The following is a 46,529-nucleotide window of genomic DNA, read 5'->3' as shown; positions in this document are numbered from 1 at the left end:
CGCCCTGGCCGAGTACGCCCGCCTCTCCCCCACCCCCTGAATCCCCCCGGGGCGCGGCGGCTTCCTGACCAGCCGCCGCGCCCCGGGCATCTCACCAACACGTTCCACGGGCACCGCGCGTCACCAGCACAGACACGGTTGACCAGCACACGGTCGTTGACCAGCACGGACACGGTTGTTCCCAAGCACAGACACGGTTGTTCACAAGCTCGAGGACATCGATGAAGAGATCCATCCTCGCGGTGGCCGCCCTGGCGCTGCCCCTGCTCACCCTCGCACCCCCCGCGCAGGCGGCCCCCGCGTTCAACTACGGCGAGGCCCTGCAGAAGTCGATCTGGTTCTACGAGGCCCAGCAGTCCGGCGACCTGCCGAGTTGGAACCGGGTCGGCTGGCGCGGCGACTCGGCGTTGAACGACGGCGGCGACGTCGGCGTGGACCTCACCGGCGGCTGGTACGACGCCGGCGACCATGTGAAGTTCGGGCTGCCGATGGCCGCGACGACGACCATGCTGGCGTGGGGGGCGGTGGAGTACCGCGACGCCTACGCCTCCTCCGGCCAGCTCACCCACCTGCTGAACAACCTGAAGTTCGTCAACGACTACTTCATCAAGGCCCATCCTTCGGCGAACGTGCTCTACGGGCAGGTCGGCAACGGCGGCACGGACCACGCGTGGTGGGGACCGGCCGAGGCGATGTCGATGGCCCGCCCGGCGTACAAGATCGACGCGTCCTGCGGCGGCTCCGACCTGGCCGGCGAGACGGCTGCGGCGATGGCCGCCTCATCGATCGTCTTCCGCCCGACAAATCCGTCGTATGCCGACACGCTGGTCACGCACGCCAAGCAGCTCTACACCTTCGCCGACACCGTCCGCAAGAAGTACAGCGACTGCATCAGCGACGCCCAGGGCTACTACAACTCCTGGAGCGGCTACAACGACGAACTCGTCTGGGGCGCGATCTGGCTGCACCGGGCGACCCAGGACCCCGCCTACCTCACCAAGGCCGAGTCCTACTACGACAACCTCGGCACCGAACCCCAGTCGACGACCAAGTCCTACAAGTGGACGATCGCCTGGGACGACAAGTCGTACGGCGCCTACGTGCTGCTGAACAAGCTGACCGGCAAGCAGAAGTACCTCGACGACGCCAACCGGTGGCTCGACTTCTGGACCGTCGGGGTCAACGGCCAGAAGATCCGTTACTCGCCGGGCGGGCAGGCCGTACTGGACCGGTGGGGATCGTTGCGGTACGCGGCCAACACGTCCTTCGCCGCGCTGGTCCACAGCGACACGATCACGGACGCCACCCGTAAGGCGAGATATCACGACTTCGCGGTCCGGCAGATCAACTACGCCCTCGGCGACAACCCGCGCAACTCCTCCTACATGATCGGGTTCGGCGCCAACCCGCCGAAGAACCCGCACCACCGCACCGCGCACGGCTCGTGGACCGACCAGCTCACCAACCCGGTCGCGACCCGCCACACCCTGTACGGCGCGCTCGTCGGCGGCCCACCCGACCCCGACGACGCCTACACCGACAAGCGTGACGACTACGTCATGAACGAGGTGGCCACCGACTACAACGCCGGTTTCACCAGCTCCCTCGCACGCTTGTACAAGGAGTACGGCGGGACGCCCGCGACCGGCTTCCCGGCGGCCGAGACGCCCGACGGTCCCGAGATCTTCATGGAGGCCGGGGTCAACGCCGCCGGCTCGACGTTCACCGAGATCAAGGCGATCGTCAGGAACCAGTCGGCCTGGCCCGCGCGCACCCTGAACGACGGCTCCTTCCGCTACTACTTCACCCTCGACGGCGCCACCACGGCGAACCAGGTCACCGTCTCCTCCGCCTACACCCAGTGCAAGGCGCCGACCGGTCCCACCCTGCTGACCGGCAAGATCTACTACGTCTCGATCGACTGCTCGGGAACCGCGATCGCCCCGGCCGGCCAGTCGGCCCACCGCAGGGAGATCCAGTTCAGGATCGCCAGCACGGGAACCTGGGATCCGGCCAACGACTGGTCGTACCGGGGCGTCACGACCACCCCGGGCGGGACCCCGGTCACCGTGCGGAACATGACCCTCTACTCGGGGACCACCAAGATCTGGGGTGACGCGCCGAGCGACGAGCCGCCGCCGGACGACCAGAGCCCGCCGACCAAGCCCGGCAAACCGGTGGTCTCCGACATCACCGGCAGCACGGCGAAACTGGCCTGGACCGCGTCCACGGACGACATCGGCGTCACCGGCTACGACGTCTACCAGGGCACCACCAAGGCCGGCACGGCCGACGGCACCTCGTTCACCCTGACCGGCCTCACCCCGGCGACCGGCTACTCCGTCACGGTGGTGGCCAGGGACGCGGCGGGCAAGTCGTCCACCCCGTCCGACGCGACCACCTTCACGACCGGCACCACCCCCGTCCCCACCGGGGGCTGCTCGGCCGCCTACAAGACGACCAACTCCTGGCAGGGCGGTTTCCAGGGTGACGTGACCGTCAAGAACGAGGGCACCTCGGCCATCACCGGCTGGACCGTGACCTGGAAGTTCGCCGGCGGCCAGACCGTCAGCCAGGTCTGGAACGGCGTCCACACCCAATCCGGCGCCGACGTGTCGGTGAAGAACGTCGCCTGGAACGGCAACCTCGCTCCCGGCGCGACCGCCTCCTTCGGCTTCACCGCCAACGGCACCAGCGCCACTCCCGCGACGGTGACCTGCACCACCGCCTGACCCAGAGCCCCCGGGCCGGGCGAGACTCGGACCCCCGTCCGGCCTGGGCACCACCCCGAGGAGTACGGCCCGCCCGGCCGTACTCCTCACCCCACCGTGAATACGGCCCGCTCAGCCGCACCCCTCGACCCACCGTGAATACGGCCCGCCCGGCCCACCAGGTACGGCCCGCTCAGCCGTACCCCTCAGACGATCGGCGCAGCCGTACCTCTCAAACCCGCCGCACCCGGCAGGTCACTCCGCGACCGCCGGGCGGGCGCCGGTTCAGCCCGTCAGGCTCGACTTGCGGAGGGCCTCGACGAGCCACCGGGCCAGCCGGGTGTGGCCCACGGCGGTGGGGTGGACGCCGTCGGGGAGCAGGATCGTCGACCTCCTGCCCAGGTACCGGCGTTGCGGAAGCGGGTCGAGGAAGGTGACCTTGGCCTTCTTGGCGGCGGCGGCCACGGCGTCCCTGACGTCGAGCGCCCAGCCGGGGACGCGGCTGATCCAGATCGGGCCGACGACGACGATCCTGGTGCGCGGCCACTTCTGCCTGACGGTCGCGAGCAGGCGGCCGGCGGCGACGTGCACCCGCGCGGGCGAGACCCGGCGGTCGTTGTGGCCACCGGAGATGATCAGCAGGTCGGGCGCGGGCCGCCAGGCCAGTTCCTCGGCGAAGGAGGTCGCGAAGTCGCGGTTCACCCGGCCGCGGTTGACGAACCCGGTCCCGGCGGCGCCCGCGAGGATGACCTGCCAGCCGAGTTCCCTGGCCGTTACCGAGGCGTAGGTGTGCCAGCGGCGCACGGGGCCCGAGCCGACGGTGAAGCTGTCGCCGACGACCATCACGACCGGGGGCCGCTGCACCACGACCGGGTTGCGCGGGCGCTGGCTCTCCCTCGGCGCCGCGTCGCAGCCGGTGACCGCCGAGACGGCACAGCACACGGCGAGCAGGATGGCGGCCAGCCTGATCAGGCGGGGGTGACCGTGCATGACCGCCTCTCGGGCCCTAGGCTGCCGACATGAGTGACCTCCACGGGCGCACCCAGCGCCTCGAACTCGCTGACCAGGAACTTCGTGACTGGGAGGCCGTGGTGCTCGCGGCTTCGCCCGAAGGCATCGTCTTGAGCAAGTCGGCATTCTATCCGGGTGGCGGGGGCCAGCCTGCCGATCATGGGGTTCTGCTGTGGCAGGGCGTGGAGACGCGCGTCGTCGGGGTCCGCAAGACCGACGATCTCCAGTTGATCCCCGCCGAGGGCGACCCGATCCCGCCGGCCGGGACCGTCGTCCGGGGCGCGGTCGCCGACGAGCGGCGTTCCGCGCTGATGCGCACCCACTCCGGGCTGCACGTCCTGTGCGGCGTGGTCTTCCGCGACTACGGCTCGCTCGTCACGGGCGGCAACATGGAACCGCTGGTCGCCCGCATGGACTTCAACCTGCCCGAGGTGCCGCCCGGCTTCAAGGAGGCCGTGGAGGACGCCTGCAACGCGGAGATCGTCGCCGACCGCCGGATCGACGTGCGGGTCCTGCCGCGCGCCGAGGCGTTCGAGATCCCCGACATCATCCGGACGGCCACCAACCTGGTGCCCGAGACCGTGGAGGACGTCCGTATCGTCGACATCGTCGGACTCGACACCCAGGCCGACGGCGGCACCCATGTCGCGTCCACCAAACAGATCGGCCGCATCCGGGTCGCCAAGATCGAGAGCAAGGGCAAGGGCTTCCGCCGGCTCCGCATCGCCATCGACTGACAACGCGGTTCTCCTCAGCGGACGTCGGACGCCGACGCCGCCCACGTGTTGCAGTACGGCACGCGCCCGTAGCGGTAACCGTGGTTCAACCAGGCCGCGTAGTGCGCGCCGGTGCCGTGGTCGTTGCGCCCGCCGCGCGTGTCGTCGCCGCGGCCGAACTGGTCCTGGACGGTCTGCCGCCACAGCCCGGAGGTGATCCCGAGCGATCTCCGGGTGCTCCTGGCGAAGATCCCCGCCAGGCACTGGGCCTGCAGCTCGCTGCGCCGGGTGTACGCGTCCTGCGCCGTCCGCGACTTCGTGGAGACCTCCCACGACCGGGCGCCGCTGATCCCGGCCATGTACTGCACGTGGTGCCCGTACTCGTGGGCCAGCACCCGAAGGTAGATCACGGGGTTGGCGGCGGGGTTCTGTCCGCTGGATGACTGGACCACATCGCGGAGCCCGATGTACATGCCCATGCTGGCGGGGCAGTAGTAGGCGGAGGCCCCGGGGGAGGGATAGCTGCCGCAGGGCCCGCGTCCCCGGCCGGTGTAGAAGATCCGGCGGGGTTGCAGGAACCTCGCCCGGGCCTGGGCGAACTTGCCCGCCCAGGCCCGGTCGAGGCAGCTGGTGGCCGCACGCAGGAAGCGGTTCATGTCGGACGGTCTGAAGGAGGGCCGGGGGGCGCGGCAACTGATGGGCCTCATGACGCCGGTGCCGTACAGGGGGTTGCGGGTGAGTCTGGCCCGGGTGTCCCCGCGACTCATGTAACGCAGGTCGACCAGCATCGACTCCGCCCCCGCGAGTTCGATCCGGGCGGACCCGCCCCCCTGTCCGAACTTGATCCGGTCCGGCGGCACCGGGCTGGGCGGCGTCACCTCGGCGGGCTCACCGTCTCCCGGCTCACCCGAACCAGGTTCACCCGAACCCGGCGCACCGGACGGGCGGGTGGCCGTGGGTCCCGAGTCCGGGCTCGCCGGAGTGACGGCGTCGTCCCCGCCGGACAGCGACGCGGCGACCACCACGGCCGTCAGCGTCAACGCGAGCGCCCCCACTGAGCCGAAGGCCAGGGCCGCGGCCGAACCGGCCTGTCTACGTGGGGGCATCTGTCCGCCTCTTTGAGAGTGAGATCACGTGCGGCGGAAATCTAGCGGAATCTCATCTAACTTTCCTATTGCTCGCCTTTTTCATGAAATATTGCCGGTTTGGCGAAATGACGCTGTTCAGCGGCTTGTAGGGCCAGACGCACCATGTTTCTGGGTAGGCTCCACTGCCATGGCGGGATCAAACATGCGGCGGACGACTGTCCGCGCCGCGGCGGCGGCCCTGGGGACAGTACTGTCCCTGGCCCTCGCGGGTACGGCGAGCGCGGCGCTCTCATCAGGCGCGACGAGCTCAGCGGGCACGGTGCAGACCGACGCGGTCGAGCTGGAGCTCCGCGAGGGCGGCGTGCTCCACGTCAAGGAGACCGTCACCTTCAAGGGCGGCCCCCTGACCCGAAAACTGATCACCCGGACCCGGTACGACGACGGCCACGACCGCCTGTTCACGATCTCCGGCTTCAAGGGCCAGGGCGGCACCCTCGCCGGTGACACGATCACCCTTTCCGGCGGCGGGACCGCCACCCTCGAATACGACGTCAAGGGCGTGGTCACGCCGATCAACAACGGCGAGGAACTGCGCTGGTACGCCGCGGGCGGCTGGTCGGGGCACGTGGAACAGGCGACCGTGAAGGTCTCCGGTTCGACCGCGATCCAGAACATCTCCTGCTTCGCCGGGCAGCTCACCTCCGCCATCGGCTGCACCGCGGCCTCGATGGACCACACGGGCGTCGTCGCCGAGTTCGAGCAGCAGGGCCTGGCCGCCGGCGAGACGCTGACCGTCATCCTCGGCTACCCCAAGGACGCCAGCGGCGGCAGCCCGGTTCTGGAACGCCGCTTCGAGCTGTCCAACGCCTTCGCGGTCAACCCGGTGACCGGCGGCGCGCTCGTCGGCCTGCTGGTGCTCCTGCTCGGCGGGCTCGGCCTCGTCTACTGGACCCGCGGCAGGGACGCCCGCGTCATCGGCCACGAGTCCGGCTCCCTCAACCCCGTGCAGAACGGTCATTTCGCACCGCCCGACGGGGTACGGCCCGGCCAGATCGGCACCCTGCTCGACGAGCAGGCCGACGTGGTCGACGTGACCGCCTCGATCGTCGACCTCGCCGTCCGCGGCTACCTCCGGATCGACGAGCAGTCGCGCCAGACCTACGACTCCCCCGACTGGATGCTGCTGAAGCTGCCGGAGGCGCCGGTCAGCTCGCTGCTGCCGTACGAGCGGGCGCTGTACGACGCGATCTTCGCCGGCCGCGACGCCGTACTCCTGTCCGACCTCCGCGGCTCCTTCGCCGGCGACCTCGGCAAGGTACGCGAGGCGCTCTACCACGACGTCGTCACGCAGGGCTGGTTCGCGCGCCGCCCCGACACCGTGCGGACCCGGTGGACCACCGCCGGCGTCGTGCTCACCGTCACCGGGGTGCTGGCCACGGTGGCGCTCGCCTGGCTCACCACGTACGGCCTGCTCGGGCTGGCCGTCATCATCGCGGGCGCGGCGCTGTCGGTCGGCGGCCAGTACATGCCGGCCAAGACCGCCAAGGGCGCCGCGGCGCTGGCCCACACGCTCGGCTTCCGCGAATACCTGGCCGGCGGCGAACTGGACCAGGTGCCCGAGGCCCAGCGGGTCGAGTTGTTCTCCCGCTACCTGCCCTACGCCGTCGTCTTCGACAACGTGGACCGGTGGGCCAGGGTGGTGGCCTCGGTCAACGGCAACGGCCGCCAGGTCGATCACCTCTACTGGTACCACGGCCCGGCGGAGTGGGACCTGTCGAAGTTCGCCGGCTCCATGCGCACCTTCGCCACGACCACCTCGGGCGCGATCTCGACCAGCCGCCAGTTCCGCTCCCTCTGAGGACGCCCCCTCCTCATCACCTTCTGACCTGGATAAACTCCTTGTGGGTCGGTGGCCGCCAGTACGGCCGGCCGCCGGCCGACGGAGGTCGGCACCGGCCACCCCACGGGCTGGGAGACCTCCTCCAGGAAAGGAAGGCCCCGTGCACAACCAACGACTGCTGGACGCCGCGGCAGGCGGCGACGCCATCGGAGTCAGGGACACGCTGCAGGCAGGGGCCGACATCGAGACCCGCGACGGGCGGCGCCGCACGGCCCTGTTGCTCGCCGCGTGCAGCGACCACGTCGAGGTGGCGGAGATCCTGGTGTCGGCCGGCGCCGACCCCGACGCGGCCGACCAGCAGTCGGACACACCCTGGCTGGTGACCGGTATGACCGGCAGCGTCAGGATGCTCAAGGTGCTGCTGCCCGCCAAACCCGACCTGACCATCACCAACCGCTTCGGCGGCGTCTCCCTCATCCCCGCCTGCGAGCGGGGACACGTCGCCTACGTGCGCGAGGTGCTGAAGACCGACATCAACGTCGACCACGTCAACGACCTGGGCTGGACGGGCCTGCTCGAAGCCGTCGTCCTCGGCGACGGCTCCGCCCCCTACCAGGAGATCGTGGCCCTGCTCATCGCCGGCGGCGCCGACGTCGACCTTCCCGACCGCGAGGGCGTGACCGCGCTACGCCACGCGATCGCCAAGGGTCAGACGAAGATCGCCCAGCTGCTGCGCGCCGCCGACGCGCGCTAACCCCGTACCCGGATCTCGCCGACGGGCCTCCCCCCGCCCATGATCACCCCGGTCGCCAGGGCGTCGAGGGCGGGCGTGTCGAGACCGAGTGCGCGCAGGGCGGCCACGGTGGCCGTGGTCCTGGCCCGCTGCCCGCCGTCCTCGATCTTGACGACCCCGGCCCTGCCGTCCTCGAAGGCGAACGCGTCGAACGCCTCCGCCCCCGCCTTCACCATGAGCCCCGGTACGGCCCGCATCAGCGCCGCCTCGGGCCGGAGGGTGCCGGAGGTCCACTCGGGGTGGGCGCGCATGGCATCGGCGATCCGGCGTTCCGGCGTGCCGTACGAGGCGAGCGGGAGGGCCCGGAACGCGCGCGCGACCCCGACCATCGAGACGAAGTGCAGCGGCGCGCCACAGCCGTCCACCCCGGAGGCCGCGACTCGCTCGCCGGTCAGGTCCTCGACGGTGGCCCTGACCGCACGCTGGAGGGGATGGGTCTGGTCGAGGTAGGTCTCGGTCGGCCAGTCGTTGGCCGCGCAGGTGGCGAGCATCGCCGCGTGCTTGCCCGAGCAGTTCATGTAGACGGCGGCCTCCTCGCCACCGGCCCGCAGCACCTGACGCCGGGTCTTCGCGTCCTCCGGCAGATCGGCGGGACATCGCAGAGCGCTCTCCGCCAGTCCCGCCTCGGCGAGGATCTTGCGGACCCCGTCGACGTGGAAGGACTCCCCCGAATGGCTCGCGCAGGCGAGCGCGAGCAGCGCGCCGTCGAGATCGAGCCCGGCGCGCAGCATGGCCAGGGCCTGCAGAGGCTTCATCGACGAACGCGGCGAGGCCAGCGCGTCCACCGCGCCGTGCGCGCGGACCACCGACCCGTCGGCGCCGACCGCCAGCATCCGAGCCAGGTGCGTGGACTCCACGAACCCTGACCGGATCACGTCAATCACCAATGACTCCATTTGCCCGATTCTAGGCATGGGAGGATGTGTGCTCATGAGAGCGGTGGCACAGCGAGTCAGTTCCGCGTCGGTGATGGTGGACGGCGCGACGGTCGGCGCGATCGACGAGCCGGGCCTGCTGGTCCTGGTCGGCGTCACCCACACGGACACCCCGGCCGAGGCCGCCAAGCTGGCGGCCAAACTGTGGGGCCTGCGCATCCTGCACGGCGAGAAGTCCTGCTCCGACGTGTCCGCACCACTCCTGGTGATCAGCCAGTTCACCCTGTACGGCGACGCGCGCAAGGGCCGCCGTCCCACCTGGCAGGCCGCCGCCCCGGGGCCCGTGGCCGAACCCCTGGTGGACGCCGTGGTGTCGGAACTCCGGGCCCTCGGTGCTCAGGTGCAGACCGGGATCTTCGGCGCCGACATGAAGGTCTCCCTGGTCAACGACGGCCCGATCACCTTGATAGTGGAGGTCTGAGCCCGGCCCGCACGCCCAGCCCCAGCCGCCAGAGGCATGGCGCCCTTCCACACAGGCGCTGGCGGTGTGGCAGCCGAGACGGCAGGGCGGCGGGCTTCAGCGGATCTTGCGGCGGAGGGACGGGTCGATCGAGACGTTACGGCCCGCGTCCGGAGGCACGATGACCTCCTGGGTGGCCGCCACTCCGCCCGCGAGCAGCGACTCGTCGACCGGAACAGCGCGCTTGACCACGGCCAGGGCGATCGGCCCCAGCTCGTGATGGCGGGCCGAACTCCCGACGAAGCCGACCTGGTCGCCCGCCAGGGTCACCGGCGCGCCGTGCGGCGGCAACTCGTTGACGCTGCCGTCGAGATGCAGGAAGACCAGACGGCGCGGCGGATGCCCGAGGTTGTGCACCCGGGCGACGGTCTCCTGACCCCGGTAGCAGCCCTTCGAGAGATGCAGCGCGCTGCCGATCCAGCCGACCTCGTGCGGGATCGTCTTGTGGTCGGTCTCGAAGCCGAAGCGGGGCCGGTGATCATCGATCCGCAGCGCCTCGTAAGCCCACAGACCGGCCGGCGCCAGCCCCAGCAGACCGGAAAGCCGGTCACGCGGCAGCAGGACGTCGTCCCCGACCGCGATCGCCCCGGCCGGCGGCTGGAGGTCCTTCGACAGGTGCGACACCACCGCGAAGTCGGCGGTCACCTCGCTCACCTCGACGCGCAGCATGAAGCGCATCTTGTCGAGCCAGGCGACCAGCGCCGCACCGGCGCCGGGCTCGACGTGCGCCCACACGGACTCGCCGTCGTCGACCAGCGTCAGATGGTGCTCCACCCTGCCCTGCGCGTCGAGCAGCAGGGTCTGGGTGGCCTCGCCGGGCTTGAGGGTGTCGAGCTTCTGGGAGCTCAGGTCGTTCAGCCATTTCAGCCGGTCGGGCCCGGCGACCCGGACGACCTCGCGGTTGCTCCGGTCGACGGCCGCCTCTCCTGCCAGCAGCGCGCGCTGCTCGGCGAAGGGGTCGCCGTAGTGGGCCGCGACGTCGCCGTCAGGTGCTCCGGCGGCTACCGCGCCGGGCGTGTCCAGCAGGGGGCTTCGCATGCCCACCAGGTTACTCGCAGCTGCGGCAACGCCCGAAGACGGTCAGGTGATGAACGTCGGTGACGAAGTCGAGCTCCTCGTCGAGGGTGGTCACCAGGCCCTGTACCAGCTCGGGACGGACCTCCGTCACCTTGCCGCAGGCACGGCAGACCAGATGCACGTGATCGGCGTCCGCGGCCAGGTGGTAGGTCGGCGCACCGTGCCCGAGATGCGTGTGCGTGACCATGCCGAGCTCCTCAAGGAGCTCCAGCGTGCGGTAGACGGTCGAGATGTTGACGCCCCGCGCGGTCTGGCGGACCCGGGAACAGATCTCCTCGGGCGTGGCGTGCTCCAACTCCTTGACCGCTTCGAGCACAAGCTGGCGCTGCGGAGTCACGCGATATCCCCGCGCGCGGAGCTCCTCATGCCACGACGTCTCGGTCATGTCCAGAGTCTAGGTCGTGTTGTGCGTCACGTGTCCACGATCGGACATCACGCGATCGAATGCGGGCGAGGGGGTGCGTGCCGAAGAGAACGGTCCCCTCGCCCGGCGACCGGGTGTCCCACCCGGGGCGGTCGGCGAGTGATCCCCGACGCCACCCGCGGCGGCGGGAACCACGTTCAGCACGCGGACGAGGTCACTTGCGCCACTCGTTCTCAAGCATCGCGTAGATGACCTCGTCGGTCCACTCGCCCTTGACCATCTCGTTCTCCACCAGCTGGGCCTCGCGGCGCATGCCGAGCCGTTCGAGGACTCGGGCGGAGGCGGTGTTGCGGCCGTCCAGGCGGCCGACGATCCGGTGCAGCCCCAGCCCCTCGAAGCCCAGGCGCAGCATCTCGCGGGTGGCCTCGGTGGCGTAGCCGTGCCCGGCGAACGCGGGGTTGAAGATGTAGCCGATCTCGCCCTGGCGGTTCTTCTCGTTCGTCCAGATCAGCACGACCTCGCCGGCCAGCTCACCGGTGTCACGCGGGGTGACCGCGATCTTGATCCCGTCGCCCTCCTCCCGCAAGTCGGCCTTCTCGACCGCCTTCCGCAGGGCCTCCCTGGAGGTGTCGAGGTCGCGTGCCTCCCAGTACAGGTAACGGGCCACCTCGGGCAACCGGTGGTAGGCGTGGTAGGCGTCGAGGTCATCGAGGGTGAAGGCTCTCAGAACGAGCCGGTCGGTGGTGATCGGGAGGTTAGGTGTGAACACCCGTGCAGTGTAGGGAAGCGACGGACGAGCCGGCACGCCGGTTTTCGGCCGGGCCGTCTGCCCGAACACACCAGAAACAGCGTGGAGACGGCGCACCTCGTCGGCGGCGCCGTGGCGGCGCCGGACGATCAGTGGTGGTCGGCGTAGTGCCGCGCGAGCAGGTCCTCGCCCCAGTCGTTGCGCAGGTCACGCCATACCGAGTGGATGTGGTTGGCGTCGTCCTGCGTGTTGTCGTACTCCAGCAGGAACGTGGGGGCGGCGACGCAGTAGTAGTGGCCCTGGCCTCGCTGGTCGGACCCCGCCCATGCGAAGGTCACCTTGTCGAGGCCGGCGTCGAGCGCGTCCCGCCAGCAGGTCTCGCCGTACCAGGCCGGCGCGCGGTCGAAGTACCGGCGGACGAGCCGTTCGAGCAGGTCCTTCGACGACTTCTGCATGTCGGCGTAGGCCAGGCCCCTGGGGATGACCGCGAGATCGGCGGCGGGGTCGTTTCGGGTGAGGACGTCGTCGGGGGCCACCTCGGCGGTGATCGCCACCGAACGTTGACGGGGGGCGAGGTCGGCGAGCAGGGCCCGGCCCAGTTCCTCCTCGTCGACGAGCAGCCGCAGACCCTTGTCGGGACCGGTCAGGACCATGGCCGGCTCGGCGCCCAGGAAGCTCGGGGTGACGGCGATCGAGTCGCCCACGACCGTGACGTGCACCGCGAGGTGGTGCCCGTTGACCCGCCACGCCCACGGGCCCTCGCCGGCCGGGTCGCCGAACACCCGGAACCAGTAGCGATCACCATCGATCTCGTCGACGCCGGTCATCAACCGGCGTCGGACCCGCTCAAGCTCCACGACGCCCCGCGCCGTACGCGCACCGGTCACGCCGCAACCGATGTCCAGCAGGGCAAGGGCCAGTTCCTGCTGCGCGGACGTCATCTCGACCAGCGGCAGCCCCGGACGAGGGCCGGGAAGATACGACCACTGGGTGCGCTCCGACGAGTCGAACACCGCCGACGCGGCGGCCGTCCGCTCGGCGTCGAGCGAGCCGAGGAACCGCAGGACCGCGTGCCGCATCGCCTGGATGTCAGGGGAACTCATGAAGGTCCTTCAAAGACGGGAGGTGTCGTGCCTACCGCACTTTACGCGTTCCCCGCTTTTCCAGCAGACCACGCGGACGCGGCAGCCGTCACCGTCCGCGACCCGGGCCACGCCTGCGCGGGACGCGAACTTCCGCGCGGCCGGCAACGCGCGGGCCCGCTCGGGCAACGCGTGGATCGCTAAGTCACGGTGCGCGACGCAGTCGACTGCACCCTCACCGCGACGCCCGCTCCCGGCACACGGATGGGGGTCGAGCGGCCCGCCCGGGCGGCTCGACCCCACGTAGCGTCCTCGACCTGATTCGAACCGGCGTCTCTACCAGAGCCGCCTACCCGCCATGGGCGGTTGGCCGGTCAGGGCTGCACTAGGCCCTCCGGCACGCCTGGCCCTGCACCCACAGGCTGCCTTCGGCCCAGCCGTTCTGGCAGTGGTAGGCGGCCTGGGAGTTGCGGTCGACGATGGTGACGTCGGACACCGGGCCCCACCTTCCGGTGTCGCAGTCGCGTCCGAAGACGTTGGGCAGGTCCGGGGACACCTCACCGCAGGTGATGGTCTCGGCCGCCCGCATCGTCGGCGCGTCGTGCGGGGCGGCGCTGGCGGCCGCCGGGGCGGCGGTGGCGAGGGCGGCCGCGAACGCACCGACTGTCAGAGCTTTCCTGGCGCCCCGGCATGCCCGCCTTGTCGCAGTCATGTCTTTCTCCTTTCGTGAGCCGGATGCCGAGCGTATACGAATAGTAGCAGTGCGTATACAGAGAGTAATGATTGCTGGTGGCGTTCGATTGGTGGACGGCGCTGTGACGCGCGGAACGCTGATTCGGCGACGAGGACCAGGCGGATGAGGCCGTCGAGAGCGGCGACCGCAGCCCGATCGCGGGAGCAGCCGGCCGCGTAAGCCGAACCGACCCACGGGGGCGGTCGCCGAGCTACGCGCCCGGGTATGAGCCGCTACACCGGGCGGCCGACGTGGCCTTGGGCCTGCTCAGAGGGGGTGCTAGAGCTGTTGCGGGGGTGTCCGATCGAAAACTGTTTGCATGGATTGCCTCGGTTTCATAAGGTGCAAATACGCCGAAAGGAGGTGGTCCAGACAATGGTTGATCATTATCGGACTAGCGAGGTGGCTGTCCGCTAGGACTCGCCGACTCCGGACCGCGTTCGGACGTTTGGCGACGTCCGGCGAATCCATGACACCACCGGAACCCCGGGCTGCCGGAGGGCGTTACGTACGCCCACTGGTCCATCCGGCCCCCCTGAATTCCCAGGGGGAGCAGGCCCGGGGTTCTTTTTTGTCTGAACCCGGGCGGCTAGTGCTCGCCCCGCGCCGGGACGCCGAGCACGGCGCACGCCTCGCGGTAAAGGCGCACGACCTCGGCGCGTACCTGCGCACGCTCGGTGAGGGTGGCACCCCACGGCACGCGCACCGGCACCTCCTCGCCGTCGACAACGACCGCGAACTCGATCGCCTCCGCGTCGACGCCCGTGGTCCGCGCGGCGGTCGCCGCCGGGCGGTCGCCCAGGGCACGGCAGATGAGCAGCGCGTCGTCGGCGTGGTCGTCGTTCATATGCCGTTTGATGGCCTCGACCACGTCGGGGGTGAACACGGTGCTCATGATTCGTCACCGGTGAAGTCGGCCACCTTCTTCAGGTCGGCCGACATGTGCGACTGGAGCGGCTGCCCCATGGCGGCCATGTCGTAGGCCCACATCAGGTTGCCGTCGACCAGCCCGTAGAGCCGGTGACCCGCGGTGTACTCCTTGGCGGTCACGGTGCGGGCCACCACGTCGGTGCGCAGCTCGATCTTGTTGAAGGCGACCTCGCCGACGTAGATCTCCACGATGCCCGTGGGATGCGAGAGCAGCACCTCCAGCTGCCGATCGGGCAGCGCCCGCCAGAAGCCGGTCTCCGTGGCCAGCGGCCTGACCCGGTCGCCCGCCTCGTCGAGCAGCCAGGTGCGGCTCAGGTAGCTCAGGAACGGCTTGCCGTTGTGACCGAAGACGATCTCCTGGCCGAACTGGAGGCTCTCGATCGTCGGATATCCGCCGACACCGGCGCCCTCCCAGCGGCCGAGCAGGAAGGCGATCGGCTCAAGGTTGGGATGCAATTCAGGTACGCCCATAGGACATGAGCCTAGAGGTTCGCACCCGTGCCACCGCCACACCTTCACTCCGTACTTGACCTGTAACCCATAAGTTAGATGGACATATCCGTACGGCCGACACAGGAGATCCCCCCGATGATGCTCTTCCGCATCCTGCTGTTGCTCGCCGGAGCCGGGCTCGTCGGCTGGGCGCTCTACGAGATGTACCGCCAGAAGGTGATGGCGGCGACGCCGACCATCGGAGCCGGCGACGTGCATACGATTCTCGACGGCGACCGCGAGGTACGGGTGGAGGTGCACGGGACCTCGGCGGCCGGTCCGGCCGGAGTGCTCAGATCACCCCTCACCAGCGCCCCCTGCGTCTGGTATCGCGTGAAGATCACCCGCAAATACACCGAGTGGGAGCGCGACAAGGACGGCAACCGGAAGCGCGTGTCCAAGGAGGAGTCCGTCTACGACACCCAGACCGCCGACCCCTTCCTGGTCACGGACGTGAGCGGGAAGGTGCTGCTGTACCCCGCCAAGAAGCGGCCCGACGGGGCCACCCAGGCGCTGAACCAGTACGAGGGCGCGCGCGGCCCGCTCGGCGACCTGGCGGAGTCGCTGGGCATCCGGCTGCGCAGGGACACGCCGTCGACCGACGGGCACCGCTTCCACGAATGGGTGCTGCCGGAGGGCTCGCCGCTCTACGCCCTCGGGTCGGCCCAGACGATGAACGGCCAGCCGGCGATCTGCGAGCCGAGCAGCCCGCCGTACATCATCTCCACCAGCAGCGAGGATCAGCTGGTACGGCGGTCGCGGCTCACGGCGGTGGCCACCTCCGTGGGCGGGGTGTTGCTCATGATCGGCACGGTCACGTGGTGGATCATGGTTCCGCAGGCATAGGGTGTCCGATATGGCACGATCACTGGTAATCAAGGTGACTGCGGGCGCGGATGATCCCGAGCGCTGCAACCAGGCTTTCACGGTCGCCGCGGCGGCGTTGGCGAGCGGGGTCTCCGTCTCGCTCTGGCTGACCGGCGAGTCGGCGTGGTTCGCGCTGCCGGGACGGGCCAAGGATCTCACCCTGCCGCACGCCGCTCCGCTCGGCGACCTGCTCGACGCGGTGCTCGCGGGGGGACGGCTCACGGTGTGCACCCAGTGCGCGGCGCGACGCGAGATCACGGTCGACGACCTGATCGACGGCGTCCGCATCGCCGGCGCGCCCACCTTCGTCGAAGAGGCCCTCGCGGAAGGCGCCCAGGCCCTGGTCTACTGACCGCCCAAACCGCGACCAACGCGGGAACGGCGGGCAGAGGGCTGCGAACGCGGGAAGAAGGCGGCCAGGCCCTGGTCTACTGACCGGCCGGACCGCGAGCCGCCGCGCCGCCAACGCGGAAACGGCGGGCAGAGGGCTGGCTGCTACGCGGGAGGGCTGCGGCCAGACGCTCGTCTACTGACCGGCCGGAGCGCGGACCGCCGCGCCGCTCCGCCAACGCGGAGACGGCGCGCGGAGACCGCGGGCAGAGGGCTCTAGCGCGGGAGGACCGCGGCCAGGCGTTCCTCGCGGAGGCGGTCGAACCAGCCGTCGTCGAGGGGGGCGAGCGGGCCGGTGGCCCAGCCGAGCAGCAGGTCGGCCAGGCCGGGGTTACGGGCGAGCGCGGGGCCGTGCAGGTAGGTGCCGACGATGCGGCCCGAGTGGCAGCCCTCGGTGCCGTCGCCGTTGCCGATGCCGACGAGGGTCCGCGACAGCGGCCGCACGTCGGGACCGAGCTGGGTCACGCCCATGTGGTTCTCGAAGCCGGTCAGCGTCGGAACGTTGAGGGTGGCGTCGACCTCGGCCACCAGTTCGCCGACCGCGCGGGCCTGGCCTCTGACGCTTGAGATGTCGAGCAGCCCGATGCCCGCCACCGGCTGCCCCTCGTCGCCGCCGAACGAGCTGCCCATGATCTGGTAGCCCGCGCAGACCGCCAGCAGCGCCGCGCCGCGCGCTATCGCGCGCTGGAGTCCGCCGTCGCGGCGCAGCCGTTCGGCCCCCAGGATCTGCGGCCGGTCCTCACCGCCGCCGATGAGATAGATGTCGCCGCTCTCGGGCACCGGATCGGCGGAGCGGACGTGCACGATCTCCACGTCGATCCCCCGGCGGCGGGCCCGCTGCTCAAGCACGAGCACGTTGCCCTGATCGCCGTAGGTGCTCAGCAGATCGGGATAGATCCAGACAAGCCGTAGGGCGCTCTCAGACTGCACGGCCGAACTCCGCTCGAATCTGCTGGAATGCTGTGTAGTTGGCGATCACGTCGACCTTGCCCGGAGGCTGGGCCGCCAGCGCCTCGTTGAAGCCGCCGGTGAGCTGGAAGGGCACGCCCGCGACGTCGAGCCGGAGGGCGAGGTCGAGCCGCCGCTCGCCGGTGACGTATACCGGCCGGCCGCCCAGAATGCGGTAGTCGACATCCCACAGCCAGGAGGTGTCACGCCCGTCGGGGCCCTGCGCGTTGACCGAGAGGATGATCGGCAGGGCCGGGTCGGCCACGTCGAACGCCTCCAGCCAGCCCGCCGGGTTCTTGGCCAGCAGCAGACGAGCCTGCCGGCCCTCGCGCTCGACCGTGGTGTAACGCCCGGCGACCGACCTGACCTCGCTCAGCCTCGGCAGCGCGCGCTCGGCGGGCAGGCCGAAGACCTCGACCACGGCCAGCGCCATCGCCGCGTTGGCACGGTTGGCCAGGCCGGGAAGCTGGATGTCGAGCCGGAGCCGCTGCCCGCGCGGGTCGATCACCGCGTCGTCGTCGAGCACCCAGTGGGGCTCGGGCCGGTGGAAGGTGCACTCTCGGCAGGCCCAGTCGCTGTCCTTGCGGTCGAGCGGGCCGCCGCACTCGGGGCAGCACCAGGAGTCTTCCTTCCAGCGCTGCCCGGCCGCGACCCAGGTCACCTCGGCGGCCGTGGTGGCGGCCCAGGTGACCAGCGGATCGTCGCAGTTGGCGATGACGTGCGCCGCCCTGCCGGTCAGGGCACGCCGCCACTTCTGCGCGAGCAGCCAGATCTCGGCCGCCCGGTCCATCTGGTCGCGGCTGAGGTTCATCAGGCAGACCACGCCGGCACCGGTCGTGTCGAGCACCTCCGGGAGGTACTTCTCGTCGACTTCGAGCACGCCGTACGGGGCTCGCTTCGACTGTGACAGTGCGGAGACGTGTCCGGCCGGCATGTTGGCGCCGAAGGCGTTGGTGGCCACCTCGCCGAGTTCGTCGAGGGCCGAGGTGATCAGGCGGGTCGTCGTGGTCTTCCCGTTGGTGGCGCTGACCAGCACGAGCTTGCGGTCCTGCGCCAACTTGCGCAGCAGGTCGGGCTCCAGCACCAGGCCGACCCTGCCGCCGATCACCGACCCGTCGCCGCGCCCGGTCATGCGGGACAGCGTGGCGGCCGTACGGCCGAGCACGCTGGCGACCTGCGCCCTGAGCGGAAGCTGACTCATGAGGTCCGATCCTAGCCGCGGATCGCCGTAGCCACCGCCCTCAAAGGGAAGATCACCTCTTTCCCGGACATTGCCCTCGGAGCGCAGGCGGCGAGCACGACCACGAGCGTCAAGGTGGCCATGGCGATCATTGCCGTCGCCACGGCCACGACGGCCAGAAATATCATCACTTTCCGTCGCACGTCGCTCACTCTACGCCATAGGGTGAGAAAAGGAGATCTCCGCCTCGGTGTCCGTTCCGTTGCCGAAGGGCGACACGAACCTGCGCGGCCACGACAGGACCGTCTCCAGCCAGCCCGCGGCCATGGTCTGCGCCACGTGCCCGACCCGGTCACGCGGCTCCACACCGATCGCGACGGTCAGGATGTCGCGCTCCACGGTCTCGTGCTCATCGTCGCCCAGGATCGCCCGCCACGCCAGCGCGCGGTTCCGGTCCACCTCCATGGAGAGCGGGTGGTGGCGCAGCGCCTTCGCCCGGTGGCCGAGCAACATGGCCCGCGGCTCCTCCCCCTCCGCGTACGGCCGGCCGTACGGGTCGGTGCCGAACAGCGGGTACTCCATCGGAGGGGCGGGCGTGCGCAGGTCGGGGGCGGGATGGCCGTAGGGGAAGAGCCGGTCCACCTCGTGCAGCCAGCGGATCTGCGGCAGCACCCAGGACGGCCCCGGGCGTTCGGCCGGCTCCCTTGCCCCCTCCGCCGGGGCCAGCAGCCTGACCGCCGTCGTGGCGGCCTTCTCGGTGAGCAGGTTCGGGTCGTAGACCGTGCGCAGCGACCAGGCGCGGCGGGCCACGCTGCGCTCCACGAGCGTGGCCAGCAGGCACTCGCGCCGCCTGGCGGGCAGCTCGGCCCAGATGTCGCCGAGCACCCTCGGCACCCCGGGCAGCGACCGGTTCGTGCAGTAGGCCAGGACCAGCGTGTCGGTCCAGATGCGCAGCCACGCCCACTCGGGGGCGTCGGCCAGCAGGTCGGCCTCGCGCAGCTCGAACAGGGTGCACGCCTTGCTGTCGCGGCACGCCGTCCCGCAGGCGTTCGAGCGGCGGCCGCGGATCGGCGGGATCGGGCCGAGCATGGCGCGCTCGCGGTGCTCGCCGAGCGGCACCTGGACCCGCAGCGGCCGGTCCATCCCGTCGGCGAAGACCGCGGCGGTGCCCGGCTGCAACGAGACGACCTGCCGCGACTGCTCCTCGCTGAGGTTCATCGCGGCCCCGACCAGCCGCCGGTCGTCCTCGGCGGGCAGCCGGTGCACGACCTTCAGCGCGGTGTTCTTGACCACGTCGGAGACCAGCTTGGTGGGGATCTGCTCGGCCACCACGATGCCCTCGCCGTACGCGCGGATCTCCGCGAGCATGCCCGCGAGCAGCTCCACCGCGTGCGTGCTCGCCCGGCCGGCGCCGCGGTCGCGCAGCAGCCGGTGCGCCTCCTCGATCACGATAACGTGCTGCAACCCGGTGGACCGCTCCTGCCTGGCGCGCATCCGCAGGTGCTCGACGATCCGGATGATCAGCGTGCCCATCAGGAACGCCTTGTCCTCGTCGTTGGCCACGTCCTCGATGGCGAGCACGACGTTGCGCTGGAGCAGGTCGCCGATGTCGGCGGGATGACCGCCCTCGAAGAACCTGCCCGCCGACCCGACCCGCAGGCTGCGCAGCCGCAACCGGATGAAGCCCTCCACGTCGGCCTGCACCTCACGGCCGTAACCGATCTCGTTGATCACGTCCATGGCGTGCGACTGAAGCTGTTCGAGCGTGGGTACGGCAGGCTGGACCGCGGCCCCCGGGATGCCGCCGCCGGTGACCACGTCCCAGCCGTTGGCCTCGTAGACCCGTTGCAGGGCCAGCGACATGATCTGCGGGAACGGCTCCTCCGCGTCGAAGGCGGCCATGAACAGCGCCCTGACCATGTCGATGTGCGCCTGCACGGGGTAGCCGGGCTCGGGGGCCAGCGGGTTGACGCTGAACGGCACGTTGTCCGGCGCGGAGGGGTTGATGACGGTCAGCGGGGCCAGGTGCTCGATCCGGCCGGCCATCGCGGCGTACTCGGACTTGGCGGGCTCGATGGCCAGCCACGGGATGCCCGCCTTCGTGAGCTGCTGAAGCAGATGGCGGACCGTCTGCGACTTGCCCGAGCCGGTCGCGCCGGTGACGAACGCGTGCCGGTTCAGCGTCGCGAGCGGCACCCGGAACGCGCCCACGGCACGATCCTGCCCGTCGAGGATCGCGCCCAGGTCGATCAGCTCCTCGCCCGGCGTGCGGGCGTCGGCCTCGCTGGTCACGTCGAAGAACCCGGCGTCGAGCACCCGCACGCCCGGCACCTCGCGGCGGGGCAGCCCGGCGAGCGCCGCCAGCGCCCCCGCCGTGGCTGCGAACGGCGCCGCCGCCCCGTCGGCCGGGTCCTGCAGGGCGACGGTCAGCGCCTCCGCGAAGCCGTAGACGGCCGTGGGGCCGCCGGACAGGGCGCTGCGCAGGCGGTAGGGATGCTGGCTCATCTCGACCGAGCCGACGAGCACGGGCGCGATCTGCCGTAGCTCCTCCGGGCCCGCCGCGCCGGCCAGCACCCGGACGTTCCACAGCCCGGCCTCGCGGAAGGCGTCGAGCTCCTGCATGCGCCGCTCGGCCCGCTCGGCGTCGAACCGGCTGCGCTCGGAGGCGTCGCCGTACTGCCGCAGGACGTTGAGCTGGGTGCGCAGGTGGGCGACCTCGGCGTCGAGCAGGTCGGTCGGCTCGGCCACGACCATCCACGCGAACGGCCGCGACATCAGCGTGACCAGCGTCGACTCGAACAGCGTCGGCAACTTGATCTCGTCCGGATCGGGCTCGCGACGTCCGCCGAGCGGCGGCGCCTGACGCCCGGGGCACGGGGTCCACACCAGGTCGGCCAGATCGGCGAGCCACTCGTCACCGATCGGCAACCCCCGCGCCCCACCCGGGAACAGCAGCGGCTGCGGGCCGGCGAGCACCGGGTCCGGCAGCGTGTCCGAGGCCCGCCTCGGCGGGCGCGGCGGGGTCAGCGGGCCCGCGTTGGTGATCAGTTCGAGCGGCGCGCCCGACCCGCGCGACAACCAGCCGATCACGAAGGGCCGCTCCCGCTGCGCGGCCGAGAGTACGGCGGGCAGGACCGTGACGAAGTCCCACTCCGCCGACGAACTGCGCGACGGTGCGGCGATCGCCTGGACGCGGTACCACGGCCCGCCCAGAGGGTGCGTAACGCTCGGCTGCATACGACTCCTGCGTTCTGTCAGACGCCACAGCTACCGTCAGCGCCGAATCAAGCTGCCACGTGCACTTTGGCGATTCTCTTACCGGCGCTTGCGCCAGTCGAGCCTCGCGGGCGGCGGCCCCAGGTTGGGCGGGATCGGATCGTCGGGCTCCTCCTGCACCTCGATGTCGGGGCCCTGCGGCTGCTCGGGGACCCGCAACAGCGCCTCCCTGACGTCTTCGAGCTCGCCCAGCGTGGTCTTGGGGAAGGTGAGGATCGCCGGGTTTGCGTCGGCCAGCCGTACCCGTCTGCCCTCGGTGGTCGCGTCGGTCACGATCACCGAGGTGGTCGGGAGCTGCTGGAGCCGGTGCGGCTCGACGAGGAACTCCCTCGACCGGTGCAGCACCCGCTCGGTCTCCCCCATCGCCTTGGTCGCCGCGCGGCCCCACTCGGTGGAGGCGGTGATGTCCTCCAGGAGGTCGGGCGGGACGGTCTCGCGCTCCTCGCCCTCGCCCTGCTCATGATCCACCACGGTGGAAGTGTAGGCGGTGTCGAGCCCGTCTACCGCGGCTCCGATGGTCTCGGTGAGGTGGGCCAGCTCCAGCCGGTGCTCGGTGCCGACGTGCTCGCTGGCCACCCGCGCGTCCTCGGCGTTGCCCAGCCGCATGAACGCCACCGCGGCGTGCCCCCTGCCGAGCCGCTCCCTGACCGCCGGGGTGAGACTCCGGTAGGTCAGCACCAGACCGGTCCTGGACGTCTCACACGCGTCCATCAGCCGGTCGAGCACGTCGCCGCGCAGCTTGTCGGCCCCCGCGACGATGATCGTGTGGTACCACGGCCGGTCGGAGGCGGGCGACTGGCGCAGGATGTGGGTGAGGGCGGTCGTGACGTAGGTGCCGAGCACCCGATTGCCGAAGACCCCCGACTGGCGGTCCATGCTGACCACCCGGAGCCGCGCCGGCGGCAGCCGTACGGCCTCGCTGCCCAGCGTCTCCAGCTTGCGGAGCTGCGACTCCATCGCCCACGCCCGCTCGATCACCACCCGGTCGCTCACCCCGCGCCCGAACAGCGTGCCGATGCGTTCGAGCTGGGTCGCGGTGATCAAACCGAAGCGCAGGTCGTCACGGGGATCGCCGACCTGGGCCAGCGCCCGCAGCGCGGCGGTCACCTGGTTGATCGTCGCGTTCTCGCCCAGGACCTCCAGCACCCGCTCCAGGATCGCGTTGTCGAACGACAGATCCCGGGTCGTGCGCTGCTCCTCACTGACGCTGACCACATGCGCGAGCACGTCCGCGAACGCCTCGGGGGCCAGCGTCGCGCCCAGGTCTAGCCGCGGCAGGTCGACGGGGAGCACCCAGACCAGCGGATCGTCGCCGCCCCGCTTCGCCAGCTCGATCAGGTCCTTGGCGATGGCGGCCTCCGACAGGTCGAGCACGGTCAGGTGCCCGCCGCTGTACAGGCGGGTCGCGCCGATCAGCGTGATCAGCGCCGACCAGCCCGGCAGGGTGCCGCCGGCCACGTCGATCCGGTCGATGTCGTCGGGCACGGCCACGGAGTACCACGTGACCTGGCGGTCGAAACGGTCCTTCTTCTCCTGCCACTCCCGGTAGCGCCGTGCGTGCTCCTCCTGCGCCTGGAACAGCTCGTGCTCCCGCTCCTCCCGCTGCCGATCATGCTTGGCCTGGTGCTCCTGGACGCGGTAACGCACCGCCCGGTCGCCCTGGTGGATCGCATAGCTGCAGATCGCCGCGACCCCGCCCGCCGCCACCAGCCCGATCGCCGCGAACGACCAGCTCAGCAGCTCGCTGACGCCAAGGCCGAGAATGAGCAGGGCCAGCACCAGCATGAACGTGCGAAAGATCTTCACCGGACGGTTGAGCAGATCCTCCTGCAGCCGCTCCTTACGGACCCACTCGGGATCGACCGCCTCGACCGGCCCGGCCCCCTCCATCGGCGACGGCCGACGCGGGGGCGGACCGGGATCAGGATGGAGCAGGACGTATTGCCAGCCCAGGTAGATTCGGTCCGCCTGGAGCTGCGCGTGCTCTGGATGCACGTCCGCCACGGGGACCTCCGGCCGCCTATCGTCGCCTCACGTGACAGCGTATAAAGGCCGCCCACCTTTGGGGCACGGTTCCCCCCAATCAACCGTATTTCCCCGCCACCCCTACCCCACCCCCCCTGCGGCCCCCACCAGCCTCCTCAACCAAGCCACCGCGGAAGTACGGCACGCCAGGCCGGCGCTACTCGCCGTAGGCAGTGACGCTCTGCGGGTTCATGGCGCTGTGGACAGGGTGGCCGGAATGCCCGCCTGTCCGTACGGCACGCCAGGCCGGCGCTACTCGCCGCAGGCGGTGACGCTCTATGGGTTCATGGCACTGTGGCAGGGTGGCCGGTCGCCGTTACCACTGGATCGCTGGAGCACTTCTTCGGTTCACGCCCGTCGGCCCAGGCGCATCAGCAACCCAGCGCCCCGATCACGCTGGACCAGCGGGCCGGCGCTACTCGCCCTAGATGGCCAACCGCGTGCGAGCCTTACGAGATCCTTATCGCTCGGTTGACAGCATCCGATCATGTCCGCCGAAAGTGCTCGCGGTGCCGCCGGGACGTTCTCGCTTCCGATCCAGGCCGCAGCCCTGGGACTGATCATCATCGTGATGGATCACGTGGCGCTCGGTGCGACACAAAGCGACATCCTGCAACTCTTCCGTGAACTTCGCGCGGAAGACAACATGTGGCTCGACGCGTCCGCACAGGAGGAACTGCAACGGTTCGCCGAAAGCGGCACAACGGGGACCCTCCCATTCGCGATCTTCTTCCTGGCCGTCGCGCCCCTGTACGCATTCGCGACCATCGGCCTGCGGCGCGGTACGCACCGGTCCACGGCTGCCGGCTTGTTCCTCACCAACACGCTCACCCCGGTGTACCTGGTGGCGCTGGTGATCGTGTCGCGCTGGGAGTACGGCGGTGCCCTCTACGAGTACGTCTCGTCGTCAGACGCCGAGTTAATCATCGATTCGTCGACCCCCGACTGGTACATCCCGGTGCGCTTCGCGGTGCTGGGCGCGGCGGCGATGGCGTACGCGGTGACCGCCTTCACGGTGGCCAGGCTGGCCGCGGCGCGGCTGCGCGACTGGACGGCGCCCAGGGGCGCGGCGCTGCTCCTCGGCCACGTGCCGCTCGCCGGACCGATCATCACGGTGCTCGGCTTCGCGGCGATCGACCAGGCGTACCGCATCTCGGGAATCAAGGTCGCGACGGTCGAGCAGGGCTACTTCGCCATGACCACCGAGGCCGCCTGGTGGTACGCGACGCTGTTCGCGGTCGCCGGCGTGATCATGTGGGCGCTGGCCTGGTGTGGGCGCCACGCCGGACGTGCTCACCTCCTGCCGGCCGGGCTGGGGATACTCACGGCGCCCTTCCTGCTCCTCCTGCTGATGGCGTCGGTCTTCACGCCTTTCGACAACGGCGTCTATGAGGACGTCGCCGACGTCCTCGGCACCGGCCCGGTTTGGTACGTCCCCGCACTTCTCACCCAGACCTCCCTCACCACCGTGACCTTCGTCGCGAGTATCGCGGTGACGCTGCTGGGCACCCGGCGCACCTCCAGCGAACGTGATCTGCCCAGCGCCAATCCGGCCCCCAGCTGACCTGGCATGGGTTGGATGGCGTGTCGTATCCCCCCACCATTTCTCCTGAACTATCTGGATCGGGACGCGTCAGCAGCGTCTCGCCGCCGATCCCGCGCGAGGGATGGCGGGTCCGGGCCTGAAATGGGGGCATCTCGCAGGCCCGGACCCGTGGGCGCCTCACGGATCAGTTCTCGGGCACGGCGTGCGACTTCGCCTGGTGGAAGTTCGTGCACCGTGACGTGGGTCCTGCCGCGACAGGCATCGAGTCTCTGCGAGGCCAAGCCGTACCTCCCGATGTTCTGGCTACCGGTCGTCGCCCGCTGAACCGGTGGCCTGCCCGTGGCGATCGGTCACCGAGACGGCACGTGGCCCGCTTGGTGGATCCGGCAACAGGATCGCGAGTGCGAGGCACGGAATCGGCTCCCGGATGGGGCTCCCAAGTGAGAACATCGGCTGTGAGCGGGCGATCACAGACCGTGCACTTCGCGCGCTGACCGGAGGGCATCGGCATGAGGACACCGGGTGGAGACCCACGCGAGGTCGTCGCCGTGCTCCTTGGTGATCCACGTATGCGCGATGCCTGCCGTACCCATGACATGCAGACCGTTCTGCGGCTGATCCACAGCCGCGGGGTGAGCGTGCGGGCCATCGCCGGCGCGGCGGGGCTCAGTGCCGGGCGCGTCCATGAGTACATGACGGCCACTCGGAGAGTCGCCGGATTCGAGCTGTTCGAGAGGATCAGTGATGGTCTCGGCATCCCGGGGCACCTGCTCCGGCTCGCCGACCGGCCATGGGAGCAGGCCTCCGCCAGCCGGGTCGTGAAAGTCTCCGCGAGCTGGACTCCCTCGCGTACCGTGGAAGCGATCAGCCTCTTCACGCGGAGGGATCTCGTGCTCGATCGACGCGACGCGACCAAGACGATCGCCACGCTGCTGGTGGGGACGCCGCTGATCGAGTCAGTGGAGAACTGGTTGTCCCCGGAGCGTGTGCCGCCCGAGAAGGGGCCGCGAAGCGCCGTCGGCACCGAAGAGGTCGAGCGCATCGAGCACGCCGCCGAGATGTTCCGATCCTGGGACGACCAGTACGGCGGCGGCCTCCGGCGTAAGGCAGTCCTCGGGCAGCTCAACGAGGTCGCCGACCTGTTACGCGACTCGCATCCCGCGCACATTTCCCGACGGCTCTTCCACGTCATGTCGCAGCTCTCCCAGACCGCCGCGATGATGACCTGGGACAGCGGCGAGCAGGCGAAAGCCCAGAAGTACTACATGCTCGCGTTGCGGGCCGCCAAGGAGGCTGAAGATCCCTGCTGGGGTGCCAACATCCTCGCTTCCATGGCCCGGCAACTGCTCTGTCTCGACCGTCCCGACGACGCGCTCGAACTGATCCGCCTCGCGCAGGACGGAGTGCGTGGCCGCGCCACTCCCAGGATTCGAGCCATGCTGCACACCCGGGAAGCCTGGGCCTACGCCAAGCTCGGCAGAATCCAGTCCTTCAGGAGGGCCACGGGCAGAGCAGAAGAGGAGTTCGGCCACGGCCGTCGGGCCGAGGATCCCGCATGGATCCGATACTTCGATGAAGCCGAACTCTCGGGCGTCACCGGTGGGCGTTTACTGGAACTCGCCGAACAGGATCCCGTCCACGCGCCCGAGGCGCGGAGCCGTATTGAGCGGGCGTTGGCCTTGCGGCGTCCCAACAGCATGCGCAGTTATGCGCTCGACCAGGCCGGTCTCGCCGAGGCGTATTTCATTTGCAGCGAGTTGGAGCAGGGTGTTCTGGCCGGGCGGCGGGCCATGGAGGTGGCCCAGCGGACCCAGTCCGACCGCGTGCGAGTCCAGGTCAACGATCTGTACAGGAAGACCGTGCCGCATATGCGGGAGCCTGCCGTTCGGGACCTGCGCGACCACATACGCTCGTATCTCACCTCATAGGCTGTCAGGAGAAACTCTTGGTGCGCATCGCTGTCAGCGGCCATATGAACCTGACACCCGGCACCGTTTCGCTGGTGCATGACGCGCTGCGCACGTTGCTGGCCCCTTATGCCGAGAATGGGCTCGTCGGGGTGAGCTGCATCGCGGCCGGCGCCGACCAGATCTTCGCCCAGGTCGTACTCGATCTCGGCGGACGGCTGGAAGTGATCATCCCCTCCGCCGATTACCGGGATCGGAAGGTGAAACCGGATAACCTCACGGCTTTCGACCATCTGGTTGAGCGGGCGGCGAAGGTTCGCTACATGCCGTTCCCGGAAGCGAGCAGAGATGCCTACGAGGCGGCCAACTCGGCCCTCTTCGACGCCGCCGAACGCCTGGTCACCGTATGGGACGGCAAGCCCTCGGGTGGACGAGGCGGCACCGCCGACGTGGTCACCCACGCCAAGTCCCTCCGCCTGCCCGTCGACATCATCTGGCCAAACGGAGCCGAACGCAGCTGACCGGCACGCCTGAGGCCACCTCCGCAATTAGTACGTTAATTGCCAAAGTTCCGTGGACACACCACGGGTTCCGTCAGTCGAAGTCGTCGCCCGGTAAGGAAGCCCGTTCCACCAGGTCACGAGCGAGCTTGAGCAGGTGGGGCATGTGTAGGGTTCGGCCACCGCTTCCGGGTAGCGGAACATGCAAAGGCTCTGTCCAGCGGGCCGGAATCGCGGCCAAGCCGTAAACGGCCCCGGCCAGGCCGCCGGTGACCGCGGCGACGGTGTCAGTGTCGCCGCCCAGGTCGATCGCGGTACGGATCGCGTCCTCGTAGCTGCGGGTGGTGCGAAGGGCCCATACGGCTGAGCCGAGGCACGGCCAGACGGCGCCGTTGAACTCGGTGGCCTGGCTGGGATGCCAGTGCGCGTCCAGGATGGTGGCGTAGCGCTCACGGTGGTCAGGATGCACGGCGGCGAGGGTCTGCGAGAGGGCATTCAAGGGGTCGGCGCCGTCCAGGGCGACACGCACCAGGTCGTGAAAGATCGCGGTGCCTTCCCAGGCCGCAGGGTCGCCGTGGGTAAGGGCGGCGATCCGGCGAGCGGCGTCCATGGTGCCTTGCCGCCCATGGCCGGCGAAGTGCACCGCGGAGGGGGCGGCCCGCATCAGTGAACCGTTGCCGGCCGCTCGGTGGCTGCTCCGGTAGTGGGCGGCGGCGGCCTGATCCCAGGGCAGACCGCGGGCCAAGACGTCCTGCGTCTGCAGTCCGATGTCCTTCGGCTCATCGGCCGCCCACCTCTGGAAGCGAGCGAAGATATCCGGCAGGTCCAAGCCGCCGCGCTCCAGCAGCGATTCAGCGATATGAACAGCCATCTGTGTATCGTCGGTGGCCTCCCCGGCGTCCCAGCCACCGCCCCCACGCATCTCGTCGCCGGCACCAGGTATCGGAAAGCGGGCGGAGAACGCACCCGCCGGACCGAATTCGAAAGGGGCACCCAGCGCGTCGCCCACAGCCGAGCCGACGACCGCGCCGGCGGCACGCTCCACATGATTCACAACGACAGGCTACTGAGCTGAGCCTCTCATCCGCCCGCGGTTCGGCGGGTCTGCCCAGAGTGGTTGCAAGCCAGAGTTACCAGCGAATCCTGTTGTCGTCGCCGAAGCCGTCAGCGCGCATGTGCTCGTCATCCCCAGAACGTGGGCCGTCCTCAATGGGCTTGGCTGAGCTGTCCTTGGCACTCACGCGTGGGTCCGCTCACACCGGGCTCGTCGGTTCGTACCGAGCGCTCCGGTGGCGGTGGTGAGCTGCGGGATGGGGTAGGGCGTGGCGGTTGGCGGGTGGCATGACAGCGAAGACGCGCACCGGCACCACTACCATGCTTGGTTATGACGTCTCCTCCCGGCGGCGGCAGCCGAAAGAAGCGCCCGGTCCTGGTGCCGGTCGTCGCTGTCCTACTTGCCACAGGCATGGGGGCGACGGCCGTACTGGGAGGACTCGACCAGGTGCCGGACCCGCCGCCAAAGCAATTGGGCGCGGGTCAGTTCCTCGACCAGGGCCTGTATCGCACCCAGTTCGTCGGCGCGAAGTCCTACGTGACGCCTTCCGACTCCGAGTACGTCGACGACAAGCGGTTCCTCGACCTGGAGTTCAAGGTCATCAACCTCGGTCAGGACACGGACGTGGTGGGGGGCCCATCCGATCCGGCCCGCCCCTCCGTCTGGAGCGCGTTCGCCAACTCGGTGTTGCGGACCACGCCTCCCGTCAAGGGGAAGTACGGCGCGGACACGTTCGTGTTCGATCGCGGCGTGCGGAGCAAGCAGCTGCATCCGGGCATCACCAGCACCGTCGTGGTCCGCTACCAGCTCGAGCTGAACGCCGAGGTTCCCGAGAAGCTGACGCTCGACGTGGGCGGGCACGAGTACGTCGCCGGCTTCAACGATCCTTCCTCCAAATGGCAGTTGCTCTCCAAGGAAGTCAACGACAAATACATTCCGGTCACGGTGGCCAAGGTCACACTTCCCGTGCGCAAGGAGGGAGCCTGATGGTCACCGCCACTCCCCCTGCCCAGGAGACCGGCCGCCGGAAGACGCGCGGCAAATCCACCCGCCGGCGGGCCGGTCGGCTGTACGGCGCGGTAATAGGGCTCGCCCTCGCCGCCGCGGCTGTGGGTGCCCAGCACTACGTGCCGACCCTTGCGGAGCGGGGTGAACCGCTCTCCTACTCCGGGGCCCTCAAAGAAAATGTGGACGCCACTCGCTTCTCCGCCCGGGTCGACTCGGTGACGGCGGCTCGTTCGATCCAGATCAAGGGCGCGAGGCAAGACGGCGAGAAGATTACGTCCGATCATCTCTTCCTCATCGTGAGCGCCTCGGCGACCGTGCCGCGCGACCCGATTCACGTTCAGGGCACCCTGCTCACTGGCAGGGATCAGAAGTTCGCCGCCACCGACAAGGTCGACTCCTCTTACACGCTGAGCTATCCGTGGGTGCAGCCCGGCTGGTGGGCGAAGGGCGTCTATGTCTTCGAGGTGCCGGCCGACGTCCTGGCGGGATCGAGGCTCATCGTCACCTTTCCGCCTTTGAGCGAGCCCTTCCCGCCCCAGGCCGAGATCGACTTGGGGCTCGACGACGCGGCGGCCAAGAATCTGGTCGCCACCGCCAAGGACACCTACGAGTTGGCACGTAACTGACCTATGGACGGAAACCGGCAGAACCCGCAAGACCAGCGCGACGATCGCGACTGGTTCTCCCCGCCACCCGCTGAAGCCGAGTCAGCCCCACCACCGGCACCTCCCCAAGAGGCCACGCCACCGCCACCGCCCCGACAGGCCCCTCCGCCACCGGCACCGCCCCGAGAGGCCACGCCACCGGCACCCGCGCGCCAGGCACCAGCGCCACGTCGGCGTCGGACGGCTCCACAACCTCCGCAGGCGTCGCCCCAGCCGCCGCAGGGGCCTTCAACTCCGCAGGGGCCACCAGCCTGGCCGACCGCGCCACCGACCCCGCAGGGGCCACCAGCTCCGCAAGGGCCACCTGCCCGGCCGGCCCCGCAGGCTCCCAACCAGCCACCCCCGCAGGCCCCCCCGCGGGCTGGGCCGCCGTCGCCGGCTTCCAACCCGGTTCCCCGGCCGGCGCAGCCCCAGCCTCGATCACCCAGGCCGCGCCGTCAGGGAGCCCAGCAGCCTCAGCAGGCGCCGCCCCAGCCGCGCCCGCCTGCTCCCGGCCGTCATCAGGCGCCCGTGCCGCAGGCGATGTGGACGGGCCCTCCCCCGGACGTCCCGCGTGGCATCCGGCCGGATCAGCAGGTCTGGCCACCACGGCAGGCCGCGCCGATCGAGCTGGACGAGGACGGCTCGACTCAGCCGTTCCCGGCTGTCAGCGGCGTCGCTCCGCCGCCCGCCAACCGGCCGGAGCCGCCGCAGCCCGCTCCCGAGGCGCCCGCGCCCGAGAAGGCACGCCCGCGCAGGACAGGTCTCCGGATCGCCCTGGCCGCGGGTCTCCTCGCCGTAGCCGTGGCCGCGCCGACGATCGACGGCTACCTCACCATGCGGGTCAGCCAGCCGGCCGACATCATCCACACCGTGCCGGCGGGCCAGGCGTTGTCGTTCATGCACGTCTCCTGGAAGGCCGCCATCGAGCGGATGGAGCCCCCCAAGGGCGCCCGTCCGGCGGGCCCCGGCCGTACCTGGCTGAAGATCACCGTGAACCGGACCGCGCTCGACCACGAAGGGCTGCTGCGCAGCGGCGACCCCGAGTTCCAGTTGAAGCACGATGACGGCCGCACCTGGATGGCCTCCGTGCTCGACAACAACGTGCCGCTCGAAACCGCCGACGGAAAGATCGGCCAGAGCTACCAGTACAACGTCATCAGCATCGTGCCGATCGCCGTGGCCGACCAGGTGCGGCTGCACCTTCGCCCGAGCACCTATCGCCGTGACCAGCCGGTCGAGGATCTGTTCAAGGAAACCGACGAGAATACCTACGACGTGCTGACGTTCGAGCGGTGACTCAGGCGTCGTCCTTGACGCCGAGCGCCCTGGCCCGGGTCGAGGCGATGTCGAAGGTGGCGCCCAGCAGGCACATGGTGAGCACCGTCAGGATGAGCTGACTGATCAGCGACACGGGGGAGTCATAGATGAGCCACATGTGCGGCTCCCCCGACCCGATGAGGTTCCGCAGCAGGCGCACGCCGTACTCGATCACGATGTTCAGCACCACGTAGCAGAGGCAGAACATGCCGAACAGGGGCGCACCGCCCCGGACGGTGAGCCGGATGGCGTGGAAGATCGGGATCCAGCGCTCCTGGAGACCGCCGGTGAGCTTGCTGACCGAGGTACGGGTGAGGTTGTGCGTCTGGTTGAGTCGCTCGGCCGCCCGCTCCACGCGGGTGCCCCTGATGGCCGCGCGGGTGTCGTTGATGTCGGCGCCGAAGACCAGGATGGCCACGGCCAGCCAGGTCAGCGGAAGGACCATGGCCTGCACGACGTACGGCCAGACCTCGCCGACCCAGCCCCAGAAGGGCGCCCAGCCGGGGATCTTCTCCTCGGCCTGGAGGATCATGTCCCTGGTGCCGGCTACGGCCGAGCGGTGGTACATCCAGTCGGAGCGCTCGCTGGCGACCTCGAACGTGGCGTTCAGGCCGTAGAAGGCGAACGCGAGCTCGGCGAAGGCGGCGATGGCGCCGGAGAAGCGGCCCTGACCGTTGTCGTAGCGGCGACTGAAGATCAGCCGCACCACCCAGGCGACGATCATGACGCCGATGGACATGGTGATGTCCAGGTCGATGAGCCCTCTGCCGACGGTCGCCGTCTCGCCGCGCAGCGGGGCGGCAATATACTCGCCGCCGTTGTGCATGGTGTCGAGTTGGACGAAGGCCCGGGCGTCCTCGGAGAAGAATCCCCACGTGAGGTAGATGACCGCGAACGCGGGGGCGACCCGGTCGAGGGCCACCAGCAGCCGCTCGTCACCGCTGTCCTCCGCACGGCGGGCCCGGATCTCGGTCAGCGCCCCGCGCAGGGTGTGCAGCATCCCCACGGTGGTGACGAGTGCGGTCGCCACGACGAGCGTGAAGAGCAACATGGTGATGACCAGGCGGACCTGCCTGTAGTCACCGTGGGAGACCTCCGTGCCGATGTACAGCAACGCGTAGCGGGCAACCTGGCCCGCCGCGAACCACGCCACCAGGCCGACCCCGCAGGTCGCGAGGAGCCGGAACGCGTGCAGCGGCAGGGAAAAGGGTGAAGGCACACCTCGTCCCCTGCCACGCGTGGGGACAGGACGGGGAGGGGCGGCCAAGCCAGACGTACCAGACATCATGCGAATCGTACCGATAACAGCCCATCCCTGCAGGCCAGTCCCGCAGGCACTCCCTCCACGTCAGCCCACTGGAGGTGTACGTTAGGTGTATGAGCCGCACCAACATCGACCTCGATGACGAACTCGTACAGGCCGCCATGAAGAAGTACTGCCTCAAAACCAAGAAGGACGCCGTGGACCTCGCCCTCCGGCGCCTTGTCGGACCGCCGCTGACCAAGGAGTTTCTGCTCGACCTGGAAGGCGTCGGATGGGAGGGTGACCTGGACGAGATGCGCGGAAGCAAGGTCTCGGACCAGGTTCGCGACTAGGGTCACAGTATGTATCTGATCGACTCCTCCGCGTGGATCGAGTACTTCCGCAAGACCGGCTCGCCGACCAACCTGCTCGTGCGCCGGCTGCTGACCGACGGCGAGCCCGTGGGCATCACGGAGCCGGTCGCGATGGAGATCCTGGCCGGGACCACGGATCAGAGTGAGCTGATCAAGCTGGAGCGCCTGGTCGACGGGTTGCCGTTGCTCTCGGTGGACGCGCACACCGACTACCGGCATGCCGCCCGGCTCTATCGCGTGGCCAGGAACAGGGGCTACACGGTCAGGAAGATGCTCGACTGCCTGATCGCGGCGGTCGCCCTGCGCACGGAGGCGACGCTGGTCCATCGCGACGCCGACTTCGACACGCTTCAGAAGGTGATCCCGGCCTTCAAGGTCCGTACCAACTGAAAGACCGGCACCCCCGGGTGGGGATGCCGGTCTTCGAAGGGTCGTGTCAGACGGCGACCTGGAGCTGGGCGACCTCGCCCAGCTTGGCCTGGACGGGGATGTCCTTGGTGACGCCGCCGCCCGCGATGATGCGGACGGTCCAGTCACCCGGTGCGGCGAAGAAGCGGAAGATGCCCTCGTCGGACACCACCACCTCGCCGGTGAACTCGCCCGTGCCGTCGAGGAGACGGGCGTAGGCGGTGGAGGTGCCGGACACCACGCCCTGGATCACGGCCTGGGTGGCCAGGTCGATCCCGGCGGGCAGTTCGGCGGTCTGTTCCGGTGCGGCGCAACCGTCAGCGGCAGTCATCAGCGGGCCTCTCCCAGCTCGATCGGCACGCCCACGAGCGAGCCGTACTCGGTCCATGAACCGTCGTAGTTCTTCACGTTGGCCTGGTCGAGGATCTCGTGCAGCACGAACCAGGTGTGCGCGGAACGCTCGCCGATGCGGCAGTAGGCGATCGTGTCCTTGCCGAAGTCGACGCCGGCCTCGCCGTACAGGGTCTTGAGGTCGCCGTCGGACTTGAAGGTGCCGTCGTCGTTGGCCGCCTTGGACCACGGGATGTTGCGGGCGGTCGGCACGTGGCCGGCGCGCTGCGCCTGCTCCTGGGGCAGGTGGGCCGGGGCGAGCAGCTTGCCGGTGAACTCGTCGGGCGAGCGCACGTCGACCAGGTTGAGCTTGCCGATGGCGTTGACGGCGTCGTCGCGGAAGGCGCGGATCGAGGAGTCCTGCTCCTTGGCCACGTAGGTCGTCGCCGGGCGCTCGACCACGTCGGTGACCAGCTCACGGGAGTCGAGCTCCCACTTCTTGCGGCCACCGTCGAGGAGCTTGACGTCCTGGTGGCCGTACAGCTTGAAGTACCAGTAGGCGTAGGCGGCGAACCAGTTGTTGTTGCCGCCGTAGAGCACCACGGTGTCGTCGTTGCCGATGCCCCGCGCCGACAGCAGGGCCTCGAAGCCCGCCTTGTCCACGAAGTCACGGCGGACCGGGTCCTGCAGGTCGGTCTTCCAATCGATCTTCACTGCGCCACGGATGTGGCCCTTGTTGTACGCGCTGGTGTCCTCGTCGACCTCGACGAGGACCACACCTGCGGTGTCGAGGTTGGCGTCGACCCAGTCGGCGTCCACCAGAGAGGCGGAACGGCTCATGGAAATCCTCCGGATTATCGGGTTGCGGCGGGCAGTAGACGGCGGACTAGGAGATACGTCTCGCAGCCGAGGCAGAAGCCGAAGGCGGCGTTGAGAAAGGCGGCGACCAGGGCGAGGGCCGTCGCGCCGAGCGCGAGCGGCATGATCTGCGCGAGGAATCCGACCAGCCCCACGAGCGCGAAGGCCAGGCCGACCCCCTGCGCGAAACGCGGCGGACCGGCGTCCTCCAACTCCTTCGGCGGGCTCGTGACAAGCCTTTTGAAGATCGGCTTGTACGGCGAGAGCCCCGCGGCCCCGAAGAGGAAGAGCCCGGCCTGTACGGCCAGCAACCAGGCACTGCCCGTCACCAGGACCAGTGCCAGAATGACGGACGTGACCGCCGCGGCGAAACGAATGGCTCGTGGATCAACCTGCATCGCGGGATGCTCCTGAGAAGGGTGTCGAAGATGCGGCGGCGAAGCCGCGCGAGATCGCCCTCAGGAAGCGGGACAGAGCGCGGTGGCGACGCGGCAGAAATCAACCGCGCGCCGCTTCGTCAGCAGCTCTGTCCTGGGATTCACGCTCACGACACTACCCTTCGCCTCGTCGTCTGTCACATCCCATCACGGTCTTCAGTAGATGTCTCTTTCGGGAGGGTCAGGCGTGGCGGCTCGACGGCGGTGCCCAGCGCGGCGATCACATCGGCCTTGCGGGGCAGGCCAGTGCCGCGTTTCACGACGCCGCCCGACGCGTCGAGCACCAGCACGGTGGGCGTCCGGAGCACGTTGAGGGAGCGCACCAGATCCAGCCGTGACTCCGCGTCGATCTCGACATGGGTCACCCCGGGCACCATCCCGGCGATCTCGGTCAGGATCCGCCTGGTCGCCCGGCACGGCTGGCAGAACGCGGTCGAGAACTGCACCAGGGTGGCGCGTCGGCCCAGTTCCCCGCCGATGTCGTCCGCGGAGAGCCGGTCATCGGGCTTTTCGCGCAACCTTCCGTCGCGGCGCAGCCGTACCACCCCGATCATCGTGCCCAGTGCCAGAGCGCCGAGCAGTACCCACCAACCTGTCATCGTGGGGTGGAACCACGGAACCCGCCGCCTTCTTCCCTCGACGCCCGAATCCCTCTTCGGTACCCGCCCACGAACCCCGGCGCGCCCAGCCGCGAGCCGACGCCAGACCGCGCCTCAGCCCCAGACCACGCCTCAGCGCTTGACCGGGATGGTGAGCAGCAGCTTGCCGTCGGCGGTGACGATCTCGAACTTGGCGACCTGGTCGGGGGCCATGCTGGTGCTGCCCTGGGTGTACGACGTCTTGCCGTACTGGGCGGCGGAGACCAGCCAGCTCGCGGCGGTGTCCCTGGTGCCGTCGTTGCCGACGACGACCAGGCTGCACCGGGTGCCGGTGCGGACGCCCGAAAGGGCGATCGTGACGCTGCTGCCGTTGTCGCCGGCGGTCAGCTCCACGCGCGCCCTGGCCTTGCCCGGCACGCTCTCGCTGGCCTTCAGGTCGGGTTCGGCGCGCGACGTGACGGCCGACTCCGATCTGCTGGGCTTCGGGCTGGGCAGTGCCCTCTGTTCGCTGTAGCCCTCGTCCATCAGGGTCTTCGGCTGGTCGGCCTTCTGGTTTGCCCGCTCCGGCGCGGAGGCGGTGGTGGACCCCGAGTCGGACGTGGTGGTGATCTCCGAGACGACCGCCCCTCCCGCGACGACGACCGCCGCCGAGGCTGCGATAGCAAACATGATCTTCGTCCGGTGCCGCCTCTTGGCCTTGGCGTTGAGCAGCCGGTCGAGTACGACCTGCGGCGGGCTCGCCGCCTGCAAAACGTCCTCCTCCGACGCCTTCCCCAGGAAAACGGTCACCCCGGCGAACTCGTCGTACTCCGCCCGGCAGGCGTCGCACTCCGCGAGATGCGCCTCGACGGCCGCGGCCTCGTCCCGCTCCAGGGCGCCGAGCGCGTACACGCCCAGCGACATCCGAATCTCGTCACACGTCATCATGGCGCGAGCCCCCGCTCCTCCAGCGCCAGCTTGAGCGCCCGCAGCGCGTAGTAGGTGCGGGACTTGACGGTCCCGGCCGGGATGCCGAGCTCCTGTGCCGCCTCCTTCACCGATCGCCCCCGGTAGTAGACCTCCATCAACACGTCGCGGTGCTCGGGCCGGAGCGCGCCGAGCGCGTCGGCCACCGCCCACGACTCCACCGCCCGGTCCAGCTCATCGTCGGCCGGAAGTACGGCGAGCGCCTCGTCGCCCGTCTCCGGCGGACGTGACTTACGCGCCCGGTGCTGGTCGACGACGAGATTACGGGCCACCGTGAACAGCCACGCGCGCACGGGACGTCCGGAGACGGCGCCGGGATTCCGCCAGGCCCGCAGCAGCGTCTCCTGCACGACATCCTCCGCTCGTCCCGGGTCACCGGTCAGTCGCAACACGTAACCGTAGAGTGGCCCGCCGTGCTCGTCGAAGAGGGCTCTGACAAGTTCCTCGTCGGCGGTTCCTGCTGGACTCACACCCTCACGACGTACGGCGGAGCGGTCCGGTTCATCCTCTGAGCGGGACATCTTTCGCCTCACCGGTCACCTGGAGGCCGTCCGGCACGCTCTTGACGGCGGTCACCTTCAGATTGAGCGGCAGATTGTCGACCGGGATCGTGTAGGTCAGCGAGCGGGCGGCGTTCGTGGGCACCGGGATGCCGCCGGCGACGATCACCTTCTCCGGCACGAGCTTCACCCCGCCGTCGACCGTCTGGACCTTCATGTTCGCCTCGACCGGCACCTTCACCCCCCGCACCGTGATCGCGCCGGAGACCCGCAGCGAGTCGCCGTCGCCGTCGACCTTGATCCCGCGGGGCGCCCGCTGTTCGATGACCTTGCGCGGGATGACGACCGTGCCGACGACCCGTTCGGCCATGATCTCGGTCGTCGCGGCGTTCTGCACGAGGTCGGACAGCGGGGCGGTCACGCCGTACAGGGTGGCGTCGACGTCGGAGAGTGACACGCCCTTGCTGGTCAGCGCGCCCATGTCGACCTTGATCTCGTCGTATCGGCCGGCGACGGCCTGGGTGAGGAACGGGATGCCCTCGATGGCCACCGTGGGCTCCCGTTCCAGGTCGTAGCGAGCGGCGACCTGCTTGGCGATCTCGCTCTGCACGCCCGTGACGGCCACCCTGTCCAAGACCACGAGGAGCGCGCCCACCAGGATCAGAAATACGATCAGCTTGCGCATCGTGTTGTTCGCTCCTCGGTCCGGGTCATCCCTCGATCTAGATCATCGCAGTGCCCTCAGGGTGCTCTGTTATGTGTCTCCGCTCGCCTGAACCCTACGGAAGCCGGAGATCAGCCGCCAGCGAAGGGCGGGAGCACCTCCACCGTGGCCCCCTCGCCCAGGACGATCTGATCATGGTCGCGTTTGCCGACGGGATCGCCGTCGACAAGAAATGACGATCTCCGGACCACGCTCGCTAGTTTGTCCCGATTTTCTGTGATTTTCGTCATTAATTCGCCAAGTGTGGCCGCATCGAAAGGCTCCTCGGCGAGCCCGGCGGCGTCCTTCGCCGCGGCCCAATAGCGGATCGTTCCCGTCGCCATCAGCGCTTCTTCCTATCTCACAGTCGATTAAGGACCATTGTGCGCCCCGCTTAACGCCAATGTCGCTCGTGCGCCGCCGTTCACCAGGTGGACGCGTAGTGGACTCCGAACCCTCGTGGGATATCCTCACCTAACGGGACCTGGGCAATGTAGCCCCCGGGTCCTTACGTGTTTGTGCGGCCCATCGCCGCCATGGCACGGGAAGGAGGCCGAGCCTCGTGAGCAACCTGCTCCTGCTCACCAACGCTTTGGAACCGTCGGCCGAAGTGCTCCCAGCCCTCGGGCTGCTGCTGCACTCGGTGCGCGTCGCCCCCGCGGAGGCGTCGGCACTGATCGACGCGCCACCGGCGGACGCCGTGCTCGTCGACGCGCGGCGCGAGCTCGTCCAGGCCAAAAGCCTGTGCCGGCTGCTGCGCACCACCGGCATCGACTGTCCACTCGTGGTGATCGTCACTGAAGGTGGCCTCGCCGGCCTGACGGCCGAGTGGGGAATCGACGACGTTATCCTCGACAGCGCCGGCCCCGCCGAGGTCGAGGCGCGCCTGCGCATGGCCGTCGGCAAACTGTCGCTGGCGGCGAACGACGAGGTCCCCGACGAGATCCGCAGCGGCGACCTGTCGATCGACGAGGCGACCTACACCGCGCGGCTGCGCGGCCGGGCCCTCGACCTGACCTTCAAGGAGTTCGAGCTGCTCAAATACCTCGCGCAGCATCCGGGCAGGGTCTTCACCCGCGCCCAGCTGCTGCAGGAGGTCTGGGGATACGACTACTTCGGCGGCACCCGCACCGTCGACGTGCACGTCCGGCGGCTGCGCGCCAAGCTCGGCGCGGAGCACGAATCCCTGATCGGCACCGTCCGTAACGTCGGTTACCGCTTTGTTCCCGACCGTGGCGGCGAGCAGCACTCCGAGGAGCGCGAGCCCGCCCACCACTAGCCTGCTTGGTAACCGTCGTCTCAGGGGACGACGGTGACCCGGTCCACGGCGGGCGGGGCCGCCGGGGAGTGGGCTCCGAAGTAGGAGACGAGGGCGTCGATGTCGAGCGGGCCGCTCCACAGGTCGGTGCCCTGGGTGAAGACGGAGAAGCCGTCGCCACCGCCGACCAGGAAGTTGTTCGCCGCGACCCGGACCGCCTGGGTCTCGGTGACGGCGGTCCCGTTGATCTTGATGTCGGAGACCTTCGAGCCCACGGCGGCCGACGAACTGACGGTGTAGGTCAGCGACGCCGACGGCTGCAGGACGCGGTTCACCTGATACTGCTGCTCCAGCAGCGCGTCGAGCTGCGCCCCGGTCAGGGTGACGACCTGCATGAGATTGTTGAACGGCTGCACCGTGAACGTCTCGCCGTACGTCACCACGCCGTCGGGGGCGAACGTCAGGTCGGCGCGCACGCCGCCGGGGTTCATCAGCGCGACCTCGGCGTTGCCGCCCGTCTTGGTGGCCTCAAGCTGGGCGTCGGCGATCAGGTTGCCCAGCGGCGACTCGCCGGACGGCGCCGCCTGCCGGGTCAGGTCGGCCGTGATGGACCCGACCTGGCGGTTGGCGACCTCGGCGACCCGATCCTTCCAGGTCTGCACGAACGTGCCGATCTCGGGATCGGCGGGCACGTCGCGGGTGACCACGTGGTTGTCGACGGCCACCGAGGACCGGACGACGTCCTTGGTCTGCTTGTCGACCTGGAAGTCGAGCTGGGTCAGCACGCGGCCGAAGGAGGATCCCTGGCTGACGTAGCGGTCCTGGCCGGCCGGGTCCTTGGTCTTGCAGACGTACGCCTGGTGGGAGTGGCCCATGACGACCATGTCGATGTCGGCGCTGACCCCCTGGACGATCCGGCTGCCCGCGCCGGCGATCACGGGGCAGGCGTCGGGGCTCTGGCCGGTGGCGATCTGGTCGCCCTCGTGGACGAGGACGACCTGGGCCTTCACGCCGAGCAGCCGGAGCGCCCGCGACGAGCGGTTGGCGGCCTCGATCTCGTCGACGAACGTCAGGTCCTTGATGCCCTCCGCGGTCACGATCGACGGCGTCGTCTTGGTGACCAGGCCGATGAAGCCGACCTTGACGCCGTTGACCTTCTTGATCGAGAACGGGGCGAGCGCCGGCAGTTCGGGCGCCTTCTTGAAGCGGACGTTCGCGCCGAGGTAGTCGTATTCGGCACCGCGCCACCGCCCGGCGGGCGAGCAGCCGTCCACCTTGTGGCAGCCGCCCTTCATGATCCGGAGCAGCTCGCCGTACCCCTCGTCGAACTCGTGGTTGCCGACCGAGGAGACGTCGAGGCCGAGCTTGCCGAGGAGTTCCACGGTGGGCTCGTCGTGGTAGGCGGCCGAGATCAGCGGGGTGCCGCCGATCAGGTCGCCCGCGGCGACGACCGTGGTGTTCTCGTCGGCCATCGCCTTCAGGTGGGTGGCCATGAAGGCGGCTCCGCCGGCGTCGACCGTCTGGCCGGCCTCGTTGACGATGCGACCACCCGACCCGGTCGGCGGTTCGAGGTTGCCGTGGAAGTCGTTGATGGCGATAAGGCGCACCGGGACCGTTTTGGCGGGTTTAGCCGGCTTGCTGGCGGCCGGGGCGGCCACCGCCGGGGGGCCTGCCGCGAGGAGCAGGAACGTCGCCGCAGTCATACCGGCGACACCTAGGCGCAGCTTGGATCGTGGCGTCATGACCCCAGACGCTAGACCGGTGATCTGTGCGGCGAACGTCCCACAGGTAACGATTCCTCCACCTGGAAGATGGCGTCTTTTGCCAGTGGACCTAGGCTTTGGCCATGAACGTGCGCGTGGAGTACAAGGGCCGGTTGAGCGACGACGAGGTGGCCGGGGTCCTGGCGATCGTGGAGGCGGCGACCGAGGCCGACGGTGTCCGGCCGCTCAATGAGCACGTGATGCTGCACCTGCGCTACGGCGGTGACGACCAGGCGCGCGCGGGACTGCTGTACGTCGGTGACACGCTCGCCGGCTACGCCCACATCGATCCCACCGACGTCGTCGAGGGACCGAGCGGCGAACTGGTCGTCCATCCCGACCACCGCCGCCACGGCCACGGAGCCACCCTGCTGCGCGCCGTACTGGACCGGAACCACGGTCGCCTGCGCCTGTGGGCCCACGGCGACCACACGGCCGCGGAACGGCTGGCCGCCGCGACGGGCTTCGAACGGGCCCGCTCGCTGTGGCAGATGCGCCGCTCGCTGTTCGCCCCCATCCCGCCCTACGAACTCCCCGAGGACGTACGGCTGCGCGCCTTCGAGCCGGGCGCCGACGAGGAGGCGTGGATCGGGTTGAACGCCCGCGCCTTCGCCCACCACCCCGAGCAGGGTGGCTGGACCATCGACGACCTCAAGCGCCGCGAGCAGGAGCCGTGGTTCGACCCCGAGGGCTTCTTCGTCGCGGTCCGCGGCGACCGTCCCGTCGGCTTCCACTGGACGAAGGTCCACGGCGACGGCGGACACGGGCACCCGCCCATCGGCGAGGTCTACGTGGTCGGTGTGGACCCCTCGCAGCAGGGCTCCGGCCTGGGCAGGGCGCTGACCCTGGCCGGGCTCTGCCATCTGCGCACGCGTGGCCTCGCCCAGGTGATGCTCTACGTGGACGAGGCCAACACGGCGGCGATCCGGCTGTACGAGTCCCTCGGTTTCACCCGCTGGGACACCGATGTGATGTATCGCCGCCCCTGAGCGCTACTCCAGCAGCCAGTGCATGGCGAAGTACGACAACGACGCGACCAGCGCCGCCGCCGGGATCGTGAGAACCCAGGCCGTGATGATGTTGCCCGCGACGCCCCAGCGCACGGCCGACAGGCGCTTCGTCGCGCCCACCCCCATGATCGCGCTGGTGATGGTGTGCGTGGTGGAGATCGGCGCGCCGAAACCCATGGCCGCGCCGTACAGGACGGTCGCGGCGGCGGTCTCCGCGGCGAAGCCCTGGGGCGGGTCGAGGGCGATGATGCGCCTGCCGAGGGTGCGCATGATGCGCCAGCCACCCGCGTAGGTGCCCAGTGAGATCGCCGCCGCGGCGGAGATGATGACCCACTGGGGGATGGGGTCGCCCTGCTCGGCGTAACCGCCCACCACCAGGGCCAGGAAGATCACACCCATGGTCTTCTGCGCGTCCTGGAGGCCGTGCCCGAGCGCCATGGCGGCGGCGGAGATGGTCTGGGAGTAGCGGAAACCACGGTTGATCTTGCCTGGCTGGGACCGGCGGAAGATCCAGAAGATCGCTATCATGATGATCGCGCCCAGCGAGAACCCGACGAGCGGAGACAAGATCATCGGAAGGACGACCTTCTCCAGGACCCCGTCCCAGTGGACCAGGGCCGACGCCGAGAGGGCCGCGCCGATGAGGCCCCCGATCAGGGCGTGGCTGCTGGAGGACGGCAGCCCGAAGTACCAGGTGATGAGGTTCCAGACGATCGCGCCGATCAGGCCGGAGCCCACGATCACCAGGCCGTGGGGGCCCGAGGGCGGATCGATGATGCCCGTGCCCACCGTCTGCGCGACCGCGACACCGAGATGCGCGCCCAGGAAGTTCATGGCGGCGGCCATGAAGAGCGCGGCCCTGGGTGTCAGGGCACGAGTGGACACCGACGTCGCGATCGCGTTCGCGGCGTCGTGGAAACCGTTGGTGTAGTCGAACACCAGCGCCACGACGATGACGCCGATGACAAGTGCGAGTTCCACCTAGCTTTCCTTGACCGCGATCGACTCGATCGTGTTGGCCACGCTCTCGAAGGCGTCGGCGGCCATCTCCAGCTGATCGATGACCTCCTTCATCTTCAGCACGGTCAACGCGTCGTACTCCCCGCCGAAGAGCTTGGCGAGCAGTCGCCGGTAGACCTGGTCGGCCTGGTTCTCCAGCCGATTGATCTCGATCCAGTACTCGTTGAGGTTGCGCATCGAACGCAGCCGGGGCATGGCCTCGGCGGTCAGTTCGGCTCCGCGTTCGAGAACCTCGACCTGCCTGATGACCTCTTTGGGAAGATGGTCGATCTGGTACAGGACGATGAGGTCGGCGGCGGCCTCCATATAGTCCATCACGTCGTCGAGATTCGAGGCGAGACGGTAGATGTCCTCGCGGTCGAAGGGCGTGATGAAGCTCTCGTTGAGGCGTTTCATGATCGCATGAGTGCGCTCGTCGCCCGCATGTTCGCAGGCGCGCATCTTGTCGGCGAGGGCCTCCCGGTCTGACCCATCGCTGATGATCTCGACTAGCAGACGGGACGCGGTGACGAGGTTGTTGGCGGAGTCCGCGAACAAGTCGTAGTAGCTGTCCTCACGAGGCGTGAGACGCAGGCGCACGTCGTTCTCCAGATGTGCGGGGATGGTCCGCAGAGAAGGGTACGGGTTACCAGCGGAAATGCGAACTTCATGGCCCACACACCCCCAAGTCACCCGCTCTTGTTGTTCTGGCTACCCTCGGTGTGATCCCTGACACCGTCGGGCACAGATTGACAGCATCACAGACAGTGCCCGCTTTGCTCGTCTTGGGCATCTTATGGCTGTGAGTGATGGCGTTTGAGGGGAGGATGCCAGATCGCACCTTTCGCTTGACATGTCACCCCCTTGATCTAGATCACGGTGCGGTGGAAGTTGAGGAACGACCGCGACGGCGTCGGCCCCCGCTGACCCTGGTAGCGCGAGCCGTACTTCGCCGACCCGTACGGATGCTCGGCCGGCGAACTCAACCGGAACATGCACAACTGCCCGATCTTCATCCCCGGCCACAACTTGATCGGCAGCGTGGCGACGTTCGACAGCTCAAGCGTCACGTGCCCGCTGAACCCCGGATCGATGAACCCCGCCGTCGAGTGCGTGAGCAAACCGAGCCTGCCCAGGCTCGACTTCCCCTCCAGCCGCGACGCGATGTCATCCGGCAAGCTGATCAGCTCAAGGGTGCTGGCCAGCACGAACTCCCCCGGATGCAGGATGAACGGCTCATCCTTCTCCGGCTCCACCAGCCGCGTCAGATCAGGCTGCTCCACCGCCGGATCGATGTGAGGGTACTTGTGGTTCTCGAACACCCTGAAGAACCGGTCGAGCCGTACGTCGACACTCGACGGTTGGATCATCACCGGATCGAAGGGATCAAGCCCGACCCTTCCAGCCTTGATCTCCAGCAGAATGTCACGATCGGAAAGCAGCACGTGAGGCAACTTACCGTGTTCTCCGCCCCCGTCAGGGAGTCACCCATCACTCGTGGTTTCCGCTACAGTGGTCTACGCGGCTCACCGCACGCGGGTGTAGTTCAATGGCAGAACATCAGCTTCCCAAGCTGACAGCGCGGGTTCGATTCCCGTCACCCGCTCCACCGACGAAAGCCCAGGTCATCCGATGGTTTCGGAACCTGGGCTTTGATCTTGTATGGGCTAGTTGATCTCTGCGGGCCATTAACAGGCCATTAGCTCTTGATCAGCTCACCGGCGCGAGCACACCCGCCGTGCCGTCATCCTCATCGCCATCACGATCTTCAAGCTGCTTGTTGATCGCGTCCGTGATCGCTTGGTCGGCCCCGCGTACGGCGTGCTGATAGATCATCGCGGCCCTGACTGCACTGCGATCGCCCGTCTGTGGCCACGCCATGGGTGGCTGGGGACGATCGAAGGTCCAAGGCTTCGTTCCTCAGCCCCGTCCCACCGAGTTTCGGGGTGCTCACCGTACGCCACGGCTTACTCCAAGCCCTCCGCAGGGACCGTATGGCCTCGTACGCTGACCCATGTGGATCCCCTAGCCGTGGAATGGGCCGCGATTCCAGGCCCGAGGTGGTACCAGCCCGAAACCGTCACTGCAGCCTTCGCCGACCTGGCAAAGGCCATCCACAGCGACACCGACCAAGGTGCCGGCGTACGGTCTGCGGTCGGAAACGACCATGCGGGGACCCTTTACCCGGCCGCCGTAACAGGTACCGACGTGTTGCTGGGCATTATCAGCGATCGCACCGGCCCGCCCAGGGACATCGCCCTCAGCATCCTTCTCGACTGGTGGGGATGCTTCCAACCCGAACCGGGTTTCGAGTCGTACATGGACCCTGCCGGACAAACAGTCGACCTCATCCCGGCCATTGTCCAACGAGTGGAACAGGCCGCCGAGACCCTACAGGCGATCGCGGAACAGGACACCAACGCACGAGGCGCAGTCCGGGAGCTGGTCAGACTCATGAACCAAGGGTGGACAGTTGCAGTTCAGCCGAGCAGACCGGATGATCAGGCGGGAGGCGCGTAGGTGCGCCAGCGTCGCACGCCGTGCCACGATGATCAATGAGCTTCAGAAAGGGCGACAGGGTGTGTGAGGAAGCGCCGCCGGACTATCGGGCAATCTTCAAGGTCTTCCGGCGGGTTCCAGGCATGTACATCATGTCGCCCCTGACCTATCCGAGTGTCGTTGCCTTCCTCACTGGCTGCGACGCCGCGTCAGGGGACCGCATGCTCAAGGGCTTCCGAGAGTGGCTTGTCGACCGCACCGGCTATGGGAGCAGTCTCGCGTGGTCCGCGCTTGTCCTGTGGTTTGTAGAGCCTGTAGGCGGCAAGTCGCACAGCCCTCTTTCCCCAGAGTTGGAACCGGTTGCCATCGAGACGCTCTTCCGCCTGGTCGAGGAGTTCCTTGAGCACTCTGATGAGGTGCGGTCCTCGTGATCGCCGTGCAATTAGCGTGCAATTAGGCAGGGTAACGAGTGGTCAACCACAGACACTCCCGTCCAGCCGAACGCCCAGCTCAGCACCTCGACAAGCCATGATCGGTGCAATTCCCAAGCTGACAGCGCGGGTTCGATTCCGTCACCCGCTCCAACGAGGAAAAGCCAGGTCAGGGATACTTTTCCGACCTGGCCTTTGATCTTTCTAGAGCTGCTTCCGATCTATCGGCCGAGGTAGTCGGCCAGGACCTTCGCCGCGCCCTCCACATCGGCCACGGGGTGCCGCTTCTCCGCCGCCTGCCAGGAGAAGAAGGCGCCGCCGTACCCGACGAACACCCACACCGGCATCCCCGCATCCGGCTCAATCCGCAGCGCGGTGTTGTTGTCCCGCAGCTCCGCCCGCACCCCAAGGATCAGGAGCCGATCGCGCAGCCGCATCAGCGCGGCCACCTCCTCCGCCCGGTTGACCTGCTGCACCGCATCCGTCATCGCGGACATGATCGGGTT

General features: G+C 69.1%; 51 protein-coding genes and 1 tRNA gene. 20 read left to right on the top strand and 32 right to left on the bottom strand.

Annotation, left to right across the window (positions count from 1 at the left end; all coding sequences use genetic code 11):
- The first annotated feature begins 221 nt into the window (after positions 1-221).
- Positions 222-2,732 (top strand): glycoside hydrolase family 9 protein, encoded by a 2,511-nt coding sequence (locus tag MBA17_RS27300; protein WP_238499455.1) that lies wholly within the window; start codon positions 222-224, stop codon positions 2,730-2,732.
- A gap of 264 nt (positions 2,733-2,996) precedes the next feature.
- Here MBA17_RS27300 and MBA17_RS27295 read toward each other — a convergent pair whose 3' ends face one another.
- On the bottom strand, positions 2,997-3,701 hold the full coding sequence (locus MBA17_RS27295; protein ID WP_238499454.1) for an SGNH/GDSL hydrolase family protein: 705 nt from the start codon (positions 3,699-3,701) through the stop codon (positions 2,997-2,999).
- Between the two features lie 29 nt (positions 3,702-3,730).
- On the opposite strand from MBA17_RS27295, the gene MBA17_RS27290 reads away from it, so the two are divergent.
- Positions 3,731-4,459 carry an alanyl-tRNA editing protein gene (locus tag MBA17_RS27290; RefSeq protein ID WP_238499453.1) on the top strand — a complete coding sequence of 243 codons (729 nt, stop codon included), beginning with the start codon at positions 3,731-3,733 and terminating at the stop codon, positions 4,457-4,459.
- 14 nt (positions 4,460-4,473) lie between these two features.
- Here MBA17_RS27290 and MBA17_RS27285 read toward each other — a convergent pair whose 3' ends face one another.
- A complete protein-coding gene (locus MBA17_RS27285) occupies positions 4,474-5,544 on the bottom strand; it encodes a neutral zinc metallopeptidase (protein ID WP_238499452.1) in 1,071 nt (356 codons plus the stop codon).
- A 184-nt stretch (positions 5,545-5,728) separates the two neighbouring features.
- Between MBA17_RS27285 and MBA17_RS27280 the strand changes: the two genes are divergently transcribed.
- Both MBA17_RS27280 and MBA17_RS27275 read left to right on the top strand, forming a co-directional pair.
- Positions 5,729-7,384: a DUF2207 domain-containing protein gene (locus MBA17_RS27280; RefSeq protein ID WP_238499451.1), complete on the top strand. Its 1,656-nt coding sequence runs from the start codon at positions 5,729-5,731 to the stop codon at positions 7,382-7,384.
- A gap of 142 nt (positions 7,385-7,526) precedes the next feature.
- The gene (locus MBA17_RS27275; RefSeq protein WP_238499450.1) at positions 7,527-8,120 is read left to right on the top strand and encodes an ankyrin repeat domain-containing protein; all 594 of its coding nucleotides are present in this window, start codon (positions 7,527-7,529) and stop codon (positions 8,118-8,120) included.
- Here the strand turns inward: MBA17_RS27275 and MBA17_RS27270 are convergent.
- A complete protein-coding gene (locus MBA17_RS27270) occupies positions 8,117-9,055 on the bottom strand; it encodes an asparaginase (protein WP_238499449.1) in 939 nt (312 codons plus the stop codon). The two genes, MBA17_RS27275 and MBA17_RS27270, sit on opposite strands and share 4 nt — an antisense overlap.
- A 34-nt stretch (positions 9,056-9,089) precedes the next feature.
- Between MBA17_RS27270 and dtd the strand changes: the two genes are divergently transcribed.
- Positions 9,090-9,515, top strand: a complete 426-nt coding sequence (dtd, locus tag MBA17_RS27265) for a D-aminoacyl-tRNA deacylase (protein ID WP_238499448.1) — start codon at positions 9,090-9,092, stop codon at positions 9,513-9,515.
- A 96-nt stretch (positions 9,516-9,611) separates the two neighbouring features.
- On the opposite strand, the gene ygfZ is transcribed toward dtd, so the two are convergent.
- The 7 genes from ygfZ to MBA17_RS27230 form a co-directional block, all read right to left on the bottom strand.
- Positions 9,612-10,592: a CAF17-like 4Fe-4S cluster assembly/insertion protein YgfZ gene (gene ygfZ, locus MBA17_RS27260; protein ID WP_238499447.1), complete on the bottom strand. Its 981-nt coding sequence runs from the start codon at positions 10,590-10,592 to the stop codon at positions 9,612-9,614.
- Between the two features lie 10 nt (positions 10,593-10,602).
- A complete protein-coding gene (locus MBA17_RS27255; RefSeq protein WP_238499446.1) occupies positions 10,603-11,016 on the bottom strand; it encodes a Fur family transcriptional regulator in 414 nt (137 codons plus the stop codon).
- A 193-nt stretch (positions 11,017-11,209) separates the two neighbouring features.
- Complete coding sequence (locus tag MBA17_RS27250; RefSeq protein ID WP_238499445.1) at positions 11,210-11,764, bottom strand: GNAT family N-acetyltransferase; 555 nt, start codon at positions 11,762-11,764, stop codon at positions 11,210-11,212.
- Positions 11,765-11,892: 128 nt separating this feature from the next.
- Positions 11,893-12,846, bottom strand: coding sequence for a DUF3500 domain-containing protein (locus MBA17_RS27245; RefSeq protein ID WP_238499444.1), 954 nt, complete (start codon positions 12,844-12,846; stop codon positions 11,893-11,895).
- 364 nt (positions 12,847-13,210) lie between these two features.
- The gene (locus MBA17_RS27240; RefSeq protein WP_238499443.1) at positions 13,211-13,537 is read right to left on the bottom strand and encodes a hypothetical protein; all 327 of its coding nucleotides are present in this window, start codon (positions 13,535-13,537) and stop codon (positions 13,211-13,213) included.
- 610 nt (positions 13,538-14,147) lie between these two features.
- On the bottom strand, positions 14,148-14,453 hold the full coding sequence (locus MBA17_RS27235; RefSeq protein ID WP_238499442.1) for a DUF2470 domain-containing protein: 306 nt from the start codon (positions 14,451-14,453) through the stop codon (positions 14,148-14,150).
- Positions 14,450-14,959 (bottom strand): heme-binding beta-barrel domain-containing protein, encoded by a 510-nt coding sequence (locus MBA17_RS27230; RefSeq protein ID WP_238499441.1) that lies wholly within the window; start codon positions 14,957-14,959, stop codon positions 14,450-14,452. The genes MBA17_RS27235 and MBA17_RS27230 overlap by 4 nt, the downstream gene beginning before the upstream one ends.
- A gap of 117 nt (positions 14,960-15,076) precedes the next feature.
- On the opposite strand from MBA17_RS27230, the gene MBA17_RS27225 reads away from it, so the two are divergent.
- Positions 15,077-15,826, top strand: coding sequence for an E3 ubiquitin ligase family protein (locus MBA17_RS27225; RefSeq protein WP_238499440.1), 750 nt, complete (start codon positions 15,077-15,079; stop codon positions 15,824-15,826).
- A gap of 10 nt (positions 15,827-15,836) precedes the next feature.
- On the top strand, positions 15,837-16,199 hold the full coding sequence (locus tag MBA17_RS27220) for a DsrE family protein (RefSeq protein WP_238499439.1): 363 nt from the start codon (positions 15,837-15,839) through the stop codon (positions 16,197-16,199).
- Between the two features lie 254 nt (positions 16,200-16,453).
- Here the strand turns inward: MBA17_RS27220 and MBA17_RS27215 are convergent, their stop codons facing one another.
- The 5 genes from MBA17_RS27215 to MBA17_RS27195 all read right to left on the bottom strand — a co-directional run bounded on the left by MBA17_RS27215 (position 16,454) and on the right by MBA17_RS27195 (position 23,645).
- Positions 16,454-17,167: a type 1 glutamine amidotransferase gene (locus MBA17_RS27215; protein ID WP_238499438.1), complete on the bottom strand. Its 714-nt coding sequence runs from the start codon at positions 17,165-17,167 to the stop codon at positions 16,454-16,456.
- The gene (locus MBA17_RS27210; protein WP_238499437.1) at positions 17,157-18,386 is read right to left on the bottom strand and encodes a Mur ligase family protein; all 1,230 of its coding nucleotides are present in this window, start codon (positions 18,384-18,386) and stop codon (positions 17,157-17,159) included. The genes MBA17_RS27215 and MBA17_RS27210 overlap by 11 nt, the downstream gene beginning before the upstream one ends.
- Before the next feature lie 11 nt (positions 18,387-18,397).
- Positions 18,398-18,568, bottom strand: coding sequence for a hypothetical protein (locus MBA17_RS27205; RefSeq protein ID WP_238499436.1), 171 nt, complete (start codon positions 18,566-18,568; stop codon positions 18,398-18,400).
- Positions 18,569-18,578: 10 nt separating this feature from the next.
- Complete coding sequence (locus tag MBA17_RS27200) at positions 18,579-21,602, bottom strand: ATP-binding protein (RefSeq protein ID WP_238499435.1); 3,024 nt, start codon at positions 21,600-21,602, stop codon at positions 18,579-18,581.
- A 78-nt stretch (positions 21,603-21,680) separates the two neighbouring features.
- A complete protein-coding gene (locus MBA17_RS27195) occupies positions 21,681-23,645 on the bottom strand; it encodes a hypothetical protein (RefSeq protein WP_238499434.1) in 1,965 nt (654 codons plus the stop codon).
- A gap of 508 nt (positions 23,646-24,153) precedes the next feature.
- On the opposite strand from MBA17_RS27195, the gene MBA17_RS27190 reads away from it, so the two are divergent.
- From MBA17_RS27190 to MBA17_RS27180, 3 genes are all read left to right on the top strand, one after another.
- Positions 24,154-25,230: a hypothetical protein gene (locus MBA17_RS27190; RefSeq protein WP_238499433.1), complete on the top strand. Its 1,077-nt coding sequence runs from the start codon at positions 24,154-24,156 to the stop codon at positions 25,228-25,230.
- 620 nt (positions 25,231-25,850) lie between these two features.
- On the top strand, positions 25,851-27,140 hold the full coding sequence (locus tag MBA17_RS27185) for an NsdA family TPR-like regulatory protein (RefSeq protein ID WP_238499432.1): 1,290 nt from the start codon (positions 25,851-25,853) through the stop codon (positions 27,138-27,140).
- 20 nt (positions 27,141-27,160) lie between these two features.
- Positions 27,161-27,640 (top strand): hypothetical protein, encoded by a 480-nt coding sequence (locus MBA17_RS27180; protein WP_455432866.1) that lies wholly within the window; start codon positions 27,161-27,163, stop codon positions 27,638-27,640.
- A gap of 73 nt (positions 27,641-27,713) precedes the next feature.
- Here MBA17_RS27180 and MBA17_RS27175 read toward each other — a convergent pair whose 3' ends face one another.
- Positions 27,714-28,673, bottom strand: coding sequence for an ADP-ribosylglycohydrolase family protein (locus tag MBA17_RS27175; protein WP_238499430.1), 960 nt, complete (start codon positions 28,671-28,673; stop codon positions 27,714-27,716).
- Positions 28,674-29,003: 330 nt separating this feature from the next.
- Here MBA17_RS27175 and MBA17_RS27170 point away from each other — a divergent pair, with 330 nt between their 5' ends.
- The 3 genes from MBA17_RS27170 (at position 29,004) to MBA17_RS27160 (ending at position 31,624) form a co-directional block, all read left to right on the top strand.
- The gene (locus MBA17_RS27170) at positions 29,004-29,660 is read left to right on the top strand and encodes a hypothetical protein (RefSeq protein ID WP_238499429.1); all 657 of its coding nucleotides are present in this window, start codon (positions 29,004-29,006) and stop codon (positions 29,658-29,660) included.
- The gene (locus MBA17_RS27165) at positions 29,660-30,307 is read left to right on the top strand and encodes a hypothetical protein (protein ID WP_238499428.1); all 648 of its coding nucleotides are present in this window, start codon (positions 29,660-29,662) and stop codon (positions 30,305-30,307) included. The genes MBA17_RS27170 and MBA17_RS27165 overlap by 1 nt, the downstream gene beginning before the upstream one ends.
- A gap of 549 nt (positions 30,308-30,856) precedes the next feature.
- The gene (locus MBA17_RS27160; protein ID WP_238499427.1) at positions 30,857-31,624 is read left to right on the top strand and encodes a hypothetical protein; all 768 of its coding nucleotides are present in this window, start codon (positions 30,857-30,859) and stop codon (positions 31,622-31,624) included.
- Between the two features lies 1 nt (position 31,625).
- Here MBA17_RS27160 and MBA17_RS27155 read toward each other — a convergent pair whose 3' ends face one another.
- Positions 31,626-32,864 carry a hypothetical protein gene (locus MBA17_RS27155; RefSeq protein ID WP_238499426.1) on the bottom strand — a complete coding sequence of 413 codons (1,239 nt, stop codon included), beginning with the start codon at positions 32,862-32,864 and terminating at the stop codon, positions 31,626-31,628.
- Between the two features lie 158 nt (positions 32,865-33,022).
- On the opposite strand from MBA17_RS27155, the gene MBA17_RS27150 reads away from it, so the two are divergent.
- Both MBA17_RS27150 and vapC read left to right on the top strand, forming a co-directional pair.
- Positions 33,023-33,241, top strand: a complete 219-nt coding sequence (locus MBA17_RS27150) for a type II toxin-antitoxin system VapB family antitoxin (RefSeq protein ID WP_238499425.1) — start codon at positions 33,023-33,025, stop codon at positions 33,239-33,241.
- A gap of 9 nt (positions 33,242-33,250) precedes the next feature.
- Complete coding sequence (gene vapC / locus MBA17_RS27145; protein ID WP_238499424.1) at positions 33,251-33,652, top strand: type II toxin-antitoxin system VapC family toxin; 402 nt, start codon at positions 33,251-33,253, stop codon at positions 33,650-33,652.
- A 46-nt stretch (positions 33,653-33,698) separates the two neighbouring features.
- On the opposite strand, the gene MBA17_RS27140 is transcribed toward vapC, so the two are convergent.
- From MBA17_RS27140 to MBA17_RS27105, 9 genes are all read right to left on the bottom strand, one after another.
- Positions 33,699-34,001 (bottom strand): DUF1416 domain-containing protein, encoded by a 303-nt coding sequence (locus tag MBA17_RS27140; RefSeq protein ID WP_238499423.1) that lies wholly within the window; start codon positions 33,999-34,001, stop codon positions 33,699-33,701.
- The gene (locus MBA17_RS27135; protein ID WP_238499422.1) at positions 34,001-34,840 is read right to left on the bottom strand and encodes a sulfurtransferase; all 840 of its coding nucleotides are present in this window, start codon (positions 34,838-34,840) and stop codon (positions 34,001-34,003) included. The genes MBA17_RS27140 and MBA17_RS27135 overlap by 1 nt, the downstream gene beginning before the upstream one ends.
- A 14-nt stretch (positions 34,841-34,854) precedes the next feature.
- Positions 34,855-35,256: a DUF4395 domain-containing protein gene (locus MBA17_RS27130; RefSeq protein ID WP_238499421.1), complete on the bottom strand. Its 402-nt coding sequence runs from the start codon at positions 35,254-35,256 to the stop codon at positions 34,855-34,857.
- A 60-nt stretch (positions 35,257-35,316) separates the two neighbouring features.
- Positions 35,317-35,400 carry a putative leader peptide gene (locus tag MBA17_RS50580; RefSeq protein WP_455432867.1) on the bottom strand — a complete coding sequence of 28 codons (84 nt, stop codon included), beginning with the start codon at positions 35,398-35,400 and terminating at the stop codon, positions 35,317-35,319.
- Positions 35,401-35,432: 32 nt separating this feature from the next.
- A complete protein-coding gene (locus MBA17_RS27125) occupies positions 35,433-35,894 on the bottom strand; it encodes a thioredoxin family protein (RefSeq protein ID WP_238499420.1) in 462 nt (153 codons plus the stop codon).
- Positions 35,895-36,026: 132 nt separating this feature from the next.
- Positions 36,027-36,821 carry an anti-sigma factor family protein gene (locus MBA17_RS27120; protein WP_238499419.1) on the bottom strand — a complete coding sequence of 265 codons (795 nt, stop codon included), beginning with the start codon at positions 36,819-36,821 and terminating at the stop codon, positions 36,027-36,029.
- Positions 36,818-37,330, bottom strand: a complete 513-nt coding sequence (locus MBA17_RS27115) for a sigma-70 family RNA polymerase sigma factor (RefSeq protein WP_455432865.1) — start codon at positions 37,328-37,330, stop codon at positions 36,818-36,820. Before MBA17_RS27115 ends, MBA17_RS27120 begins: the two co-directional genes overlap by 4 nt.
- A gap of 31 nt (positions 37,331-37,361) precedes the next feature.
- Complete coding sequence (locus MBA17_RS27110; protein WP_238499417.1) at positions 37,362-38,045, bottom strand: LmeA family phospholipid-binding protein; 684 nt, start codon at positions 38,043-38,045, stop codon at positions 37,362-37,364.
- Positions 38,046-38,155: 110 nt separating this feature from the next.
- Positions 38,156-38,407 (bottom strand): MoaD/ThiS family protein, encoded by a 252-nt coding sequence (locus MBA17_RS27105; RefSeq protein WP_238499416.1) that lies wholly within the window; start codon positions 38,405-38,407, stop codon positions 38,156-38,158.
- A gap of 218 nt (positions 38,408-38,625) precedes the next feature.
- On the opposite strand from MBA17_RS27105, the gene MBA17_RS27100 reads away from it, so the two are divergent.
- Positions 38,626-39,342: a winged helix-turn-helix transcriptional regulator gene (locus MBA17_RS27100; protein ID WP_238499415.1), complete on the top strand. Its 717-nt coding sequence runs from the start codon at positions 38,626-38,628 to the stop codon at positions 39,340-39,342.
- Between the two features lie 20 nt (positions 39,343-39,362).
- Here MBA17_RS27100 and MBA17_RS27095 read toward each other — a convergent pair whose 3' ends face one another.
- Positions 39,363-41,063, bottom strand: a complete 1,701-nt coding sequence (locus MBA17_RS27095) for a bifunctional metallophosphatase/5'-nucleotidase (RefSeq protein ID WP_238499414.1) — start codon at positions 41,061-41,063, stop codon at positions 39,363-39,365.
- 104 nt (positions 41,064-41,167) lie between these two features.
- Here MBA17_RS27095 and mshD point away from each other — a divergent pair, with 104 nt between their 5' ends.
- Positions 41,168-42,073, top strand: a complete 906-nt coding sequence (mshD, locus tag MBA17_RS27090; protein ID WP_238499413.1) for a mycothiol synthase — start codon at positions 41,168-41,170, stop codon at positions 42,071-42,073.
- Positions 42,074-42,076: 3 nt separating this feature from the next.
- On the opposite strand, the gene MBA17_RS27085 is transcribed toward mshD, so the two are convergent.
- From MBA17_RS27085 to dcd, 3 genes are all read right to left on the bottom strand, one after another.
- A complete protein-coding gene (locus MBA17_RS27085; RefSeq protein WP_238499412.1) occupies positions 42,077-43,075 on the bottom strand; it encodes an inorganic phosphate transporter in 999 nt (332 codons plus the stop codon).
- A complete protein-coding gene (locus tag MBA17_RS27080; protein ID WP_238499411.1) occupies positions 43,076-43,693 on the bottom strand; it encodes a DUF47 domain-containing protein in 618 nt (205 codons plus the stop codon).
- Between the two features lie 269 nt (positions 43,694-43,962).
- Positions 43,963-44,538 carry a dCTP deaminase gene (gene dcd / locus MBA17_RS27075; RefSeq protein WP_238499410.1) on the bottom strand — a complete coding sequence of 192 codons (576 nt, stop codon included), beginning with the start codon at positions 44,536-44,538 and terminating at the stop codon, positions 43,963-43,965.
- 90 nt (positions 44,539-44,628) lie between these two features.
- Between dcd and MBA17_RS27070 the strand changes: the two genes are divergently transcribed.
- A tRNA-Gly gene (locus tag MBA17_RS27070) sits at positions 44,629-44,702 on the top strand.
- 101 nt (positions 44,703-44,803) lie between these two features.
- Here the strand turns inward: MBA17_RS27070 and MBA17_RS27065 are convergent.
- On the bottom strand, positions 44,804-44,974 hold the full coding sequence (locus tag MBA17_RS27065; RefSeq protein WP_238499409.1) for a hypothetical protein: 171 nt from the start codon (positions 44,972-44,974) through the stop codon (positions 44,804-44,806).
- A gap of 135 nt (positions 44,975-45,109) precedes the next feature.
- Here MBA17_RS27065 and MBA17_RS27060 point away from each other — a divergent pair, with 135 nt between their 5' ends.
- Positions 45,110-45,613 carry a hypothetical protein gene (locus MBA17_RS27060; protein ID WP_238499408.1) on the top strand — a complete coding sequence of 168 codons (504 nt, stop codon included), beginning with the start codon at positions 45,110-45,112 and terminating at the stop codon, positions 45,611-45,613.
- Between the two features lie 35 nt (positions 45,614-45,648).
- A complete protein-coding gene (locus MBA17_RS27055) occupies positions 45,649-46,023 on the top strand; it encodes a hypothetical protein (RefSeq protein ID WP_238499407.1) in 375 nt (124 codons plus the stop codon).
- 221 nt (positions 46,024-46,244) lie between these two features.
- On the opposite strand, the gene MBA17_RS27050 is transcribed toward MBA17_RS27055, so the two are convergent.
- Positions 46,245-46,529, bottom strand: a 285-nt coding sequence (locus tag MBA17_RS27050; protein WP_238499406.1) for a hypothetical protein, incomplete at its 5' end; no start/stop codon positions are given.

It is taken from the genome of Dolomitihabitans soli (assembly GCF_022213955.1).
Taxonomy (GTDB): domain Bacteria; phylum Actinomycetota; class Actinomycetes; order Streptosporangiales; family Streptosporangiaceae; genus Streptosporangium_A; species Streptosporangium_A soli.
This window is presented reverse-complemented; position numbering and strand designations above follow the sequence as displayed.

Bases quoted from the DNA above. Each gene is read 5' to 3' on its own strand.
- MBA17_RS27285 (WP_238499452.1), bottom strand. From the start codon at position 5,544: ATGCCCCCACGTAGACAGGCCGGTTCGGCCGCGGCCCTGGCCTTCGGC.
- MBA17_RS27055 (WP_238499407.1), top strand. From the start codon at position 45,649: ATGAGCTTCAGAAAGGGCGACAGGGTGTGTGAGGAAGCGCCGCCGGAC.
- MBA17_RS27225 (WP_238499440.1), top strand. From the start codon at position 15,077: ATGATGCTCTTCCGCATCCTGCTGTTGCTCGCCGGAGCCGGGCTCGTC.
- MBA17_RS27230 (WP_238499441.1), bottom strand. From the start codon at position 14,959: ATGGGCGTACCTGAATTGCATCCCAACCTTGAGCCGATCGCCTTCCTG.
- MBA17_RS27220 (WP_238499439.1), top strand. From the start codon at position 15,837: ATGGCACGATCACTGGTAATCAAGGTGACTGCGGGCGCGGATGATCCC.
- MBA17_RS27200 (WP_238499435.1), bottom strand. From the start codon at position 21,602: ATGCAGCCGAGCGTTACGCACCCTCTGGGCGGGCCGTGGTACCGCGTC.
- MBA17_RS27290 (WP_238499453.1), top strand. From the start codon at position 3,731: ATGAGTGACCTCCACGGGCGCACCCAGCGCCTCGAACTCGCTGACCAG.
- MBA17_RS27170 (WP_238499429.1), top strand. From the start codon at position 29,004: ATGACGTCTCCTCCCGGCGGCGGCAGCCGAAAGAAGCGCCCGGTCCTG.
- MBA17_RS27235 (WP_238499442.1), bottom strand. From the start codon at position 14,453: ATGAGCACCGTGTTCACCCCCGACGTGGTCGAGGCCATCAAACGGCAT.
- MBA17_RS27140 (WP_238499423.1), bottom strand. From the start codon at position 34,001: ATGACTGCCGCTGACGGTTGCGCCGCACCGGAACAGACCGCCGAACTG.
- MBA17_RS27110 (WP_238499417.1), bottom strand. From the start codon at position 38,045: ATGCGCAAGCTGATCGTATTTCTGATCCTGGTGGGCGCGCTCCTCGTG.
- MBA17_RS27245 (WP_238499444.1), bottom strand. From the start codon at position 12,846: ATGAGTTCCCCTGACATCCAGGCGATGCGGCACGCGGTCCTGCGGTTC.
- MBA17_RS27295 (WP_238499454.1), bottom strand. From the start codon at position 3,701: ATGCACGGTCACCCCCGCCTGATCAGGCTGGCCGCCATCCTGCTCGCC.
- dtd (WP_238499448.1), top strand. From the start codon at position 9,090: ATGAGAGCGGTGGCACAGCGAGTCAGTTCCGCGTCGGTGATGGTGGAC.
- MBA17_RS27120 (WP_238499419.1), bottom strand. From the start codon at position 36,821: ATGATGACGTGTGACGAGATTCGGATGTCGCTGGGCGTGTACGCGCTC.
- MBA17_RS27255 (WP_238499446.1), bottom strand. From the start codon at position 11,016: ATGACCGAGACGTCGTGGCATGAGGAGCTCCGCGCGCGGGGATATCGC.
- MBA17_RS27240 (WP_238499443.1), bottom strand. From the start codon at position 13,537: ATGACTGCGACAAGGCGGGCATGCCGGGGCGCCAGGAAAGCTCTGACA.
- MBA17_RS27210 (WP_238499437.1), bottom strand. From the start codon at position 18,386: ATGAGTCAGCTTCCGCTCAGGGCGCAGGTCGCCAGCGTGCTCGGCCGT.
- MBA17_RS27065 (WP_238499409.1), bottom strand. From the start codon at position 44,974: ATGGCGTGGCCACAGACGGGCGATCGCAGTGCAGTCAGGGCCGCGATG.
- MBA17_RS27130 (WP_238499421.1), bottom strand. From the start codon at position 35,256: ATGCAGGTTGATCCACGAGCCATTCGTTTCGCCGCGGCGGTCACGTCC.
- MBA17_RS27270 (WP_238499449.1), bottom strand. From the start codon at position 9,055: ATGGAGTCATTGGTGATTGACGTGATCCGGTCAGGGTTCGTGGAGTCC.
- MBA17_RS27095 (WP_238499414.1), bottom strand. From the start codon at position 41,063: ATGACGCCACGATCCAAGCTGCGCCTAGGTGTCGCCGGTATGACTGCG.
- MBA17_RS27125 (WP_238499420.1), bottom strand. From the start codon at position 35,894: ATGACAGGTTGGTGGGTACTGCTCGGCGCTCTGGCACTGGGCACGATG.
- ygfZ (WP_238499447.1), bottom strand. From the start codon at position 10,592: ATGCGAAGCCCCCTGCTGGACACGCCCGGCGCGGTAGCCGCCGGAGCA.
- MBA17_RS27300 (WP_238499455.1), top strand. From the start codon at position 222: ATGAAGAGATCCATCCTCGCGGTGGCCGCCCTGGCGCTGCCCCTGCTC.
- MBA17_RS27105 (WP_238499416.1), bottom strand. From the start codon at position 38,407: ATGGCGACGGGAACGATCCGCTATTGGGCCGCGGCGAAGGACGCCGCC.
- MBA17_RS27165 (WP_238499428.1), top strand. From the start codon at position 29,660: ATGGTCACCGCCACTCCCCCTGCCCAGGAGACCGGCCGCCGGAAGACG.
- vapC (WP_238499424.1), top strand. From the start codon at position 33,251: ATGTATCTGATCGACTCCTCCGCGTGGATCGAGTACTTCCGCAAGACC.
- MBA17_RS27135 (WP_238499422.1), bottom strand. From the start codon at position 34,840: ATGAGCCGTTCCGCCTCTCTGGTGGACGCCGACTGGGTCGACGCCAAC.
- MBA17_RS27190 (WP_238499433.1), top strand. From the start codon at position 24,154: ATGTCCGCCGAAAGTGCTCGCGGTGCCGCCGGGACGTTCTCGCTTCCG.
- MBA17_RS27150 (WP_238499425.1), top strand. From the start codon at position 33,023: ATGAGCCGCACCAACATCGACCTCGATGACGAACTCGTACAGGCCGCC.
- MBA17_RS27280 (WP_238499451.1), top strand. From the start codon at position 5,729: ATGCGGCGGACGACTGTCCGCGCCGCGGCGGCGGCCCTGGGGACAGTA.
- mshD (WP_238499413.1), top strand. From the start codon at position 41,168: ATGAACGTGCGCGTGGAGTACAAGGGCCGGTTGAGCGACGACGAGGTG.